Annotated in this window: 50 protein-coding genes, 1 tRNA gene and 1 pseudogene (2 of these 52 only partly in view); 27 read left to right on the forward strand and 25 right to left on the reverse strand. The window is 42.9% G+C overall.

Going from position 1 to position 57,671, the window contains the following annotated elements; translation table 11 throughout:
- Nucleotides 1–389, reverse strand: the 5' portion of a protein-coding gene (locus tag A4V03_RS13540; protein ID WP_065539277.1) for a PEP/pyruvate-binding domain-containing protein. The gene continues 2,587 nt to the left of window position 1, outside the view; the window shows 389 of its 2,976 coding nt (coding positions 1–389); its start codon is at nt 387–389; its stop codon lies beyond the left edge, outside the window.
- A gap of 170 nt (nt 390–559) precedes the next feature.
- Here A4V03_RS13540 and A4V03_RS13545 point away from each other — a divergent pair, with 170 nt between their 5' ends.
- From A4V03_RS13545 to A4V03_RS13555, 3 genes are all read left to right on the forward strand, one after another.
- Complete coding sequence (locus A4V03_RS13545) at nt 560–2,671, forward strand: prolyl oligopeptidase family serine peptidase (protein WP_065539278.1); 2,112 nt, start codon at nt 560–562, stop codon at nt 2,669–2,671.
- A gap of 216 nt (nt 2,672–2,887) precedes the next feature.
- The gene (gdhA, locus tag A4V03_RS13550; protein ID WP_008024724.1) at nt 2,888–4,225 is read left to right on the forward strand and encodes an NADP-specific glutamate dehydrogenase; all 1,338 of its coding nucleotides are present in this window, start codon (nt 2,888–2,890) and stop codon (nt 4,223–4,225) included.
- Nucleotides 4,226–4,457: 232 nt separating this feature from the next.
- On the forward strand, nt 4,458–5,621 hold the full coding sequence (locus tag A4V03_RS13555; RefSeq protein WP_065539279.1) for a M24 family metallopeptidase: 1,164 nt from the start codon (nt 4,458–4,460) through the stop codon (nt 5,619–5,621).
- A gap of 202 nt (nt 5,622–5,823) precedes the next feature.
- Here A4V03_RS13555 and A4V03_RS13560 read toward each other — a convergent pair whose 3' ends face one another.
- The gene (locus A4V03_RS13560) at nt 5,824–7,257 is read right to left on the reverse strand and encodes a CCA tRNA nucleotidyltransferase (RefSeq protein ID WP_065539280.1); all 1,434 of its coding nucleotides are present in this window, start codon (nt 7,255–7,257) and stop codon (nt 5,824–5,826) included.
- Nucleotides 7,258–7,420: 163 nt separating this feature from the next.
- On the opposite strand from A4V03_RS13560, the gene A4V03_RS13565 reads away from it, so the two are divergent.
- Entirely contained in the window at nt 7,421–8,257 is an 837-nt protein-coding gene (locus A4V03_RS13565) for an outer membrane protein assembly factor BamD (protein ID WP_065539281.1), read from the forward strand.
- A 231-nt stretch (nt 8,258–8,488) separates the two neighbouring features.
- Here A4V03_RS13565 and A4V03_RS13570 read toward each other — a convergent pair whose 3' ends face one another.
- Nucleotides 8,489–9,481 (reverse strand): DUF3843 family protein, encoded by a 993-nt coding sequence (locus A4V03_RS13570; RefSeq protein ID WP_065539282.1) that lies wholly within the window; start codon nt 9,479–9,481, stop codon nt 8,489–8,491.
- Nucleotide 9,482: 1 nt separating this feature from the next.
- Nucleotides 9,483–10,085 carry a Holliday junction branch migration protein RuvA gene (gene ruvA, locus A4V03_RS13575; protein WP_065539283.1) on the reverse strand — a complete coding sequence of 201 codons (603 nt, stop codon included), beginning with the start codon at nt 10,083–10,085 and terminating at the stop codon, nt 9,483–9,485.
- A 218-nt stretch (nt 10,086–10,303) separates the two neighbouring features.
- Here ruvA and A4V03_RS13580 point away from each other — a divergent pair, with 218 nt between their 5' ends.
- From A4V03_RS13580 to trhA, 4 genes and pseudogenes are all read left to right on the forward strand, one after another.
- Nucleotides 10,304–11,203, forward strand: coding sequence for a diaminopimelate dehydrogenase (locus tag A4V03_RS13580; protein WP_065540429.1), 900 nt, complete (start codon nt 10,304–10,306; stop codon nt 11,201–11,203).
- Nucleotides 11,204–11,294: 91 nt separating this feature from the next.
- Nucleotides 11,295–13,334, forward strand: coding sequence for a DUF3857 domain-containing protein (locus A4V03_RS13585; RefSeq protein WP_065539284.1), 2,040 nt, complete (start codon nt 11,295–11,297; stop codon nt 13,332–13,334).
- Nucleotides 13,335–13,352: 18 nt separating this feature from the next.
- Nucleotides 13,353–15,272 (forward strand): transglutaminase domain-containing protein, encoded by a 1,920-nt coding sequence (locus A4V03_RS13590; protein ID WP_084081156.1) that lies wholly within the window; start codon nt 13,353–13,355, stop codon nt 15,270–15,272.
- Nucleotides 15,273–15,351: 79 nt separating this feature from the next.
- Nucleotides 15,352–16,002 (forward strand): annotated as a pseudogene (gene trhA / locus A4V03_RS13595) (PAQR family membrane homeostasis protein TrhA).
- Nucleotides 16,003–16,689: 687 nt separating this feature from the next.
- On the opposite strand, the gene tnpC reads toward trhA, so the two are convergent.
- The 3 genes from tnpC to A4V03_RS13610 form a co-directional block, all read right to left on the reverse strand.
- A complete protein-coding gene (gene tnpC / locus A4V03_RS13600; protein WP_065539286.1) occupies nt 16,690–18,450 on the reverse strand; it encodes an IS66 family transposase in 1,761 nt (586 codons plus the stop codon).
- Nucleotides 18,451–18,537: 87 nt separating this feature from the next.
- The gene (gene tnpB, locus A4V03_RS13605) at nt 18,538–18,882 is read right to left on the reverse strand and encodes an IS66 family insertion sequence element accessory protein TnpB (RefSeq protein WP_065539287.1); all 345 of its coding nucleotides are present in this window, start codon (nt 18,880–18,882) and stop codon (nt 18,538–18,540) included.
- Between the two features lies 1 nt (nt 18,883).
- Complete coding sequence (locus A4V03_RS13610; protein ID WP_065538241.1) at nt 18,884–19,252, reverse strand: hypothetical protein; 369 nt, start codon at nt 19,250–19,252, stop codon at nt 18,884–18,886.
- Nucleotides 19,253–19,410: 158 nt separating this feature from the next.
- Between A4V03_RS13610 and A4V03_RS13615 the strand changes: the two genes are divergently transcribed.
- The 8 genes from A4V03_RS13615 to A4V03_RS13655 all read left to right on the forward strand — a co-directional run bounded on the left by A4V03_RS13615 (nt 19,411) and on the right by A4V03_RS13655 (nt 30,811).
- Complete coding sequence (locus A4V03_RS13615; protein WP_065537499.1) at nt 19,411–20,703, forward strand: ISAs1 family transposase; 1,293 nt, start codon at nt 19,411–19,413, stop codon at nt 20,701–20,703.
- 460 nt (nt 20,704–21,163) lie between these two features.
- Entirely contained in the window at nt 21,164–22,801 is a 1,638-nt protein-coding gene (locus A4V03_RS13620; protein WP_065539288.1) for an ABC-F family ATP-binding cassette domain-containing protein, read from the forward strand.
- Nucleotides 22,802–22,912: 111 nt separating this feature from the next.
- A complete protein-coding gene (locus tag A4V03_RS13625) occupies nt 22,913–23,113 on the forward strand; it encodes a hypothetical protein (RefSeq protein WP_065539289.1) in 201 nt (66 codons plus the stop codon).
- 17 nt (nt 23,114–23,130) lie between these two features.
- Nucleotides 23,131–23,538 carry a DUF6769 family protein gene (locus tag A4V03_RS13630; protein WP_065539290.1) on the forward strand — a complete coding sequence of 136 codons (408 nt, stop codon included), beginning with the start codon at nt 23,131–23,133 and terminating at the stop codon, nt 23,536–23,538.
- 86 nt (nt 23,539–23,624) lie between these two features.
- The gene (locus A4V03_RS13635) at nt 23,625–24,860 is read left to right on the forward strand and encodes an efflux RND transporter periplasmic adaptor subunit (RefSeq protein WP_065539291.1); all 1,236 of its coding nucleotides are present in this window, start codon (nt 23,625–23,627) and stop codon (nt 24,858–24,860) included.
- Nucleotides 24,861–24,937: 77 nt separating this feature from the next.
- A complete protein-coding gene (locus A4V03_RS13640) occupies nt 24,938–28,048 on the forward strand; it encodes an efflux RND transporter permease subunit (protein WP_065539292.1) in 3,111 nt (1,036 codons plus the stop codon).
- A gap of 357 nt (nt 28,049–28,405) precedes the next feature.
- Nucleotides 28,406–29,590: a TolC family protein gene (locus A4V03_RS13645; protein WP_065539293.1), complete on the forward strand. Its 1,185-nt coding sequence runs from the start codon at nt 28,406–28,408 to the stop codon at nt 29,588–29,590.
- A gap of 393 nt (nt 29,591–29,983) precedes the next feature.
- Nucleotides 29,984–30,811: a hypothetical protein gene (locus A4V03_RS13655; protein WP_065539294.1), complete on the forward strand. Its 828-nt coding sequence runs from the start codon at nt 29,984–29,986 to the stop codon at nt 30,809–30,811.
- A 15-nt stretch (nt 30,812–30,826) separates the two neighbouring features.
- Here the strand turns inward: A4V03_RS13655 and A4V03_RS13660 are convergent, their stop codons facing one another.
- A complete protein-coding gene (locus A4V03_RS13660) occupies nt 30,827–32,359 on the reverse strand; it encodes a methyltransferase RsmF C-terminal domain-like protein (RefSeq protein WP_065539295.1) in 1,533 nt (510 codons plus the stop codon).
- A 108-nt stretch (nt 32,360–32,467) separates the two neighbouring features.
- Here A4V03_RS13660 and A4V03_RS13665 point away from each other — a divergent pair, with 108 nt between their 5' ends.
- From A4V03_RS13665 to A4V03_RS13690, 6 genes are all read left to right on the forward strand, one after another.
- The gene (locus tag A4V03_RS13665; protein ID WP_065539296.1) at nt 32,468–33,253 is read left to right on the forward strand and encodes a DUF6249 domain-containing protein; all 786 of its coding nucleotides are present in this window, start codon (nt 32,468–32,470) and stop codon (nt 33,251–33,253) included.
- Nucleotides 33,250–33,801 carry an RNA polymerase sigma factor gene (locus A4V03_RS13670; RefSeq protein ID WP_065539297.1) on the forward strand — a complete coding sequence of 184 codons (552 nt, stop codon included), beginning with the start codon at nt 33,250–33,252 and terminating at the stop codon, nt 33,799–33,801. The genes A4V03_RS13665 and A4V03_RS13670 overlap by 4 nt, the downstream gene beginning before the upstream one ends.
- Complete coding sequence (locus A4V03_RS13675; protein WP_065539298.1) at nt 33,782–34,111, forward strand: DUF5056 domain-containing protein; 330 nt, start codon at nt 33,782–33,784, stop codon at nt 34,109–34,111. The genes A4V03_RS13670 and A4V03_RS13675 overlap by 20 nt, the downstream gene beginning before the upstream one ends.
- Before the next feature lie 186 nt (nt 34,112–34,297).
- Nucleotides 34,298–35,569 carry a cardiolipin synthase gene (gene cls, locus A4V03_RS13680; RefSeq protein ID WP_065539299.1) on the forward strand — a complete coding sequence of 424 codons (1,272 nt, stop codon included), beginning with the start codon at nt 34,298–34,300 and terminating at the stop codon, nt 35,567–35,569.
- 39 nt (nt 35,570–35,608) lie between these two features.
- Complete coding sequence (locus A4V03_RS13685; RefSeq protein WP_065539300.1) at nt 35,609–36,403, forward strand: thymidylate synthase; 795 nt, start codon at nt 35,609–35,611, stop codon at nt 36,401–36,403.
- 5 nt (nt 36,404–36,408) lie between these two features.
- Nucleotides 36,409–36,903 carry a dihydrofolate reductase gene (locus A4V03_RS13690; RefSeq protein WP_065539301.1) on the forward strand — a complete coding sequence of 165 codons (495 nt, stop codon included), beginning with the start codon at nt 36,409–36,411 and terminating at the stop codon, nt 36,901–36,903.
- Nucleotides 36,904–36,949: 46 nt separating this feature from the next.
- On the opposite strand, the gene A4V03_RS13695 is transcribed toward A4V03_RS13690, so the two are convergent.
- The gene (locus A4V03_RS13695) at nt 36,950–37,429 is read right to left on the reverse strand and encodes an Lrp/AsnC family transcriptional regulator (protein WP_004315769.1); all 480 of its coding nucleotides are present in this window, start codon (nt 37,427–37,429) and stop codon (nt 36,950–36,952) included.
- A 152-nt stretch (nt 37,430–37,581) separates the two neighbouring features.
- On the opposite strand from A4V03_RS13695, the gene A4V03_RS13700 reads away from it, so the two are divergent.
- Both A4V03_RS13700 and A4V03_RS13705 read left to right on the forward strand, forming a co-directional pair.
- Nucleotides 37,582–38,859: an IgA Peptidase M64 gene (locus A4V03_RS13700; protein WP_065539302.1), complete on the forward strand. Its 1,278-nt coding sequence runs from the start codon at nt 37,582–37,584 to the stop codon at nt 38,857–38,859.
- 97 nt (nt 38,860–38,956) lie between these two features.
- Nucleotides 38,957–39,496: a GNAT family N-acetyltransferase gene (locus A4V03_RS13705; RefSeq protein ID WP_065539303.1), complete on the forward strand. Its 540-nt coding sequence runs from the start codon at nt 38,957–38,959 to the stop codon at nt 39,494–39,496.
- Nucleotides 39,497–39,593: 97 nt separating this feature from the next.
- On the opposite strand, the gene A4V03_RS13710 is transcribed toward A4V03_RS13705, so the two are convergent.
- The 9 genes from A4V03_RS13710 to A4V03_RS13750 form a co-directional block, all read right to left on the reverse strand.
- The gene (locus A4V03_RS13710) at nt 39,594–40,064 is read right to left on the reverse strand and encodes an ExbD/TolR family protein (RefSeq protein WP_065539304.1); all 471 of its coding nucleotides are present in this window, start codon (nt 40,062–40,064) and stop codon (nt 39,594–39,596) included.
- 3 nt (nt 40,065–40,067) lie between these two features.
- A complete protein-coding gene (locus A4V03_RS13715; RefSeq protein ID WP_065539305.1) occupies nt 40,068–40,661 on the reverse strand; it encodes an ExbD/TolR family protein in 594 nt (197 codons plus the stop codon).
- Nucleotides 40,662–40,696: 35 nt separating this feature from the next.
- Nucleotides 40,697–41,182: a hypothetical protein gene (locus A4V03_RS13720; protein WP_065539306.1), complete on the reverse strand. Its 486-nt coding sequence runs from the start codon at nt 41,180–41,182 to the stop codon at nt 40,697–40,699.
- Nucleotides 41,183–41,188: 6 nt separating this feature from the next.
- Nucleotides 41,189–41,989 carry a MotA/TolQ/ExbB proton channel family protein gene (locus A4V03_RS13725; protein WP_065539307.1) on the reverse strand — a complete coding sequence of 267 codons (801 nt, stop codon included), beginning with the start codon at nt 41,987–41,989 and terminating at the stop codon, nt 41,189–41,191.
- Between the two features lie 71 nt (nt 41,990–42,060).
- Nucleotides 42,061–42,148, reverse strand: a tRNA-Ser gene (locus A4V03_RS13730).
- Between the two features lie 120 nt (nt 42,149–42,268).
- Nucleotides 42,269–43,045: a TatD family hydrolase gene (locus A4V03_RS13735; RefSeq protein WP_065539308.1), complete on the reverse strand. Its 777-nt coding sequence runs from the start codon at nt 43,043–43,045 to the stop codon at nt 42,269–42,271.
- Nucleotides 43,039–43,755, reverse strand: a complete 717-nt coding sequence (locus A4V03_RS13740) for a hypothetical protein (protein WP_065539309.1) — start codon at nt 43,753–43,755, stop codon at nt 43,039–43,041. The genes A4V03_RS13735 and A4V03_RS13740 overlap by 7 nt, the downstream gene beginning before the upstream one ends.
- Nucleotides 43,756–43,770: 15 nt before the next feature.
- The gene (locus A4V03_RS13745) at nt 43,771–44,745 is read right to left on the reverse strand and encodes a polyprenyl synthetase family protein (protein ID WP_065539310.1); all 975 of its coding nucleotides are present in this window, start codon (nt 44,743–44,745) and stop codon (nt 43,771–43,773) included.
- A gap of 69 nt (nt 44,746–44,814) precedes the next feature.
- Nucleotides 44,815–45,498: an energy transducer TonB gene (locus A4V03_RS13750; RefSeq protein ID WP_065540430.1), complete on the reverse strand. Its 684-nt coding sequence runs from the start codon at nt 45,496–45,498 to the stop codon at nt 44,815–44,817.
- A 70-nt stretch (nt 45,499–45,568) separates the two neighbouring features.
- Here A4V03_RS13750 and cmk point away from each other — a divergent pair, with 70 nt between their 5' ends.
- From cmk to pfkA, 3 genes are all read left to right on the forward strand, one after another.
- On the forward strand, nt 45,569–46,402 hold the full coding sequence (gene cmk / locus A4V03_RS13755) for a (d)CMP kinase (RefSeq protein WP_180323276.1): 834 nt from the start codon (nt 45,569–45,571) through the stop codon (nt 46,400–46,402).
- Between the two features lie 8 nt (nt 46,403–46,410).
- Nucleotides 46,411–47,280 (forward strand): 4-hydroxy-3-methylbut-2-enyl diphosphate reductase, encoded by an 870-nt coding sequence (locus A4V03_RS13760; RefSeq protein ID WP_065539311.1) that lies wholly within the window; start codon nt 46,411–46,413, stop codon nt 47,278–47,280.
- 122 nt (nt 47,281–47,402) lie between these two features.
- Entirely contained in the window at nt 47,403–48,383 is a 981-nt protein-coding gene (pfkA, locus tag A4V03_RS13765) for a 6-phosphofructokinase (RefSeq protein ID WP_065539312.1), read from the forward strand.
- An 847-nt stretch (nt 48,384–49,230) separates the two neighbouring features.
- Here pfkA and A4V03_RS13770 read toward each other — a convergent pair.
- From A4V03_RS13770 to A4V03_RS13800, 7 genes are all read right to left on the reverse strand, one after another.
- Complete coding sequence (locus A4V03_RS13770) at nt 49,231–50,358, reverse strand: PepSY-associated TM helix domain-containing protein (protein ID WP_065539313.1); 1,128 nt, start codon at nt 50,356–50,358, stop codon at nt 49,231–49,233.
- A 92-nt stretch (nt 50,359–50,450) separates the two neighbouring features.
- Nucleotides 50,451–51,839, reverse strand: coding sequence for a DUF4374 domain-containing protein (locus A4V03_RS13775; RefSeq protein WP_065539314.1), 1,389 nt, complete (start codon nt 51,837–51,839; stop codon nt 50,451–50,453).
- Between the two features lie 41 nt (nt 51,840–51,880).
- Nucleotides 51,881–54,295: a TonB-dependent receptor gene (locus A4V03_RS13780; protein ID WP_065539315.1), complete on the reverse strand. Its 2,415-nt coding sequence runs from the start codon at nt 54,293–54,295 to the stop codon at nt 51,881–51,883.
- Nucleotides 54,296–54,487: 192 nt separating this feature from the next.
- Nucleotides 54,488–55,339 (reverse strand): SDR family oxidoreductase, encoded by an 852-nt coding sequence (locus tag A4V03_RS13785; protein WP_065539316.1) that lies wholly within the window; start codon nt 55,337–55,339, stop codon nt 54,488–54,490.
- Nucleotides 55,336–56,559: an NADH:flavin oxidoreductase gene (locus A4V03_RS13790; RefSeq protein WP_065539317.1), complete on the reverse strand. Its 1,224-nt coding sequence runs from the start codon at nt 56,557–56,559 to the stop codon at nt 55,336–55,338. Before A4V03_RS13790 ends, A4V03_RS13785 begins: the two co-directional genes overlap by 4 nt.
- A 51-nt stretch (nt 56,560–56,610) precedes the next feature.
- Nucleotides 56,611–57,372, reverse strand: coding sequence for a DUF1295 domain-containing protein (locus A4V03_RS13795; protein ID WP_065539318.1), 762 nt, complete (start codon nt 57,370–57,372; stop codon nt 56,611–56,613).
- A gap of 193 nt (nt 57,373–57,565) precedes the next feature.
- A protein-coding gene (locus A4V03_RS13800) for a citrate/2-methylcitrate synthase (protein ID WP_065539319.1) crosses the window boundary here: on the reverse strand, nt 57,566–57,671 show its 3' end. It continues 1,238 nt past the right edge of the window; only the last 106 of its 1,344 coding nucleotides appear in the window; the start codon falls outside the window, past its right edge; it ends in the stop codon at nt 57,566–57,568.

Here is a 57,671-nt window from a genome sequence, read left to right on the forward strand (position 1 = left end):
TCGTTGATGATTCGTTTCGTGATACCATGACTAAAAGGAGTCAGAATAACGATAGGAATATGCTCGTATTTCTCCTTGATATGCCGGCCGATGTCAAAACTGTCGTTATCCCCCGTACCCGGCATACAAATCACCAGGTCGAATGACATATTCTCCAACTGAGCCAACGCTTCCTCTTCCGTAGACACCTGCGAGAACCGGGGCGGATAACGCAGAGACAATGAAGTATATTCATTGAAAATCTTCTCGTCAATGCGTCCGTCATCTTCGAGCATGAAAGCATCATAAGGGTTGGCTATTAACAACACGTTAAAAATTCGCCGGGTCATTAAATTAGCAAATTGCGTATCTTTGAAGTAAAGCTGGTTTAATTTATATTTACTGAGCATAAAGTCATCTCCTTTCTTATTTCAAATCGTCTATCTACAGAATCACATTTTGCAAAGTTAATTCTTTAAATCTCATTTTCCATCATCTTCTTTATAAAGTTTACTTGTTTATCTCTTATTATTTTGTAGATTTGTAACTTTAAGTTTATTCAAAAAGACTTTTTATTCACATGAAAAAAGCAACTTTATTAATGAGTGGAATCATGGTGATGTCATGCGCTCCCCAACAAAAAAAGCTGGTCTACCCCGAGACGGCAAAGGTAGACACTGTAGATGTGTACTTCGGCACACAAGTTCCCGACCCTTACAGATGGTTGGAAAATGACACCAGCGCAGCCACTACTGCCTGGGTAGAAGCACAAAACAAAGTAACGAATGAGTATCTTAGCCAGATCCCGTTCCGCGAAAACCTACTGAAACGATTGACAACACTGGCCGATTACGAGAAGATCAGTGCTCCGATCAAGAAACATGGAAAGTATTATTTCAGTAAAAATGACGGTCTGCAGAACCAGAGTGTATTCTATGTGCAGGATTCACTGGACGGAGAACCGCGTGTTTTTCTCGATCCGAACAAACTATCGGACGACGGAACAGTAGCACTGACCGGTCTTTATTTCTCAAACGATGGCAAGTATACCGCTTACAGTATTTCACGCAGCGGATCGGACTGGTCTGAAATTTATGTAATGGATACCGAAAGCGGAAAACTACTGGAAGACCACATCGAATGGGCCAAATTTACCGGTGCCGCCTGGCAGGGAGACGGTTTCTATTACAGCGCCTATGATGCACCATCCAAAGGAAAAGAGTTCTCCAACGTGAACGAAAATCACAAAATCTATTATCACAAAATCGGTGAGCCACAGTCAAAAGATAAACTGATTTATCAGAATCCTGCTTATCCGAAACGTTTCTATACATCGAGCACCAATGAAGACGAACGGATTCTCTTCCTAACGGAATCCGGCGCCGGAAGAGGTAACAACCTGTTTATACAGGATTTGAAAAAGCCGAATTCACCCTTCATCCAGCTGACTACAGACCTCGACTACCAATATTACCCAATCGAAGTTATCGGCGACCAGATTTATATTTATACCAACTACGGTGCACCGAAAAACCGAATCATGGTAGCCGACATCAACCGTCCGAAGCTGGAGGAATGGAAAGAGCTCGTACCCGAATCGGAAGCTGTTCTTTCAAATGCGGAAGTGATCGGTGGCAAGCTGTTCCTTACTTATGACAAAGATGCCTCGAACCACGCATACGTTTACGGTCTCGACGGTAAACAAATTCAGGAAATCCAACTGCCGTCACTCGGTTCCGTAGGCTTTAGCGGCAACAAAGACGACAAAGAATGTTTCTTCGGATTCACTTCATTCACCATACCGGGTGCTACCTACAAATACGACATGGAACAGAATACCTACGAACTATATCGTGCCCCGAAAGTACAATTCAACTCAGACGATTTTGTGACCGAACAAGTATTCTTCGCCAGCAAAGACGGCGTAAAAATTCCGATGTTCCTTACTTATAAGAAAGAGTTGAAGAAAGACGGCAAAAACCCTGTATTCCTCTACGGATACGGTGGCTTCGGTATCAGCCTCAACCCGGGCTTCAGCGCCACACGTATTCCATTCCTCGAAAATGGGGGTATCTACGCACAAGTAAACCTGCGCGGTGGTAGTGAATACGGCGAAGACTGGCACGTAGCCGGAACTAAAATGCAGAAACAGAACGTATTCGACGATTTCATCTCTGCTGCCGAATATCTGATCGACCAGAAATATACGAATAAAGATAAAATCGCCATTGTAGGAGGTTCCAACGGTGGTCTGTTGGTAGGTGCCTGCATGACACAGCGTCCTGACCTGTTCCGTGTAGCGATCCCGCAGGTAGGTGTGATGGATATGCTCCGCTACCATAAATTCACTATCGGCTGGAACTGGGCAAGCGATTACGGCACAAGCGAAGACAGCAAAGAGATGTTTGAATACCTCAAAGGCTACTCTCCACTGCACAACCTGAAGCCGGGCACGAAATATCCGGCAACACTGGTCACTACCGCCGACCATGACGACCGTGTAGTCCCTGCCCACTCATTCAAGTTTGCCGCTACCCTGCAAGCCGACAACGACGGTACGAATCCGACACTGATTCGTATTGACAGCAAAGCCGGGCATGGCGCAGGCAAACCAATGGCTAAAGTACTGGAAGAACAAGCTGATATTTACGGATTCATCATGTATAATCTAGGAATGAGACCAAAATTCTAAAGCGGCACTTCCTATTTATAAACACATACAAGCCCCGTAACCTGTATTTTACATTACAGGCTACGGGGCTTTGTGTTTTTCAGCAGAAGAGACTGACATTTTATCATTATTTAATCAAAATATTCGCATCAAAACAAGCAACCTTGAAAAATTTTCCTATATTTGCGGAGAGTTAGTTGACATTTTATCAGAATTAACCTTTTAAAATATAGTATCATGAACATCCAGAAAATCATGTCCTCTTTGGAGGCTAAGCATCCCGGTGAATCTGAATATCTTCAAGCAGTGAAGGAAGTTCTTCTTTCCATCGAAGATATATACAATCAACATCCTGAATTTGAAAAAGCTAAAATCATAGAAAGATTGGTAGAACCCGACCGTATCTTCACTTTCCGTGTAACGTGGGTGGATGATAAAGGTGAGGTGCAGACCAACCTCGGTTATCGTGTACAATTCAATAATGCGATCGGTCCTTATAAAGGCGGTATCCGTTTCCATGCTTCCGTCAATCTTTCCATTCTGAAATTCCTCGGTTTCGAACAGACATTCAAAAATGCACTGACCACGCTGCCTATGGGTGGTGGAAAAGGAGGTTCCGATTTCTCTCCACGCGGTAAGAGTGATGCTGAAATCATGCGTTTCTGCCAAGCCTTCATGTTGGAACTGTGGCGTCACCTCGGACCGGATATGGATGTACCTGCCGGTGATATCGGCGTAGGCGGACGCGAAGTAGGCTATATGTTCGGTATGTATAAGAAACTGACTCGCGAATTTACAGGCACATTCACCGGCAAGGGATTAGAATTCGGAGGCTCGTTGATTCGCCCGGAAGCTACCGGTTTCGGTGGTCTGTATTTTGTAAATCAGATGCTACAAGCGAAAGGTATTGATATAAAAGGTAAGACAGTCGCTATTTCCGGTTTCGGCAACGTTGCATGGGGAGCAGCTACCAAAGCTACCGAACTGGGTGCCAAAGTGATTACAATTTCCGGTCCGGACGGATATATCTACGATCCGGATGGTATCAGCGGCGAAAAAATAGACTATATGCTCGAACTTCGTTCTTCGGGTAATGACATTGTTGCACCTTATGCAGAACAATATCCAAATGCTACCTTTGTAGAAGGAAAGCGCCCATGGGAAGTGAAAGCAGACATCGCACTTCCTTGTGCTACCCAAAATGAATTAAATGGAGAAGATGCTCAAAATCTCATAAAAAATGACGTACTTTGCGTCGGAGAAATTTCCAACATGGGATGTACTCCCGAAGCAATCGACCTCTTTATTGAACATAAGATAATGTATGCTCCGGGTAAAGCGGTCAACGCAGGCGGTGTTGCCACTTCCGGTCTGGAAATGTCTCAAAACGCAATGCACCTAAGCTGGAGTGCTGCCGAAGTGGACGAAAAGCTCCATGCAATCATGCACGGCATCCATGCACAATGCGTGAAGTACGGCACGGAACCCGACGGATACATTAATTATGTGAAGGGTGCCAACATTGCCGGATTTATGAAAGTAGCTCACGCAATGATGGGACAAGGCGTTATTTAGAAGACTTTGTTTAGTTGTATTTGTATTTGTGGTTTGCGCTGCTCGCCCCCTGTGACAGGACGCGGGTAGCGCTATTTTTTTGAAATTAACAATATTTTCGCTGGAATTAATTATCTTTGTGGCATAATAGGTTAAATAATGGTTTGTGAATTTATTATATCAAATCAATAACTCACAACTAATAATCTACCATTACCAGTTTTGTAATTAATAATCATGTAATAAATAAAAAATGCTACAACCCGAATTGAAATTTCGCCGTGACAAGATTCGCAGTCTGATGGTGTCACAGGGCATTGATGCCGCACTTATTACTTGTAATACAAATTTAATTTACACGTATGGCTGTGTAGTCAGTGGCTATCTTTACCTTCCCCTTCATTCGCCTGCACTCTTGTTTTTCAAACGCCCTAATACTATCACAGGAGAACATTCGTTCCCTATTCGCAAACCGGAACAAATCGTTGACCTGTTGAAAGAACAAGGATTGCCGATGCCAACCAAACTGATGTTAGAAGGTGACGAGCTCCCTTATACGGAATATTGCCGTCTGGCCAGCCTGTTTCCGGAAGCAGAAGTTGTAAATGGCACCCCGTTGATTCGTCAGGCACGCAGCGTAAAAACACCTGTAGAAATTGAAATGTTCCGCCGTTCGGGCATTGCCCACGCCAAGGCATACGAGCAGATTCCAAGCGTATATTGCCCCGGTATGACAGACATTGAGTTTTCCATTGAAATAGAACGCCTGATGCGCCTGCAAGGTTGCCTCGGAATTTTCCGGGTATTCGGACGCAGCATGGAAATATTCATGGGTAGCGTACTGACCGGAGACAACGCCGGATACCCCTCTCCTTATGATTTTGCTTTAGGTGGACAAGGACTTGATCCTGCTTTGCCGGGAGGAGCGAATAAAACTCCGCTAAAGGAAGGTCAGAGTGTTATGGTGGATTTGGGAGGTAATTTCAACGGCTATATGAACGACATGAGCCGTGTATTCTCAATAGGCAAGCTGCCCGAAGAGGCTTACACCGCCCATCAGGTTTGTTTGGACATTCAAGAAAAGATTGCTTCCATCGCCAAACCGGGCATTGCTTGCGAAGTGCTCTATGACACAGCTGTCGAAGTAGCCAAAGAAGCCGGATTTGCCGACAAGTTCATGGGAACAGGACAACAAGCCAAGTTTATCGGCCACGGTATCGGACTCGAAATTAATGAAGCTCCGGTATTGGCTCCCCGCATGAAACAACAATTAGAACCGGGAATGGTCTTTGCTCTCGAACCGAAAATCGTTATTCCGGGTGTAGGTCCCGTAGGTATTGAAAACTCTTGGGTAGTAACCAATGAAGGAGTAGAAAAACTGACAAACTGCAATGAAGAAATCATTGAATTAAGTTAAACAAGTGCGGTTTTAAATTAAAACTAGTTCGTTTCGATACGGTTTTTGATTCTTTTCACCACAGAGAACACTAAGGAAACAGAGGTTACAGTCATCTCTGAATTAGGATTTTGAAGCCTTTGTCTTCTCTGTGTCCTTTGTGTCCTCTGTGGTGAAATAATTCATTTATAAAATAGATATGAACTATTCAACTACCCCTATATCAGCGCACCGGCGTCAGCCCCATCTTCTTAGCCCGCTCCAGCATGAAAGCATGAGCAGCCTCATATTCGTTCGGAATCACTCCATCCAAGATAGCATCCTTTATAGCACTTTTCAGAGCACCGACTTCACGACAAGGTTCCAAACCGAAAGTCTCCATAATTTCTTCTCCGCTCACGGGTGGCTGGAAGTTACGGACACGGTCTTTCTCTTCCAAATCCTTCAGTTTTTGTCGAACCAACTGGAAGTTATTCAGGAAACGTTGCTTACGTTCCATATTCTTGGAAGTAATATCCGCTTCGCAGAGCATCATCAAATCGTCAATGTCATCTCCCGCTTCAAAGAGCAGACGGCGTACAGCCGAGTCTGTCACCACATCATCCGCGATAACAATCGGACGCATGTGCAGGCTAACTAGCTTCTGTACATACTTCATCTTCTCATTCATTGGCAGTTTCATTTTACGGAAGATATTCGGAATCATCTTTTCACCAATAAAGTTATGGTTGTGGAACGTCCATCCCGCTTTAGGCTCCCAACGTTTCGTGACAGGCTTGGCAATGTCATGCAGCAAAGCAGCCCAGCGTAACCAAAGGTTATCAGTCTTCTTGCTGATATTATCCAGCACTTCCAATGTATGATAAAAATTATCCTTATGCGAACGTCCGTTCCGTGTTTCCACTCCCTGCAAGGCAGCAAATTCCGGGAAAATCAACGGCAGCAAACCGCTACGTTCCAAATCAATAAAACCTTTCGAGGGAATCGGAGAAAGAATAATCTTATTCAGTTCGTCCGCAATACGCTCGCGGGAGATGATTTCAATCCGTTCTTTATTCCGGCAAAGCGATTCGAAAGTATCATCGTCAATGTAAAAGCCCAGCTGCGTAGCAAAACGGATGCAACGCATCATGCGCAAAGGATCATCGCTGAAAGTGATATCCGGGTCGAGCGGAGTGCGGATTGTCTTTTCCTTCATATCCTCCATGCCTCCGAACGGGTCTACCAGTTCGCCGAAACGTGCCTTATTGAGACATACGGCAAGAGCATTGATCGTGAAATCACGACGGTTCTGATCGTCTTCCAGCGTACCGTCTTCAACAATCGGTTTGCGCGAATCCCGTTGATAAGACTCCTTACGGGCACCTACAAACTCTACTTCCGTACCTCTGTATTTTACTTGTGCTGTCCCGAAATTCTTGAAAACAGAGACATGAGCACCACGTCCCAACCGTTTTCCAAGGGCTTCTGCCATTGCAATTCCACTTCCTACAACTACTACATCTATATCTTTAGAGGGACGTTGCAGAAAAATATCACGAACGTAACCACCTACCACATAACACTCCATGCCGAGCGCATCGGCCGTTTCGGCTATCTGTCCGAAGATGGGTTCGCTAAAATACTGCTTCAATTCCTCTTGAGTCAACTCTATCATTCTTTTTAGTTATAAGTTTTGAGGGGACAAAATTACAAAAATAAGGGATATATTTGTATTTTTGCCGCTAATAAAGTGAATGAAGAACAGAACGATGAACAGTGAATGGCAAACGGACACTGCTTATTCATGTAAATAATAAAATTAGTAAATAGAATTTGTGATGAAAAAACTGATTATCCTCTTTTGTGGTACGCTGGCATTAGCTGCCTGCGGAAATGGCCTTGAGAAAAAAGCCAATGAAAAACTGATGGTTGCCAAGGCTGCCTACGAACGTGGCGACTATGAAGAAGCTAAGTTACAAATTGACAGTATCAAGATTCTGTATCCCAAAGCGTTCGAAACACGTAAGGCGGGACAGGCACTAATGCTTGATGTTGAAACAAAGGCACAGCAAAAAACGCTTGCTTATTTGGATAGCGCCTTTCAGGCAAAAACGAAAGAATTCAACGCCATCAAAGACAAATTCACACTAGAAAAAGATGCCGAATATCAACAAGTAGGCAACTACCTCTGGCCTACACAGACCATTGAGAAAAACATGCACCGTTCGTATCTCCGTTTCCAAGTGAACGAGCAAGGCATCATGAGTATGACTTCTATCTATTGCGGTGCCGGTAATATCCACCACAACAAAGTGAAAGTGATTGCTCCTGACGGCAGTTTTGCCGAAACTCCAAGCTCCAAAGACAGCTACGAAACAACGGATATGAACGAGAAAATAGAAAAAGCTGATTACAAACTGGGAGAAGACGGTAATGTAATCGAATTCCTCCATCTCAATAAAGACAAAAATATCCGTGTGGAATATATGGGCGACCGTACCTATAAAACAACAATGAGTCCCACCGACCGACTAGCCGCAGCCAATGTTTATGAATTAGCGCAAATCCTCTCTGCAATGGAACAGATAAAAAAAGAACAAGAGGAAGCTAACCTGAAAATCGGATTTATCAATAAGAAAAAAGAACGGAAGGCACAGGAGGAAATTACCGATTAATAAAAAAAGATTCACCACAGAGGTGAGAAAATGTTTCCTCCACATCCTCACCTCACTCTTCTATTCAACTGATTATTAGCCTTTTCCTGTTTTGATTTTCCTATTCGTTTTCCAGTTGCCTTCTTTTTACCGGCTGCGGGCTTTGCCTTTCCGGCAAAGGGATTGTTACTTTTTTTGATTGGCATAGACAACACTTATATAAACAGTACTTATATCTGATTCTTATTCCTCTTATTCTCCTTCGTAATATTCGCCCAAAAACCAGCGAGCTACAAAATCCCAGTTTTCCTGCAACAGTTCCTTTCCATTCTCAAACGGGAACTGTGCTTCCGATAACAGCTCATGTTCCATTCCATATTTCAACAAATCAAACGGGCACAAACCTTCTTCACAAAACAGTTCGTATGCTTCCTCTTCTGCTAGTTCAGCATTGTAGAGCGGGTTGTGTTTGTCCGCAAAATATGGGGCTACGTCAGGCCCTATCAACAGACCTTTCGGATTGGCGAAAACCACGAAGTTATCAAACTCTTTTAAATCAGGCAATAGAGAATCTTCTTCATCCTCCCACTTCAATGATTGCACAAAGAAAAATTTCAGCGCATCGTAAGAGTCGAAGTATAAAAGCGGTTCACCTTTGCTTGCTTCAAGGAAACGTTCTACGTTGGTAGGCATTTTTTCTCCCGGCAAAGCTACGGGCAGAGGCATTCGCTTCTTTTGCATCAATTCTGTTTCCAGCAGCCAGTCTGTCGCTAGATAATCACTGATAGGAGCCAATTCGAACGCAGCATCCAAACGGTTATATAATGCATCTGCAAACTCCAGCAAATCTGCATCCATCGGGTTCTCCACTCCGTCAAAATTATCACCGACCGGTGAATTGATTGCCCACAAAAGGAAAACAACATCTTCACGGTTGATTTCGTCCGGCATATAATCATCCGTCAACGTGTAGAAAGGCAGGTAACGTCCGTAGTTCTCCTGATGCCAGTGGATAAACTGGCGCCAGTTTCCTCCATCTGCTACGCAATCTTCCAAATACAGGGCACATGTCAAAGCCACTCGCTTCTGGTCTTCTTCCATTTCTTTCCCAGCATATATATAAGATTCAGCCACCAAAGGCAATAGCTGATTAGCGAAATCCAGATACCAACCATCCGTATCCACCACTTTTACACGACCGTGAGCGTCCAGCCATGCCTGCATATAAATTTTCTTCTGCTTCATACTACAAACGTTTCAAAGCCAGTTTGATAACCTTTTCTACCGGAGCATCCGGTTCTTCCTTCAAGATAGCCAGCACCACCTTCTGCGAAGGCGCGACAGCAAAACCGAGCATTGTCAATGCAGACACTGCCTCTTCCTGCACTTCTGCATTGGCAGGTTGCAGCAACAGACCTACAGAAGCACCTCCGCCGGCAACTCCACCCATCGTTTTTATCTTATCTTTCAGATCGACAATCACCCGTTGCGCAGTCTTCAGCCCGATACCTTTCACCGTTTTCAGCATATTCGCGTTTTCGGTGCTGATTACGTTCACCAGTTCGGCAGGTGAGAGCGCCGAGAGAATCATACGTGCAGTGTTCCCCCCGATTCCGGAAACGGAAATCAACAATAGGAAAATCTCCCGCTCCTGCTTCTCGGCAAATCCATAAAGCACATATGCGTCTTCCCGAATCGCCTCGTGAATATATAGCTTACAGTTTTTCTTTCCCTGAATAGCCGAATAGGTATTCAAGGATATATTGGCGGCATATCCCACCCCGTTACAGTCAATCACTGCGGTTGCCGGACTTAGTTCGGCAAGTTCGCCTCTAATATATTCTATCATAACAGGGACAAAGATAAAACAATTTCACCACAGAGGCTACAGAGGTCACAGAGTTTTTTCAATGCAGCACATCCCCTCCTGATTTGCTCTCATGCGGACTGGCATTGTCTGCTAGTGAAAAAAAATAAAATATTAAAGCGGACAAAGCAAAGTTAGTAGTAAATTGTTTACTTTTGCAAGCAAAAGAAAGAAAATTGTTCATTAAAACCAAGAAAAGAATGAAAAAAGTAAGAGCTGCCATCGTTGGTTATGGTAACATTGGACATTATGTACTGGAAGCGCTTCAGGCGGCACCTGATTTCGAAATAGCCGGAGTCGTTCGTCGTGCAGGAGCAGAGAACAAACCGGAAGAGTTGGCAAACTATGCAGTAGTAAAGGACATAAAAGAGTTGGGGGATGTAGATGTAGCTATTCTTTGCACGCCCACTCGCAGCGTCGAGAAATATGCAAAAGAATATCTGGCAATGGGGATTAATACGGTAGACAGTTTCGATATCCACACCGGTATCGTGGACTTGCGCCGCACACTGGATGCTACTGCCAAAGAACATAAAGCCGTATCGATCATTTCCGCCGGATGGGATCCGGGAAGCGACTCCATCGTGCGCACCATGCTCGAAGCAATTGCTCCGAAAGGAATCACTTACACCAACTTCGGTCCGGGTATGAGCATGGGACATACAGTGGCTGTAAAAGCCGTCGACGGAGTGAAAGCCGCTCTTTCCATGACTATTCCTACCGGCACGGGAATCCACCGCCGCATGGTGTACATCGAGCTGAAAGACGGATATAAAATTGAAGAAGTAGCTGCTGCTATCAAAGCAGACCCTTACTTCGTGAATGATGAAACGCACGTGAAACTCGTTCCGAGCGTAGACGCTCTATTGGATATGGGTCACGGTGTAAATCTCACTCGCAAAGGTGTATCCGGCAAAACACAGAATCAGTTGTTCGAATTTAATATGCGCATCAATAACCCCGCACTGACAGCACAAGTATTGGTATGTGTGGCACGTGCCTCGATGAAACAACAACCGGGATGTTACACAATGGTAGAAATTCCTGTTATCGACCTTCTTCCCGGCGACCGTGAAGAATGGATCGGACATTTGGTATAATATATTTATACATAAAATAATAAATAGAGAAAGGCAATACACCTTTCTCTATTTTTTTTATCTTTGTGAGCATATTACAAAAAACACAATTATGAGAAAAGTATTCATTCTCTGCGCATTTCTATTGCAATACCTGTTGCCTGCCTACCCACAACAAGCCACAACAGTCACCATAGAACCCAATCTGAAATACGGAAAACCTTCTAAAGAAGAACTATCTCTCAGTTCTTATCCCCCGGATACCACAGCCACAGCCATTTATCTATTCCATCAGGGACAAAGTGATTTCATCTACCACGATGGTTTCCAACTGGTCACCGAGCACTGGGTACGCATCAAAATTTTAAAACCACAAGGAGTGTCCTATGCCAATGTTTCCGTTCCTTACTACTCTCCTACCGATAAAGATGAAGGACAAGAAAGAGCCAGTGAAATAGAAGGCTGCTCCTACAACATGGAAAATGGAAAATGTATCAAAACACCCATGAAGCGAGAATCCATTTCTTTTGAGCGAATCAACAACCTGTATAAAATGCTAAAATTCTCTCTGCCTGCCGTCAAAGAGGGGACTATCATCGAATATCACTACAAACTCTACTCCGACTATTTTTCACATATCGACAACTGGATGATGCAGGAGGAACTTCCTATGCTCTACAACCAATACAAAATCACAATCCCTCATGTGTTCATCTACAACATTGAACTCCGAGGAAAAGATTACATACAAATAAAGCAAAAAGGCTCCTCCATTCACGCCACGGAACGTGATGGGTCCAGTGCAGGTGGAGTCAGCAAAGACTTCACCGTTTCTGCACAAGAAACAATCTTTACTTCACGCAACCTTCCGGCTATCCGGCAGGACGAATCCTATTGCTGGTGCCCGGAAGACTATAAAATACAAGTCAGTTTCGACCTGCAAGGAACCCAATTCAGCCCCAATGAATACAAGCCATACAGCCAGAAATGGGAAGATGTAGATCATCAACTGCTAAAACCAGAAAATACACAGTTCGGCAAATATCTCTCGCTCACCAACCCTTTCCGTCCCGAAACCAAACAAGCCTACAACAGCGAAATGAATTTCGAGAAGAAAATCATCTGCGCTTTCCAGATACTCAAAAAGAAAATGGCCTGGAACGGACGGTATCAACTCTACAGTAAAGAACTTGAAAAGGTGATCAAAAAAGGAAGCGGCAGTAATGCCGATCTCAATTTTATCCTTATCAGCATCCTGAAAGACTTCGGACTGGAAGCCTATCCGGTGGTTATGAGCCGACGTTCATCAGGCATACTGCCCTACAACTTTCCTTCCCTTCAAAAACTAAATACATTCATCGTCGCCGTCTACGACATAACCAAACAGAAATATGTATTTTTAGACAGCTCCATGGCTATACCTGCCCTCAATATATTGCCACTCGACTTAGCTGTCAACAAAGCACGCATACTATCCCCCAAAGAGAAAGAAGAAAAGAAATGGGTAAACGTGATGGCTCTTTCCGACAATAAAAGTTTTATGAAGATTGACGCCCGAATAGAGGGAAACCAGGTGAAAGGACATCGAAGCACGGTTCTTTACGGGCAGGAAGCCATCAAATATCAGACAAATGAGAAGCATAAGCAAGACAGCCTCGTTTCGAATCCTGAAAGCAACGGCGATCAGAAAGAAAAACTCACTGTCACCAACCTGAAAGTGAAAAAACAAGAGAATAACTATGCACTGATAGAAGAAGAATTCGACTTCGTCCTGCAAGCCGACCGGACGGACGATCACCTTTATATTAATCCGATGATCTTTCCGCAATTGAAAAACAATCCATTTATCCAGACGGAACGGGTACTTCCCATCGAATTCCCCTATCCGTACAAGTTCACGATGCTGTCTACGCTGACTCTCCCCGATGGCTACGAAGTGGAGGAGCTGCCTCAATCACAAACCATCCGGTCAGAAGAAAACGGATTACAATGTAAATATATGATCCAACAACAGGGAAATACAATCCTGCTCAATTATGTATTCCACCTGAAAAGATACATATTCCTTTCCGAACAATACAAACAACTACAGGAACTCTGGACCAAAGTGATCGAAAAAAATAATTCACTAATCGTACTCAAGAAAATATAAATTCTACCTGTTAATAGAATGATTCGTTCCAATCGCTCCATCCTAAAGCAAATGACACATCGGACATTCAGTCTGTCCTGTGTCTTTATTTGCCTAAGTCTGCACACACTGTCTGTGTGTGCACAAGATATCCTCCAAGATGCCAATTCCGTTATCGTGGAAGCACGCACAGAGGTTCTCTGCAAATCCATGACTCAATCCATAGAAAAAGAGAGCCTGATAATCACCGTCCTCAACCGTAAGGGACTGGATGCAGCGCATTTCTTCTGTGGATGTGACATGTTCCGTTCTTTGCAGAAATTCTCCGGGGAGATCATCAATGCTAGCGGACAAAGTGTACGCAAGATAAAGAAAGGCGAACTTCAGAAAAGTGAATATAGTTCTTCGCTTAGCACGGACGATTATTTCTATTACTACGAATGTAATTATCCGACATTCCCTTTCACTGTGAAATACGAATGGGAAGTGAAGTGCAATAACGGATTGATCGGCTATCCCACCTTTATACCACAAGCATACTTCGACCAAGGGGTAGAGATAGCAACTTACCGCATCGAGCTGCCTGCAGGACAAAGATGCAGATACCGTGAACTGAATACGCAAGGAAAAAAAATCCAAGTAAAAGAATCTACCGGAGCCGACGGGCAGCAAGTGATTGAAGCCACCGCCTCCAAACTCTCTCCTATCGTCAAAGAACCTTTCGGACCGGATTTCGCAGAACTGCTTCCACGTGTCTATTTTGCGCCTTCCGCCTTCAAGTTCGATAAGTCGGAAAGCGATATGAGCAGTTGGCAAAAGTACGGAGAGTGGCAATACCGGTTGCTCGACGGACGCGACCAGCTCACCGAACCTTTCCGCGCCAAGCTGCACGAACTGACAGCCAACTGTGCCACCGAACGGGATAAGGTGAAGACCATTTATGATTATCTGGCCAAAACCACCCGCTACGTCAGCATCCAACTGGGTATCGGAGGCTTACAGCCTATTGCTGCTACCGATGTCTGCCGCACGGGATTCGGCGACTGTAAAGGATTATCCAATTACACCCGTGCCATGCTGAAAGAATTGGGGATTGTTTCCACTTACACAGTTATCAGTACCACCAACGAACGTTTATTACCGGATTTCTCCAGTGCCAACCAAATGAATCACGTCATTCTGCAAGTTCCGCTTCCCCAAGACACTCTTTGGCTGGAATGCACCAATCCGTCACTTCCATTCGGATATGTTCATCAGGATATTGCCGGACACGATGCTTTACTGATTGAACCGGACGGTGGCAAAATGTACCGCCTGCCCACTTATCCTGACTCGCTGAACACGCAGCACATCGCTGCCGACATCACTCTCTCTCCCACAGCAGAAGCACGGATAGAAGTGAACGAAGTCTCCCGGATCTTTCAATACGAAAATGAAGCAGGTATCGTCTATCTGGAACCTAACCAACAGAAAGACCGCATCCGCTCGGGCATCCACTTGCCTCAAGCCGATATCCGAAATCTGCAAATCAGCGAATGTAAGGAGGCAAATCCATCCATCACTTTCCGATACACTGCCACCAGCAATCAATACGGTCATAAGACGGGAAACCGTCTGTTTATCCCCGCCAATGTGTTCCGAAAAGAATTCAGTGTTCCTCCTCTGACAAAGCGCATGTATCCTATTCATATCGACTATGGCTACACAGATACAGATAGTATTCGTATCCAATTGCCAGAAGGCTATGTGATTGAGGGACTTCCAAAACCACTTGACGTGAAAAGCAAGTTTGGCAGTTTCCATTCCGACATTCAGGTGAAAGATAAGAAAATATACATCGTTCACCGATTGTTCATGTCTAAAGGGGTTTACAGCCCAACTGAATATGCGGCATTTCTTGATTTCCGCAAGCAAGTAGCCGGGCAATACAGTGGAAAAATCATTCTAAAAAGAGAATAAGGAGGAAACGCTTTATGGAGAATAAAATATCTTTGCGGCCCAACATTTTTGGCGACTTCACCATTCAAGAAAAGGAACATTGAAGAACAAACGATATAATAATATAGAAGAATGGGCAAATACCCTTAGCCATGGAATAGGTATTCTGCTTGGAATCGGAGTCGGATATTTGCTATTGAAAAAGGCATCCGAAAATATAGAGCCGCAGTGGGCAGTTGCTTGTGTATCTGTCTATCTGGCGGGGATGCTTTCTTCTTATATCAGTTCTACGTGGTATCACGGCAGCCATCCGGGAAAGCTGAAAGAGCTACTCCGTAAATTCGATCATGGAGCTATCTATTTGCACATTGCCGGAACCTACACCCCTTTCACCCTGCTTGTTCTGCGACATGCCGGCGGATGGGGATAGTGTATTTTTGCTTTTGTCTGGCTGTCGGCTGTCGCCGGTTGCATTCTTAGCTTCAAAAAGCTGAAAGAACATAGCAATCTCGAAACGGCTTGTTACGTAGGTATGGGGGCGTGCATATTGATAGCCATGCAACCTTTGTTAGATCATCTGGAAGAACTGGGAGCCACTACCGCTTTTTGGTGGCTGATTGGCGGAGGAGTTTCGTATATCGTAGGAGCTGTTTTTTATTCATTGCGCAAACCATATATGCATACCACTTTCCACTTGTTTTGTCTGGGAGGCAGCATCGGGCATATTATTGCCATCTGGCTGATTCTATAAGGAACGGCAGGTAACAAAAAAAGGCTATCTATCCCAGACAGCCAATCTTTGTTAACCTTAAATCTAATACTATGAAAAACACAGTACAAAGATACGGACTTTCCGATTATCTCCAAATTTTCGGGGCAAAGCAACCCAACTTATAACACGGTTTAATAAAAAGCAGAGGTTCATTAACGTTTAACACAATAAAATTAAAAAATTAACGAATCATTTTTATTAACTTTTTAAATGATTGAATGGCCGTTAAGGAAACTTTTCTCATCTGAAGAGATTGGGTCGTCTACCGGAGTTTCAGAAAACATACACACAAGGTTCAAGTGGAGTATTCAGGGATCCATCTAAAAAATCAGCCTTCTTATTACTGATAAACTACCGTCTTATCGTATGCTTTATTTCCAGGGAAAACGCACGATCGTTAATTATCTAATAACCAGCATTTATCTTTTCTTCTCAAAACTTATTTGATGGCAAAACTCTTTTATATCTAATAAATAAAGTCTTCCTACTTTCTTTTCCTCCTATAGACGTGTCACAACTTCCCATTGTCATGTTACCTATTGGTTTCATCCTTTTTTTTATCTTCGTGGTTCTTCAATTGTAATCATTCTATTTTCCGCCACGACAATTTTATCGGCTGTTTTTCAGCCGATAAAATAAAAATGCCCGCAAGAAAATATTTTTGTTTTAACATTCCGGTTTATAAAAACATGGTAGAAGAGTCTTCTTGTCGCAGTCCTTACCATGAAGAATACATTCGAACAGGTGCTTCAGGTAATCCTGAGGGTCTATGCCATTAAGCTTACAGCTTTCTATCAGAGAGAAGATGAATGCCGAGTTTTCTGCCGCATCCTCACTGCCTATGTTCATACAGTTCTTGAGCAACAGCTTTACCGGTTTCATCCTTTGTTCACAGAGGTTGTTCGATATTTCCGCTGCACCGTCCTTGAGGATATTTCTCAGGGACTTCCACTGGTTTAACGTATAATTGACAGCCTTTCTCATCAGTTCGTTAGCCATAACCTTCGCATCCTGCATCATCATGACCACCTTATGATGGATACTTTCAAGGATCGGTCCTGTAAGCTTCCGTCTTTTCCCCTTTATCTGCTCACCGCTGAGCTTCATGGTGCGGAACAGATCTTCATTCATGAACATATCGCCGATGGAGTCTATTATCTCCATCGCTGTCCTGTCCGAAGGCAAGGCGTCAACCCACAACCTTCTGCAGTGCGTCCAGCATCCTATATGAAGCACCTTTGAGTCTTCTCCATCAAACATTCTGTAAACCGTATATCCGTCAGTGGAAAGGGTCCCCATAAAATGTTCCAGGAACGACTTCGCCGCATCGGATGACCTGCTGCCGTTGTTATAGTGGTAATAGACCATCTTCATATGCTTTGCAAAGAATGCCCATAAGTACTTTCTCCTGTAAGCCTTGCCTTCCTTTGTTTCGACGCCTACAAGTTCGGTCGTCTCATCAACCATAAGATATTCAGCCTGCTGTACAAACCCCTTGAATACCTCTCCGATAAAACCCTTGAGTTTGGCGATTCCGTTATGGATATAGCTGTTCAGTGTGGTATTGCTTATGTGGATGCCCTCTCTGGCAAGCAGTCTTATCTGCCTGTTCTCCGGCATGCTGAAGTCGTATTTCAGACAGAGCAGACGGGCAAGCAGTTCAGGAGAGAAGATGCCTCCAAGGTCTTTCAGCGGATGTTCCATCGTGTTCGCGAAAGTGCCGTCCGCAAGCTTCACCCTTGCCACCTTGTAGACATGTTCCACGTTATGAGCCCTTACATGTTCTATAACCCTGTATTCCCACACATCAGGCATACCGTTGCGGTTCATGAACCGTCCTCCTTCGGGAAGCGTGTAATACTCGTCCACTTCATGTACTACTACTTTGTCAACTTTCAATTTGGTTTTCACGGCACGTGGTGCAGTTTCCTTTCTTCTTGAAGGTTGGCTGTCCTGTGCAGGTGTGCTACCAGAAGTGGTACTGCTGCCGGTTTCGTTACCGTCAGCCTTATCGTTGTCATCATCCTTTCTGTCAGAACCGTCATATTCGGACTTATGCAGTGCAGACTTGTCAAGGTTACGGTTGTTCAGCAGTTTTCTTTGCTCGGATGTACGGCCGAAACGGTGTTTCCTGTTGTCCTCAAGCTGAAGCCTGAGATTGGAAATCTCGTTTGCCAGCATCCTGTTCACCTCGTCTTTCGCTTCAAGCTGCTTTCTCATAAGCTCCATTTCTTTTCGATAGTTCTCGACTGTTACGGATAATTCATTGATTGTATCAACCAGAGCCTTGGAGTTCTCCTTATTGGATTCTTCAATGGCCTTAAACCTCGCAATCAGTTCGTTTACCTGTTTGCGAAGCCCTGCCTTTTCCTCATTCGCCAGACCCAACTGGCAGCAAAGTAACTCGTATGCCCTTTCATCAATCATGATATAAAGGTACGAAAAATCAGGCAGTTACGCAAACTTTTTATCGTTTATTTTTATATCATTTTACTGATAATCAATATATTAATATTAATCTTTTGAACTAACGTACATCTTGTCAACTACAATACTTTCCGTAAGATAGTCCATGTCTGACCATTGTATCCGGTAGCATTTGGAGACCTCATCAAATACCGGTTTCTTGAACTTTCCCATGACAGGACGTTTCTCGTAAAGCACATAAAAACCGCGTTCATAATGAAGTATCTTCACAACCTTCCGGTTACGGGACATGAACATATAGACGTTGGAGGCATCGCTCGGGTCAAGTGACATCTCTTCCCTTATACTCTCACATAATCGGAAAATACCTTTCCGCAGATCAACATTACCGTTGAACAGGTAATAGTTCAGGTTAGCACTCAGTCCCAGCATGTCATCCTATCATTTTATTAAGCAACAAGCTCAAATCAAGAACTGTGGTGTTTCTCAGGAACAGCGTTGCGCCTGATGCCAATTGTAATTTTACCCATCTTATCGGAGCTTCACCTTCGGGCTGTCTCACTTCCATTTTCACGGTTGGACTGTTGCAGGGATTGCCGGTTATCTGGACTTTGGCAACCTTGGGGTGATCAACCTGAACTGTCTTGCCTAACTTCTCACTCCATAGCTGGTGGCGCTGCCAGTTCATGAACTTGTCGTAATTCACTCCATAATCCGCACAGAACTCGCGAAGGTCTTTGGTTTCGCAGCACAGCTGATAGAGGTCGTACACCTCTTGGTAGTTTACTTTTTCTTTTGCCATAATCTTTGTTAGTAATTGGTTATGGCGCAAAGATATGCTGGGTTGCGATGCGTGTCAAGGCGGAAAATAGAATGGTTACTCTTCAATTGATATATTGATTATTTATATTGTATACCTTCTAGTATTTCATTATCTTCACGCCTAAATAATAAATAGTAATGGATAAGATTGCAAAAGATTTTTTAATAAATGACGAATTGGCGCGTCATATGGCCAGTATGTCTGAAGCTATTGATACAATCGACCCACGTGAAAAGAATAAAGTCACTTATTCGGGCAAATTGATAATGCTTGTCACTTTATCAGGTATTTTTTGTGATTGTCAGAGTTGGAATGATATAGCAGACTTCGCCCGTTATAAGAAAGATTTTCTTAGAAGATTCATACCGGACTTAGAAACTACCCCGTCACATGATACATTACGCCGATTTTTTTGTATCATAAAAACGGAAAAATTAGAGAGTTGTTACAGAGAATGGGCCCGTAATATGAGGGGGGATTCACCATCCATAGAAGATTGTGACTGGTCGAAAGTTCAAATTAATGAGGGAAATGATCTTTATACGAATAGACATATAGCTATTGACGGAAAAACGATCCGTGGTGCCATCAATGCTGATAAACTGGTACAAGAGTCAGCGGGTAAAATAACAAAGGAGCAGGCATCAGTAGCCAAACTTCATGTTGTCAGTGCCTTTCTTTCTGATATGAGTCTGTCATTAGGGCAGGAACGGGTCTCAATAAAAGAGAATGAAATAGTAGCAATACCCAAATTACTGGACGACATTGATATACGACAAGGAGATGTAGTTACCATCGATGCACTTGGTACCCAAAAGAAAATTGTAGAAAAAATAGTAGAGAAACAAGCCGATTATCTTTTAGAGGTGAAAGACAACCATTTAAAACTAAGGGAAAATATCGAAAACGATGCAGAGTACTTGCTAATTTCCGGAAGAAAAAATGATTTTATCAAAAGAGCTGAAGAAACCACAGAAGGTCATGGATTTATGGTGACAAGGACCTGCATATCCTGCTCTGAGCCCAGTAGATTAGGGTTCTGTTATCGCGATTGGAAGAATCTTAGGACTTATGGAATGATAAAGACCGAGAAAATAAATATAGCCACAGGAGAAATACAAAATGAGAAACATTGTTTCATCTCTTCATTAGTGAACAATCCAGAGCTTATTCTTAAATATAAGAGAAAGCATTGGGCGGTAGAAAATGGATTGCATTGGCAATTGGATGTTACATTTAATGAAGATGATGGAAGAAAAATGATGAATTCGGCACAAAACTTTTCCACTTTAACGAAAATGGCATTGACCATTTTGAAGAATTATCAGGATGAAGACAAGAAGACTTCGGTCAATAGGAAAAGGAAGAAGGCAGGATGGAGTGATGAGTACTTAACTAATTTGATAGATACCTTTATTAAAGCCTTTTAAATCGTGCGTTTTCCCTGGCTTTATTTCTATTCATCCATCGCCGACTAGAGTTGTCTACCTGGCTGACTAGAGTCGGCGGATTGGACAACAGCAGTAGACCAGGTGGACAACTCCAGTCGGCTTCTTAGATGTAAGCTGTTCCACTGGACCAGATTGACAATGCCAATGCGAAGGTTACGCACAGTGAAGGATGTGAAGCACTACTTCGGTGTTATGGAGCAAACAACGTATTGGCAAATCCTGCAATAAAAGTTGCTTTCGATAATGGTCAGTATGTAAAATCCCGTACAAATCAACTTCACCACTGCAAATTAGGTAGATATTCATTTGTTCGCTTTCCATATCGCTTATATATTGTTTTTTTATCTGTTTTTGGGAATCAATCTCCCTTTTCAACCTGTAAGTTATAAAAAAGATTCATATATTTCGCTATCTTTGCGCCTCAATTTAAAAGAATAGTATGATTTCTGTTGACGGACTAGCCGTGGAGTTTGGCGGCACCACTTTATTTAGTGATATTTCTTTCGTAATTAATGAAAAAGACCGCATCGCACTAATGGGTAAAAATGGGGCGGGAAAAAGTACGCTGCTGAAAATTTTGGCAGGCGTACGACAACCGACACGTGGAAAAGTTTCCGCGCCCAAAGATTGCGTGGTAGCCTATCTTCCCCAACACCTGATGACGGAAGACGGAAGAACAGTGTTTGACGAGACGGCACAGGCTTTTTCGCATCTGCACGAAATGGAAGCGCAGATCGAGAAACTGAACAAAGAGCTTGAGACACGGACGGATTATGAGAGCGACAGTTACATGGCGCTGATTGAAGAAGTGTCTGCCTTAAGCGAGAAGTTTTATTCGATTGACGCAACTAATTATGAAGAGGATGTGGAAAAGTCATTGCTCGGATTAGGGTTCACCCGGAGCGATTTTCAACGCCCGACGAGTGATTTCAGCGGTGGATGGCGGATGCGTATCGAGCTCGCTAAATTACTATTGCAGAAACCGGATGTACTTTTGCTCGATGAGCCGACCAATCACTTGGATATTGAATCTATTCAATGGTTGGAAGATTTCCTTATTAATAATGGGAAAGCAGTTATCGTAATCAGCCACGACCGCAAATTCGTGGATAATATTACAACACGCACCATCGAAGTGACGATGGGACGTATTTATGATTATAAGGTGAATTATTCCCAATATCTGCAACTGCGCAAGGATCGCCGCGAACAGCAGCAGAAAGCATACGACGAGCAGCAGAAGTTTATTGCTGAAACGAAGGAGTTCATCGAACGATTCAAAGGAACATATTCAAAGACGTTGCAGGTACAGAGCCGCGTCAAAATGCTGGAAAAATTGGAATTGCTCGAAGTCGATGAGGAGGATACTTCTGCATTGCGATTGAAATTCCCGCCTTCACCCCGTTCGGGCAGTTATCCGGTTATCATGGAGGGTGTTGGAAAGGCATACGGAGAGAAAGTCGTGTTCCGCAACGCCAATCTGACGATTGAGCGTGGTGATAAAGTAGCTTTTGTCGGCAAAAACGGTGAAGGTAAATCTACACTTGTGAAATGTATTATGAAGGAGATTGAGCACAACGGCACACTGACTCTCGGACATAATGTGCAAATCGGATACTTTGCTCAGAATCAGGCTTCGCTGATGGATGAAAACCTGACGGTTTTCCAAACGATTGATGATGTAGCCAAAGGGGATATCCGGAACAAGATTCGTGATTTACTGGGTGCTTTCATGTTTGGTGGCCCCGAGGAATCAATGAAGAAGGTGAAAGTTCTTTCGGGTGGGGAGCGTACACGTCTTGCCATGATTAAATTGCTGTTGGAACCTGTCAACCTCCTAATCCTGGACGAGCCGACGAATCATCTGGACATGAAAACGAAAGATATCCTGAAACAGGCATTGCTAGATTTTGACGGCACACTGATTGTTGTTTCACACGACCGTGACTTCCTTGACGGACTGGTGAGCAAAGTGTATGAGTTCGGTAATCAAAAGGTGACAGAACATCTTTGCGGCATTTACGAGTTCCTCGAAAAGAAAAAAATGGATTCGTTGCAAGAGCTGGAAAAGAAATAATAAATAATAAAAAGAGAGCATCGGCTGCAGGCGGAATAAAAGTATTTGTATATTTGCAACATTATTTATAACAGGCATTTAGAAAAAAATGGATGAAACAAGGCAGTTATTATGTCAAATAATGAAATGCAAGAATTGAGCGATAAATTACGACGCGGCCTTCAGCTGGCAGAAAAGCGATTGCTGGAGAAAAATGCTCGCAATGGTAAACTCCTTAGTCAGGGAACACCAGATGGAAAAGTAATTTATGTATCAGCAACAGAATTGCTGGAACGTTTGCAAGAAAAAGAAAAGAAATCAATAAAAAAATAAATTCTCTAAAAGAAAGGATGAAAGGGAAGAAACGAATAATAGTAACTCTGCTGTTTTTAATCAACATTATAATGTTGGTGGCAGCCGTTATTCCCCATCACCATCATCCCAACGGAATGATTTGCATGAAGCAGGACTTGCCTATAGAACAGCAATGTCCCACGCATCATCACCCGGGAAACGATTCATGTTGCAGCAGCGAATGTATGACTCGTTTCTACTCTCCCACTCCATCCGTACATACGGATAGCGGACCGAATTACGTATTCATCGCTACCCTGTTCACGGATGTAATCATCGAACATCTATTACGGCCACAAGAGAGACGGATTAAGAACTATTACGTCTATCGAGACTCTCTGCATGGTACGGATATACACCGTACCACTCCTCTTCGTGCCCCTCCCTACTCTGTTTTTGCGTAAAAGCGTAAGTGCAAATCAGTTGCATTTGCGTTACCTTATCTTTGCAACGTACAAAAAACAGTAAAATTTAGTAGGAAAATATCATTATGAAAAAACTTATTTTCGTAGGAATCCTAGGCTTATTCATGCTGGGTTCTTGTCATAATAGTACCGTCACACACACACACAATGAACACGATCATGCCACGGAAGGACATAATCACGAGGCAGAGGGTTCCGATCATTCTCATGAAGGCGAATGTAGCGGAGAACACAATCATGAAGCGGCCGATGGACATAACGAGTCTGCCAAAGCGCACAGTGATGAAATCATCCTTCCGAAAGCAAAAGCTGAAGCAGCCGGTGTCAAGGTGAGCGTTATCGAACCTGCACCTTTCCAGCAAGTGATTAAAACCAGCGGACAGGTGCTGGCTGCCCAAGGTGATGAATCGGTTGCCGTAGCTACAGTGGCCGGTGTTGTATCTTTCCGTGGAAAAGTAACGGAAGGAATGAGCGTCGGCAGCGGCACTCCGCTAGTCACGATTTCTTCAAAGAATATCGCCGATGGTGATCCGGTACAACGTGCCCGCATTGCCTACGAGGTATCTAAGAAGGAGTACGAACGTATGAAAGAGCTTGTTAAAAACAAAATTGTATCTGACAAGGATTTTGCACAGGCAGAACAAAGTTATGAAAATGCCCGCCTTAGCTACGAAGCCCTTTCCAAGAATCATTCGGCTATCGGCCAAAGTATTACGGCTCCTATTGCAGGATATGTGAAAAGCGTTCTTGTGAAAGAAGGCGACTACGTGACCATCGGGCAACCGCTGGTGAGCGTGACGCAGAATCGTCGTCTTTTCCTCCGTGCCGAAGTGTCGGAAAAGTATTATCCATACCTCCGTACAATCAGTTCCGCCAATTTCCAGACTCCTTATAATAATCAGGTGTACGAGCTGAAAGCATTGAACGGCAAACTTCTCTCTTTTGGAAAAGCTGCCGGAGACAACTCTTTCTATGTACCTGTCACTTTTGAGTTCGACAATAAAGGGGAAGTGATCCCCGGCTCATTCGTAGAGGTGTTCTTGCTTTCTTCAACGATGGAAAACGTTCTTTCTCTTCCACGCACGGCACTGACAGAGGAACAAGGTATCTTCTTTATCTACCTGCAACTGGACGAAGAGGGTTATAAAAAACAGGAAGTAACGATAGGAGCCGACAACGGTAAAAGTGTTCAGATCCTGACCGGAGTGAAGGCTGGCGACCGTGTAGTGACCGAAGGTGCTTATCAGGTTCGACTGGCAAGCGCAAGCAATGCCATCCCGGCACATAGTCACGAACATTAAAGCGGCGAGGTGCCGCAGCCGGATTTTCTTGCGGCGCATCTATCAAGTTATTTATAACTCTCAATTAATGAAATATCATGCTTAATAAAATTATACATTACTCCCTACACAACCGGTTGGTTGTAGTCTGCGCGACCATCCTCCTGCTAATTGCGGGAACGTATACCGCCATGCATACGGAAGTAGACGTATTCCCCGACCTGAACGCACCTACGGTAGTCATCATGACCGAGGCCAACGGTATGGCTGCGGAAGAGGTTGAACAGCTCGTCACTTTTCCTGTTGAAACTGCCGTAAACGGAGCTACGGGTGTACGCCGTGTACGCTCTTCTTCTACCAACGGATTTTCCGTTGTCTGGGTAGAATTTGATTGGGGAACCGATATTTATCTCGCTCGCCAGATTGTTAGCGAGAAGTTAGCAGTGGTCAGCGAATCACTGCCGGTCAACGTCGGTAAACCGACACTCGGCCCACAATCTTCCATCTTGGGCGAAATGCTCATCGTCGGTCTGACTGCCGACTCTACTTCGATGCTCGATCTTCGTACGATTGCGGACTGGACCATCCGTCCCCGTCTATTGTCTACCGGAGGAGTGGCACAGGTTGCCGTGCTCGGAGGAGATATCAAAGAATATCAGATTCAGCTGGATCCCGAACGGATGCGTCATTACGGCATTTCGATGGGAGAAGTGATGGCTGTGACACAGGATATGAACCTGAACGCAAACGGAGGTGTGCTCTACGAATTTGGAAATGAATATATTGTGCGCGGTGTACTTTCTACTTCTAAAACAGAACAACTTGGCAAAGCGGTAGTAAAGACAGTGAACAACTTCCCTGTCACGCTGGAAGATATTGCGGACGTAACCATCGGACCGAAAGCCCCGAAACTGGGAACTGCTTCAGAGCGTGGAAAATCTGCCGTACTGATGACTATTACCAAACAGCCGGCTACCAGTACGCTGGAACTGACGGATAAATTGGAAGCATCTTTGAAAGACCTGCAAAAGAATCTGCCACCGGACGTAAAAGTTTCAACGGACATATTCCGTCAAAGCCGCTTTATCGAAAGTTCCATCGGCAATGTGAAGAAATCACTCTTTGAAGGAGGTATTTTTGTAGTAATCGTACTCTTCCTGTTCCTGGCAAATGTGCGCACTACATTGATTTCATTGGTAACGCTGCCTCTTTCCCTGCTTGTTTCGATTCTGACACTACACTACATGGGACTGACAATCAACACCATGAGCCTCGGAGGTATGGCGATAGCCATCGGATCATTGGTAGACGACGCCATCGTCGATGTGGAAAACGTGTATAAACGACTGCGGGAGAACCGTCAGAAAGCAGAAGCGGAAAGGTTAAGTACACTCGAGGTGGTATTCAATGCTTCGAAAGAGGTGCGGATGCCTATACTTAATTCTACGCTGATTATCGTTGTCAGCTTTGTTCCGTTGTTCTTCCTTAGCGGAATGGAAGGCAGAATGTTGGTTCCGCTGGGCGTTGCCTTTATCGTAGCATTGTTCGCGTCGACAGTAGTTGCTCTGACGCTGACTCCGGTGCTCTGTTCTTATCTATTAGGAAGCAATAAGACAAACAAGGAACTGAAAGAAGCTCCCCTTGCCCGTTGGATGAAAGGGATTTATGAAAAGGCACTGACTTGGGTGCTGGCACACAAACGAGTGACACTTGGAGGTACAATCGCACTCTTTGTGGTTGCGCTCGGAGTGTTCTTTACACTCGGACGCAGTTTCCTTCCTTCCTTTAATGAAGGATCGTTCACCATCAATATTAGTTCTCTACCGGGTATTTCACTGGAAGAAAGCAATAAAATGGGACATCGGGCAGAAGAGTTATTGATGACGATTCCCGAAATACAAACCGTAGCCCGGAAAACGGGACGCGCCGAACTGGACGAGCACGCGTTAGGGGTAAACGTTTCTGAAATAGAAGCTCCGTTTGAACTGAAAGATCGTTCGCGCAGTGAACTGGTAGCTGATGTACGTGAAAAGTTGGGTACTATCACCGGGGCAAATATAGAAATCGGACAACCAATCAGTCACCGTATCGACGCTATGTTATCGGGTACGAAAGCGAATATCGCTATCAAACTGTTCGGAGACGACCTGAATAAGATGTTTTCACTCGGTAATCAAATTAAAGAAGCTATCAGTGATATTCCCGGTGTTGCCGACCTGAACGTGGAACAACAGATTGAACGTCCGCAGCTGAAAATACAGCCTAAACGGGAAATGTTGGCTAAGTTCGGTATTACTCTGCCGGAGTTCTCGGAATATGTGAACGTTGCTTTGGCCGGAAAAGTGATCTCGCAGGTTTATGAACAAGGCAAGAGTTTCGATCTGATCGTGAAAGTGAAGGATGATGCCCGGGATGAAATAGAAAAAATCCGCAACTTGATGGTAGACACGAATGACGGGCGCAAAGTACCTTTGAACTATGTAGCAGAAGTGGTATCAGCCATGGGACCAAATACGATCAACCGCGAGAATGTAAAACGTAAAATTGTGATTTCTGCTAATGTGGCCGACCGCGATTTGCGTAGTGTTGTAAATGATATTCAGAAACGCATCGACACATCGGTGCAACTGCCCGAAGGCTATCACATCGAGTATGGCGGACAGTTTGAAAGTGAACAGGCTGCCAGCCGGACACTGGCGCTGACTTCATTTATCAGCATTGTAGTAATCTTCTTGTTATTGTATAATGAGTTCCGTAGCGTGAAAGAGTCGGGCGTCATCTTGCTGAATCTTCCGCTGGCGCTGATCGGTGGCGTATTTGCTTTGGTGATTACAACAGGAGAAGTCAGTATTCCGGCTATCATCGGTTTCATTTCCTTGTTCGGTATTGCAACGCGTAACGGTATGTTGCTCATCAGCCACTACAATCATCTACAAAAGGAAGAAGGTTTGAATGCGTACGATAGTGTGCTCCGAGGTTCTCTCGACCGTCTGAATCCGATTTTGATGACGGCATTGTCTTCTGCACTGGCACTGATTCCATTGGCACTCGGTGGCGACTTGCCGGGTAACGAAATTCAAAGTCCGATGGCAAAAGTGATTTTAGGAGGGTTATTAACGTCTACTTTTTTAAACGGTTTTATCGTTCCGATTGTTTATCTGATGATGCATCGGAAAAAAGCTGTAGCGCGTGATGTTTTTCCCCGGTGATGAAACAAGTGTTTCTCAGTGATGAAACAAGTGTTTCCCAGTGATGAAACAAGTGTTTCCCAGTGATGAAACAAGTATTTCCCGGTAATGAAACAAATAGATGCCTTAGCATAAAGTAACGTTAGTTCGATATAAACTTGTACTATTCCGATTCTCCTCCTTCAGGAAGGAGGAGTCCCCGTAGGGGGAGGTGGTAGGTAAAAGTGTAAATTTATATATTACAGAATAATATGTATTCCTACACCCCGTCCTTCGGACACCCCTCCTTCCCAAAGGGAAGCCATGCGGACGAAGTCATATCGAACTTACGTTAAAGTATCTATCAACAATAGCTTGTAACAAATAAAAAAATTAGAAATGAAACAAATCATGACCATAAGCACTGCACTTCTTTTCTTAACCATAGGCGAAGTGCAAGCCCAAAACGGAATTGAACAGGTATTGAAGAATATCGAAACGAACAATAAGGAGTTGCAGGCAAACGAGCAACTGATTACTTCGCAGAAGCTGGAAGCTAAAACGGATAATAACCTGCCTGATCCTACACTCTCTTACGCACATCTATGGGGAGCGAAAGATAAAAACGAAACAATCGGCGAACTGGTTGTTTCACAAAGCTTTGATTTCCCCAGTTTATATGCTACACGCAACAAGTTGAATCGTCTGAAAGCCGGAGCTTTTGACAGTCAGTCAGATGTTTTCCGTCAAGAGAAACTATTACAGGCGAAAGAACTTTGCCTGGATATTATCATGCTTCGTCAGCAAAAGCATATTCTGGAAGAACGCCTCCGCAATGCGGAAGAACTTGCAAAGATGTATGCCAAACGTCTCCAAACAGGAGATGCAAATGCTCTCGAAACCAACAAAATCAATCTGGAACTGTTGAATGTCAGAACAGAAGCGTCTCTGAACGAAACAGCACTCCGCAACAAACAGCAGGAGCTGAATACGCTGAATGGTAATATTCCGGTAGTTTTCGAAGAAAACCAATATCCGGCTATACCTTTCCCAAACGATTATCAAATATTGAAGTCGGAAGTCATGGCAACGGACCGTACTCTTATGGCGCTCGGCAACGAAAGTCTTGTTGCCCGTAAACAGATTGCTGTCAATAAATCACAATGGCTACCGAAGCTGGAACTCGGCTACCGCCGGAACACAGAAACAGGCGTACCTTTCAACGGTGTAGTGGTAGGTTTCTCTTTCCCGCTTTTTGAAAACCGGAATAAGGTAAAAATCGCCAAAGCACAGGCTCTTAACATTGACTTACAAAAGGATAATGCTACCCTGCAAGTAGAGTCCGAATTGGCACAGCTTTACCGGGAAGCGAAAACACTGCACGCTTCGATGGAAGAATACAGCAAGACTTTCCAGTCGCAACAAGATCTGTCACTGCTGAAACAGGCTCTGACAGGTGGACAGATTAGTATGATTGAATATTTCGTTGAAGTTTCTGTCATCTACCAAAGCTATCAGAACTATCTGCAACTGGAAAATCAGTACCAGAAAGCAATGGCACGGATTTACAAGAGTAAGTTGTAAATAGTACATAAAATCCTTTAGACATGGATTACGCCGAACATACCGCACAGTTTCCCCTCCTTTCGGGAAGGAGGGGTGTCCGAAGGACGGGGTGGTAGGAATACATATTATTCTGTAATATATAAATTTACACTTTTACCTACCACCTCCCCCTACGGGGACTCCTCCTTCCCGAAGGAGGAGAATCGAAATAGTACAAGCTTATATCGAACTTACGCTAATTTTAGGCACGGATTCCACGGATTTTAGCAATATGATTGCCATAAAGCAACAGCGTAATCCGTGTAATCCGTGCCTAAATATATCTCCCCTCTCCTTTCTCATTTTCTTTAAGTTCCAACTAAATATTTCAAAATAATATGCTACATTTGCAACGAACATAAAATACAGATTATGAGAACGAAACAATTCTATCTATTCATGTTATGTTGCATCCTTACACTATTCAGCGGGTGTAAAGAGGATGAAGAAAATCCACTCCGTTTTTACAACAGTGAATATGAAGTACCCATGGGTGGCAGACGTTACCTTGGACTGGAAAGCGGAAATGGTGATTACTCACTTGAAGTTAAAGACACACGCATCGCAAGCGCAGGAACCGAAACCGGCTGGAGCGGAGTACCTGCCGGACGTATGATTTATGTTACCGGTATTCTCACCGGGCAAACTTATCTGACAGTAACGGACAACGCCACACAAGAAACCTGCACCCTGCCAATCAAGGTTGTCGACAATTACGAAGATATAAAGTTGCTCCGCAGCCACTTGTCTAACTTACCCAACGGAGACGCGAATCTCCTGCCCGGCATTTCCGACATTTTTCTAATCAACAATCACGCACGGGATGCTTATTTTTTCAAACAGGGAGAACAAACTGCTTTTTCATCCGGACTTACCCTAATAACTCGAGGAAGTTATAAACTGGAAAAAGAAGAAGGAAATAATGAGAAAACTATACTGACTCTCACCTTTTCGGAAGATGCGGCAACACCTATTTCCAATCATAAATTCATCTTGTGGGGAAACGCATACGTATTTCACCGCTTGGATAAAAGCTTGAATCTGAATTGGAATACTCCACCCATCGGAGAAACGCGGACATCACCTGCACCACCTCCTTCCTACACGCTGGAAGAAATCGCTGGAGGTGAACCAGGCACAGGCAAACAAATTAGTTTTACCCTTTCCGAACAGGAAATACCTGCCGGAATACTGCCTTAATCAGCAGGGTCTTCTTTAATCAACTGTACTTTCTGCTAATATGCGTATATTTTCCGGCAAGTATCCGCTACGGATACGCCATTCTTGCGGATAGAGATTATTGGCACGATTACCGATGTTCTTCACAAATCCGAGAGGAATATGCCGGTACGTAAGCAAAACATATCCACGAGGGGCTGTTACCGGCAAGGTAATGGCCTCTTTTCGTAAATAAGTGATAGCCTGTTTATAACTTATTTCTTCCGTAGCGAAAGCTTCCCGGCATAAAAGTGAACTACACATCGCCAATGCATGGTCAGGTATCAAATCCTTTCCTTTCACTTCTCCTATCTCCACTCCTGCCGATACGATTTTCAGGCATTGTTTCATCGCCATTAATTCATCAGCATAATGCTTTGAAAAAGCCCGGATACTTGTTCCTTCTGCCGACAATATATACTTGTCCGAATTCTCATCGTTCAACCAGCTTTTTGCAATATTCAACTGTTCTTTCGAAACAGGAGAAGATGCTGCTCCTCCTTTCTTATCTTTCTTTTTAGAAGTCTTCTCCTTCGAGAAAGAAACTACCGGAATCTCGTCTCCTGTCTCCGGCTTCCGAAAAGCTGCCAGGAAAAAGCCTTCGCCTTTCGTCTTATGAGGGAAAAAATGATAGACAGGAATAGAAGATTTAGAACCCTCACAATTATCAGGTAAAAGATCTCCTGTTATATTCCAGTTTTCCTGTACCTGCACAGTTAACGGTTCGGCTCCATACTCTTGTTGAATCCAACGTGCATTCTCTTCGTCCTCTTTTGTATTAAATGTACACGTACTATATATAAGAATTCCCCCAGGCTTCAACGTGTCCCAAATATCTCCAATAATCCGCCGCTGCCGCTGCCAACAGATTTCTACATTCTCGGGACTCCACTCTTCTACAGCGACAGGGTCTTTACGGAACATTCCTTCACCGGAACAGGGAACATCTGTAAGAATCACATCAAAGAAAGACGGTAAAGCCGCAAAATCTGCCGGATCATTATTGGTTACTACCACATCCGGATGTCCCCACTTCGTTAAATTCTCCGCAAGAATCTGCGAACGATTCCGGATGACTTCATTAGCCACCAGCAAGCTTCCTTCGGGGAGCACACTACGGGCATGAGTAGACTTTCCACCGGGAGCCGCACAAAGATCCAGCATCTTCACCGGTCCAGTGACATACTGCCGGAGCACCTGCTCCACAAACATAGAAGAAGCTTCCTGAACATAATAACAGCCTGCATGAAACAATGGATCAAACGTGAAAGTGAGACGTTCATCCAGATAAAACCCTTCAGAAGACCAAGGGACTTGATTAAATTCAAAGTTGAAAGCTGAAAGTTGAAAATCAGTAATGCAGCCTGCTTGCGGTACAATTCTGCATTTTCCATTTTCAATTTTTAATTTTCCATTATTCAACCGGATGCTGACAGGCGGTTCTTGTTGGATGGCAACAGCTAATTTGTCGTATTCTTCATCGCCCAGCAGGGCACGGGTATAATCTATAAAAGAAGCAGGTAATTCCATTTTTCGTTATTAATTTCCGCAAATATCAAAAATATTTCGTCTCTTTGCAACTTTCTATGATATTAACTACGTCTAACAGACAAAGAAATAAATTAAAAAACTATTGATATGAAAAATTTTCTATTAGCATTGATGGTTGTACTGACCACTTGCACACTGGCTATTGCCCAAAACCAAACTACTGTTGTCCGCGATTCTGTCGGAAAAGTAAAAATAACTGTGACCAAAGACAATAAAGCAAAAACAAATAATACTGCTGTCACAGTCATCGGTGTAGATACAGCGGATATAGATTCCACAGAAGTAGATACAAATTCAAGTAATGTTAATGCTGGTCATGGTAAGGCCAGTTTTACATTCGAATCGGATGACGACGATTTCCCATTCCACGGCTTTGGTATCAACGGAGGAACTCTCGTAGCAATCATATCAGTCATTGCCGTTTTCGGATTTCCGGTATTCATTCTGTTTGTAATCTTCTTCTTCCGTTATATAAACCGGAAAGCACGCTATCGTCTTGCCGAACAGGCACTCGCTGCAGGTCAGCCATTGCCAGTAGAATTTATTCGTGAAAACAAAACGGTTGACTCACGTTCACAAGGTATCAAGAACACCTTTACAGGTATCGGTCTTTTCATCTTCCTTTGGGCAATCACCGGTGAATTCGGAATTGGAACGATCGGCTTACTCGTTACATTTATGGGGATCGGACAATGGATCATCGGTAGTAAACAACAGGCTCAAGATACAAATGCTCCTCAGATGCATACTAGCCATAAAGATGAAAAAAAGAATCAGGATAACGTCAAAAATGATAGCTTCGAAATGATCCCTTTCGCACCCGAAGAGAAAGATAATGGAGTAAACGAAGAAAAGAACGACGAGAATAAATGAGCCAACTCAATGATATATCGTTAGTCGCACAGGTCGTGGTGTTCAAGAACACCAAGGCCTTCGACCAGTTGGTGGGGAAGTACCAGTCGCCCATTCGGCGATTCTTCCTGAACCTGACTTGCGGCGACAGCGAATTGAGTGACGACCTTGCACAAGATACATTTATCAAAGCATATACGAACATTGCCTCTTTCCGAAACTTGTCAAGTTTCTCTACGTGGCTGTACCGCATTGCTTATAATGTTTTTTATGATTATATTCGCAGCCGGAAAGAGACAGCCGACTTGGATACAAAAGAAATAGACGCCATCAACAGTACCGAACAAGAGAATGTAGGACAGAAAATGGATGTTTATCAGTCACTCAAAATGCTTAAGGAAGTGGAAAGAACCTGCATTATGTTGTTCTATATGGAGGACATTAGTATCGACAAAATAGCAGGTATTGTAGGAATACCGTCAGGAACGGTGAAAAGCCACCTGTCACGTGGAAAAGAAAAATTAGCAACGTATTTAAAACAAAACGGTTATGACAGAAATAGACAATGATAAGCTCTTGCGCGATTTCTTCGCAGAAAACAAGCAGGAAATAGCAGACAACGGATTCAGTCGCCGTGTTATGCACCATTTACCCGGTCGTAGCAACTACCTGGCTCGTATCTGGAGTGCCTTTGTAATGACTGTTGCGGCCGTACTTTTTGTATGGTTAGGCGGATTGGAAGCAGCTTGGGGAACAATAAGAGAAGTATTTATCGGCATGATTAATCATGGCACTACCAGCCTTGACCCAAAGTCAATTATTATCGCAGCTGCCGTATTATTATTTATGGCTACACGAAAGGTTGCTTCTATGGCATAAACAAAATAAATACAGATTAAAAGTCCAAAGCATAAGTTTCCCGGATTTTTATATTTATGAGTCAAAGAACTCTTTATCCCTCTCTTTTAGTGTTAAACAATAATAAATCTACCCTTTACTCCAAGTAAGCCCAAACATAGATGTTGTATATTTGTTGCTCTGTAAACTAAAATAGAGAGAAGAGTTTTGAAACTACGTATATTTATTTTATTTCTATTCCTGCCTTTATTACATGTTCAGGCAGATGTCATCGACAGTCTGATGACGCAGCCCAGAGACTCAATCGGACTAACAAGCGATTCCTTAGTACTGCATTTCTTGGAAGAGTCGGGAATCCCTATATCTGATAATAATAAAGTCAAACTGCTAAAAAGCGGACGGGAGAAGTTTATCGATTTATTTGAAGCCATCCGGGAAGCCAAGCACCATGTTCATCTGGAATATTTCAACTTCCGAAATGATTCCATTGCCAATGCTTTATTCTCTTTATTGGCCGAAAAAGTGAAAGAAGGCGTTGAAGTAAGAGCTATGTTTGACGCTTTCGGAAATTGGTCGAACAACAAACCTCTTAAAAAGAAACACCTCAAAAAGATAAGTGAACAGGGAATCGAAATTGTTAAGTTTGACCCGTTCACCTTCCCTTATATCAATCATGCCGCCCACCGCGACCATCGCAAAATTGCTGTTATCGACGGAAAAGTGGCATATACAGGCGGAATGAATATCGCCGATTATTATATCAACGGACTACCCAAAATCGGAACCTGGCGTGATATGCACATGCGTATCGAAGGGGATGCTGTCAATGATTTGCAGGAAATTTTCCTGACGATCTGGAACAAAGAGACTAAACAGAACATAGGAGGAGAAGCTTATTTCCCCCAACATGAGGGACAGACAGACAGCACGAATATTGTTGTAGCAATTGTAGACCGTACCCCGAAAAAGAATAGCCGTATGTTGAGTCATGCCTATGCCATGAGCATTTATTCGGCACAAAAGAATGTTCATATCGTCAATCCTTATTTTGTACCGACCTCTTCCATCAAAAAGGCATTGAACCGGACAATCGACCGGGGAGTAGATGTAACCATCATGGTTTCCTCTGCTTCCGATATCCCTTTTACCCCGGATGCCGCACTTTATAAATTACATAAACTAATGAAAAGGGGAGCTACTGTCTACATGTACAACGGGGGATTCCATCACTCGAAAATCATGATGGTGGACGACTTGTTCTGCACAGTCGGTACAGCCAACCTGAACAGCCGCAGCCTACGATATGACTACGAAACAAATGCCTTTATTTTTGATAAAAGAATAACGGATGAATTGAATAATATGTTCCGAAACGATATCGAGCATTGCACGCAGCTGACACCGGAGTTTTGGAAAAAGCGTTCTCCCTGGAAGAAGTTCGTCGGCTGGTTTGCTAATTTATTCACTCCATTTTTGTAATTTTGTACGGAGAATCATTTTCACTGCAAATTATTCATTATGAAACAATACCTGGATTTACTCAATCGTGTACTTACCGAAGGCACGGAGAAAGGTGATCGTACCGGAACCGGAACGATCAGTATCTTCGGTCATCAAATGCGTTTTAACCTTAATGACGGTTTCCCGTGTCTGACAACCAAAAAACTGCATCTGAAATCAATCATATACGAATTGCTTTGGTTTTTGAAAGGAGATACAAACGTGAAATACCTACAGGAACACGGAGTACGTATTTGGAACGAATGGGCAGACGAGAACGGTGATTTGGGTCATGTCTACGGTTATCAATGGCGTTCATGGCCTGATTACAACGGTGGCTTCATCGACCAGATCAGCGAAGTTGTGGAGACACTCAAACACAATCCGGATTCACGCCGTATCATCGTCAGTGCCTGGAACGTAGCAGATTTGAACAATATGAATCTACCTCCCTGTCATGCATTCTTTCAGTTTTACGTAGCAGACGGGCGATTGAGCCTGCAACTGTATCAACGCAGTGCCGATATATTTCTCGGTGTTCCCTTCAACATTGCTTCATACGCATTATTGCTGCAAATGATGGCACAAGTGACAGGTTTGAAAGCTGGTGACTTCGTTCATACTTTTGGTGATGCTCATATCTACCTGAACCATCTGGAACAAGTGAAGCTCCAATTATCACGAGAGCCTCATCCATTGCCGCAAATGAAAATCAATCCGGATGTGAAAAACATCTTCGATTTTAAATTTGAGGACTTCGAATTAGTAAACTATGATCCGCATCCGCATATTGCAGGAGTAGTAGCTGTGTAAAAAATATGAGTAAAGTATCCATCATTGCTGCCGTAGACCGCCGCATGGCTATAGGCTTCGAGAATAAGCTTCTTTTCTGGTTACCGAATGATTTGAAACGTTTCAAAGCATTAACTACCGGAAACACCATACTTATGGGACGCAAAACTTTCGAGTCATTACCGAAAGGCGCATTGCCTAATCGCAGAAATATCGTTTTATCTTCCAATCCGGACACGGTATGTCGCGGTGCGGAAGTGTTTCCTTCACTCGAAGCGGCTTTGAGAAGTTGCCAGAAGGATGAACATATTTATATTATAGGAGGGGCAAGCATTTATCAGCAAGCTCTGCCCTTTGCTGACGAGCTTTGCCTGACAGAAATAGACTGTACGGCTCCCAAAGCTGATGCTTATTTTCCGGAAGTATCTTCAAAGGTATGGCAGGAAAAAAGCAGAGAAGCCCTTCCTGCGGATGAGAAACATCTCTGCTCTTATGCTTTCGTTGATTACGTAAGAAAGTAAGGAAATTGTTTCTTACTGTGATCCAACCACGAATACTGACCAATGATTAATCTTCATCTTCTATGTCGACCATAATCGGCATCTGCCGCTTAATGGCTTCATGGAAGGAGATTAATGTTTCGGTACGCGCCAAGCCCAATGGTTGCAACTTATCGTGAATAATACTCAATAAGTGGTGGTTATTCTTCGCGTAAATTTTAATAAACATATCATATTTTCCGGTAGTGAAATGACATTCCACCACTTCGGGGATAGCCTCTAAAGCTTTTGTTACCGAGTCAAAGGATTCGGGGTCTTTTAGATATATACCAATATAAGCGCAAGTCTCATATCCGATTTTCTCGGGGTCGATAACATACTCCGAACCTTTTAATATTCCTAGATTAGTAAGCTTCTGAATACGCTGATGAATCGCAGCACCGGAAACATTACATGCTCTTGCCACTTCCAAAAAAGGAATACGCGCATTCCCTGCAATCAGTCTCAGAATTTGCTCATCTAATGCATCTAATTGATGATGTCCCATTTTTGAATCAAATTGTTTTTATCAATGAATCTTTTATGCAAAGTTAGCGATTTTTCGACAACAAATACTAGAATCTATTACTTTTATTTGCAGAAAGCGGATAAGTCAACAATAGTTCGTACCTTTGCGAAAAACATAAATATACCATTTATATGAAACATATTTGTTGTATTATTCTGTGTTTCTGCACTTCTATAGGAAGTTATGCCCAGAATTTTGCTGATTATTTCCAGAACAAAACATTGCGAGTGGATTATATCTTTACCGGGGATGCTACACAACAGGCTATCTATCTGGATGAGCTTTCACAGCTCCCCACCTGGGCAGGGCGTCAACATCATCTCTCCGAACTTCCCTTGGAAGGCAACGGACAAATTATTATGAAAGACCTTGCCAGCAAACAGTGTATCTACAAAACTTCTTTCTCTTCTTTATTTCAAGAATGGTTGTCAACAGACGAAGCCAAAGAAACAGCTAAAGGGTTTGAGAATACCTTTCTTCTTCCCTATCCCAAACAGCCTGTAGAAATAGAAGTGACTTTATATTCTCCACGAAAGAAAACAATGGCTACTTACAAACATATCGTGCGTCCGAATGACATATTGATTCATAAACGGGGAGTATCACATGTTACTCCACACCGGTATATGCTGCAAAGTGGCAATGAAAAAGACTGTATAGATGTTGCTATCCTGGCAGAGGGATATACAGAAAAAGAAATGGATATATTCTATCAGGATGCACAATATACCTGCGAAAGTTTGTTTTCGTACGAGCCGTTCCGTTCCATGAAGGGTAAATTTAATATTGTTGCCGTAGCCAGTCCTTCAACAGATAGTGGTGTCAGTGTTCCCCGCGAAAATCTGTGGAAAGAAACGACGGTTCATTCTCATTTCGATACCTTTTATTCAGATCGCTATCTGACTACCAGCCGGGTAAAGTCTATCCACAATGCATTGGCTGGTATCCCTTACGAGCATATCATTATCCTCGCCAACACAGATGTATACGGCGGAGGAGGAATATACAATTCTTATACGCTGACCACGGCACATCACCCCATGTTCAAACCGGTGGTAGTGCACGAATTCGGACACAGCTTCGGCGGATTGGCCGACGAGTATTTTTATGAGGATGATGTGATGACGGATACTTATCCACTGGATATCGAACCGTGGGAACAGAATATTTCAACACAGGTGAACTTTGCTTCCAAATGGAAAGACATACTTCCGTCAGGCACTCCGATCCCTACTCCTATTACTGAAAGAAAGGAATATCCGGTAGGAGTATATGAAGGAGGCGGCTATTCCGCCAAAGGTATTTATCGTCCTGCCTACGACTGCCGTATGAAAACAAACAGTTACCCGGAGTTTTGCCCGGTTTGTCAACGTGCCATCCGCCGAATGATTAAGTTTTACGTTCCTTAATTGAATAACAATCATCGATGGTAGCGGAGGTAAATACCTATTTAGAAACAAAATCAATATACAATCATATTATTGTCAAACTTAAAACCCAAACCTCATGATTAGACTTCAACCAATCAATACGTCGGATCTGCAACATTACAAATTTATGGAAGAGCTCCTGATTGATGCATTTCCACCAGAAGAGTACCGCCAGCTAGAACAACTGCGCGAATACACTGACCGTACGGGTAACTTTTATAATAACATCATCTTCGATGATGACTTGCCAGTCGGCTTCATTACCTATTGGGATTTTGACAGTTTTTACTATGTTGAACACTTTGCAACCAATCCTGCCCTGCGAAATGGAGGTTATGGAAAACATACACTGGAATACTTATGCAATTACTTAAAACGCCCGATCGTATTGGAGGTAGAACGTCCGGCCGAGGAAATGGCCAAACGACGCATCAGCTTTTATCAACGCCAAGGCTTTACACTATGGGAAAAAGACTACTGTCAACCTCCTTACAAGTCCGGAGATGACTTTCTTCCCATGTATTTAATGGTACACGGAGAGTTGGATTGTGAAAAGGATTATGAAACAATCAAAAAGAGAATACATAAAGAAGTATATGGAGTAAAAGACAATTAATTAACGTAAGTTCGAAAACATTACTCCAGTGCTATATATATAGAAAGGGCGTTCAATTCAAATTGAACGCCCTTTCTATATATAGCAAATTAACTAATTATTTCTCACCACGTTTAGTAGCTGAATAGTTAATCTTTAAAGCATAAGATTTTCTAAGGGCATTTTTTACATCAGTAACAATACCCATTTTTGTCTTTTGATCTACTTTAAGAGACACAGTCATCTTAGCAGCATCACCTTCACTCATACTCGCACGCTCCTGGAAAATAAAGTCTTGTACTTCACTAACTTCAGCATAGCTGTCATTGAGCTGAATACGACTCTCAGTACCCATTTTTGCACGATATTCCTGTGTAGGTTCTCCTACATAGATAAATGTTACCAGCGATTTCTTCTCCAGTTTTTCGAGTTCAGTACCTTGCGGAAGTGTAAACTGCACCTTTAATGTTACCTCACGCATTGTCGTTACAATCATAAAGAAGAACAACAAGGTAAAGATAAGGTCAGGCAGCGAAGAAGTATTCAATGCCGGCATTTCACGTTTACCAGTCTTATTAAATTTTCCCATTACTTACCTCTTTTTTTCTCCGTATTTTTTAGGTTCTGCTTCAGAAATTCGTTGCGGATAAACTTCACGAATTGCTTTCTGCTGCGCATCACTCAATTCTCCATAAGTAGTTCCGAACTTTTCCTTAGCTAACTCATCTCTCAATTCATTGTATGCAGCTACCAATTCGTTCTGCACACTTATATATGCCTGATAAGAAGATCCACGGTCATTCTGCAAAGAAATTACATGCTTGTCATTAACAAGAGTAGTACCAAAGAAATCGACATTTTTCTGTGTCTTTTCCGGCATATCCTCAGCGTTATTGACATTAGCAATAAATTCTTTGGCTTTCTGTCTCAACTGATCAACACCGATATAATCACTTCCGCACATCAAAGCATCATCTTTATTCAGATAAACCTGTAGGATGTTACGTTCTTTAATTTTATCGGTATTCTCATTCTTTTCATCTTCGGGAGGTGGAGGCAAAAGTCTTGCCAAACCACGGTCCGTATCCATTGATGTCGTAATCAAGAAGAAGATCAGCAACAAGAAAGCGATATCCGCCGTAGAACTTGAGTTAATATCAGGAACTTTTCTTTTTCCTTTTGCCATTTTAATAACTTATTTAATCGAGTATCCTCAATTGATTATGATAATTTTTTCTTTACACCACTTATAATGATTGCAACAATCGTTACAAACAACAGAATATAAATAGAATAAAGGAACATATCAGTCAGTTTCAGCCAAAAAGGAACATTATCTGTACCACTATAGCCTTGAATCTGCATTGGTGTACCATCACCCATTGCCCATGCTACAACTAAAACAACAGCCAACAGCACCAAACCAAGTAAAGACTTTATTGCATTTGCCGGGTTATCTTTCAAAGCTGCACCAAATTGGAATATAGCACCAATTAGTGTAGCAGCTACTGCTAAACCAAACAATACGTAAATAAGCATCAGCAAAGCATTGGTATATGCCGGTTGCCACATTTCAGGATCAACTCCTACGACAACATCCGCACCTTGAGCATCACCACCAAGGTAGAAAAGGCCCAGTACAATGAGGATGACAGCAAACATCGCATACAAAGCATAATACGATATTCTATAGGTTAACTTACTCATCTCGGATTATTTTTTGTATTTCAAGTTATATTTGATTACCATGTCAAGCAAAGAGATAGAAGAATCTTCCATTTCGCTTGTAAGAGCTTCAATCTTAGCAAGTACGTAATTGTAGAATACCTGAAGGATCAATGCTACGATCAAACCGAAGATAGTTGTAATCAAGGCAACTTTCATACCACCTGCAACAACCGTCGGAGAGATATCACCTACCTGCTGGATTTTATCAAATGCCTGCACCATACCGATTACAGTACCCAAGAATCCGAGTGACGGAGCCATTGCAATAAACAGTGTGATCCAAGAACATCCTTTTTCAAGGTAACCAGCCTGTACACCACCATAAGATACAATTGACTTCTCAACTACATCAATACCCTGATCAATTCTCATCAGACCTTGATAGTAGATAGAAGCAACCGGACCTCTGGTGTTACGAGCAATGTCTTTAGCAGCTTCAACATCACCTTTTTCCAAAGCTGCTTCGATAGATGCCATGAATTTCTTTGTGTTGATTTCAGCCAAGCTCAAATAAATGATACGTTCGATACAGAAAGCCAAACCGATCACCAAAGCAACAGCTACCAAACTCATGAAAGATGCAGTACCTTCGATGAATTTAACTTTCAGTTCTTTGTGAATACCACCTTCTTCTGCAACAGGAGCAGCAGCAGTAGCAGCTTCAGCGGCAGGAGCTACTTGTTGTTCAGTTTGTTCTGCTGCAGGAGCATCTTGAGCCTGAGCAAGTTGAATTGAGCCAAAAGTAAAGGCCCCAATCACAGCAACAATTGCAAATAACTTTTTCATTGTGTGTCTAATTTTTAAGATTAATTAATTGATTATTATTGTATTTACTTCTCATCTCTCTTTCATTTCTGCGGAGAGACGGGGATTCGAACCCCGGATACGCTTTTGGCGTATACACGCTTTCCAGGCGTGCCTCTTCAACCACTCGAGCATCTCTCCTTATGAGTTTTCCAGATTTTCAGCTACAAATGTATTCTTTTTTTTCTTTTCATGAAGCATTCTCCCCCTTTTATCTTGAATAAATACTGCAAATTAATATAATTTAAAACCTTTCGAACCTTATTTGCGGATTCCAAACACTTTTAGTGCATTAACAGAAGTGCCCTCTTCAACGCGCTTTGGAGTTATCTGATAAATCTCCGCCACCTTCATAAGTATGTCTTTCACATTGGCACTCTCATTTCTCTTTCCCCGGTTCGGCACAGGAGTCAAATAGGGAGAATCGGTTTCGAGCACAATGCGTTCTAAAGGAACTGTTGTCAGAGTTTCCGGCAAAGTCGATTTCTTAAAGGTAACGACTCCGTTAATGCCCAACATAAATCCTTCAAACTCCAACAATTTCGCTGCTTCTTCCGATGTTCCGGTGAAACTATGAAAAATGCCGGTCAATGCCGTCTTTTTATAGGGTTCCATTACCTTATATATATATTCAAACGCCTCTCTTGAATGAATAACGATCGGAAGGCTATACTCCAGCGCCCACTCTATTTGCTTTTCAAAAGCCAAAATTTGTTCTTTCAGAAAAGTCTTATCCCAATAAAGGTCAAGGCCTATTTCTCCGATAGCCACAAATTCATTAGAAGTCGACAAGTACTTGTGTACAACTGCTAATTCCTGTTCATAAGATTCATTGACGGAAGTGGGGTGCAGTCCGATCATCGGATAGCAAAAACCCGGATAATCCCTACACACTGACAACATAGCATCAATGGTGGTACTGTCTATATTGGGCATGAAAATATAGGAAACTCCCGCTTTTCGTGCACGTTCCATCACCTGCGGCAGGTCTTCGGTAAATTCTTCAACAAAAAGGTGAGAATGGGTGTCTATCAGCATGATATTTCTTTTTCTTCTTTTACTTTCTCACTGGAGCGATAATAATATATCAGTCCATAGTCGCGACATTTTTCTAATCTGGTATCATTGGGAGTAACACCCTGATATTTAGCTTCTACCTGGTTCCAGATATCCAAAATCAGTTCATCTGCACGGCCACGCATGGATGCCAGTTCATCAAGACTGCGATTGGTTAATGCCTGATAGTTTTTCTGTCGCTCGTAGCTTTCCAGAAAAATATCATAATGTACTTTTACACGTGCAATAGTCGGATTATAAATAGGTATGCCACCTTGAGTTGTCCTTAGTTGTTCGCCTTCAATTATTTTCTTCCCCCACTCCACCAATGCGGCTTCACTCAACAGGTCCGGCACTGTATTTGAAGCAGGTAAGCCATATAATTCTTTATGCACCACTTTAATTTCATCCCGAAGTACAGCCAAATTGAGTACCTGGATAAAATGAGAGATATACAACCGGGCGGTCTTCACATTCATCTGATGCTTACGGCTGGCACGCGATTGATTGTTGTAACACTGTGTATAATAAATCTGCGCAGCCTCGAACCGATGTAAGAAATTACGTGCCTCAAATAACGTCTTCAATGTAATAGCCAAATCACTCACATTATACATTTCACCCATTTCGACCGCTGCTTTCAACGCCCGAACTCTTGCTTGATCTGTATTTGGTAATCGTCTGTAAGGCATATCTTTAGTAGTTAACTACATTTCACGATACATTAATAATTTCACCAGATTCTTCAATTCTTTTTTTCTGTCTTCTGCAACAGCCACCGCTGCCAAACTTTCCATAGCAAGCGTATAATATTCACGCATTTTGTTTTCGCAGACATTGCGGATATTCAACTGATTATAGATTTCGGTTACCGCTTCTATTTTTTCTGCCGGTTGAAAAGTTTCCGCATTCAACCAACGATTCAATTCTTCCTGGTGCTTTTCATCTGCGTGCTCCAATGCTTTGATAAGCATATATGTTTTTTTATTGCAAAGAATGTCCCCGCCTATCTTCTTCCCGAACACTTTCGGATCACCGTATACATCCAACAAATCATCCTGCAACTGGAATGCAACTCCAATATGCATTCCAAAATTATAAAGATTCTCTGCATCTTCAGCAGTCGCTCCTGCCAAAATCGCACCGATTTTAAGACTAGCAGCAAGCAACACTGCCGTTTTCAAACGAATCATTTCAATGTATTCGTTTTCTGTAACATCACAGCGAGACTCAAATTCCATATCCAGTTGCTGCCCTTCACAAATTTCAAGTGTAGTCAGACTGAATAAATCCATCACTTCTTTCAGATATTCCTGCGGACATGCCGTCATATATCGAAATGCCAGAATCAACATAGCATCTCCCGAAAGAACAGCAGTGTTATCATTCCATACTTTGTGCACAGTAGGTTTTCCCCTGCGTACATCCGAACGATCCATCAAATCATCATGTAACAAGGTGTGATTGTGATAAACTTCAATTGCTGTGGCGGGACCATATATAGACGCAATATCCTCCCGATATAAGTTATATCCCATCAACATTAACACAGGACGTATCCGCTTCCCACCCAGAGAAAGGATATATTCAATCGGTTCATAAAGTCCTTTCGGCGTCCGGGTAAACTGAATTTCAGAAATATGATTATTTATCTTATCAAGTAATTGAGAAGCTGTAAACATGATGAATAAAAAAATTAATGAATAAAAAGAGGCTGCCGAAAGCAGCCTCCTAATTTATATTTTTACAAATTACTGCAATCTAAACATCACAGGAACCGTAAATTTAACACGTACCGGTTTTCCGCGCTGCATACCTGGTTTCCACTTCGGCATGGTATTAATCACGCGGAGGGCTTCTTTATCCAGATACGGGTCAACGCTACGTACAACCTTCGCATCTACGATACTACCATCCTTGTTAACAACGAACTGTACGATAACACGTCCTTGAGTTCCGTTTTCCTGTGCGATAGTCGGATATTTAATATTCTTTGCCAGATACGCCATCAAAGCGGCTTGTCCTCCCTGAAATTCCGGCATATTTTCTACAACCTCGAAAATAGTCTGTTCTTCCGGTTCTTCTTCAACAACTTGCACAGGCACATATTTTACTTCTACAGGAGCTTGGGTGTCTTCATTGATAATAGTTGTTGTTTCATCAATCTCAGCTTGGTCATCCACAATCTCCAGCAATTCTGCTACTTTTGGAGCTTCAGGTGGTGGTGGAGCTGCTTGTTCAGGGGTTTCGGTAATAGGAATAATTTCCTCTTCAAACACGACATCAGCTACTACTTGGCTTGTATCAATCTTCACATCACGTTGGGTCCATTCGAACGCCACGAACATGAAAGATAGAACTACCACGTAACCAATGAGCAACCATGTAGACTTCTTGCCTTCCAGGTCTGCTTTGGGTGATTTTTTAACTTCCATAAATTTATTAATATAATGATTAAAAAAAAGTGTCCTTTCATGTGTCTCCGGGCAAATATAGTACATTTTCATGTATTCGTTCCCCTCTTTGCCTCTTTTTATCCGGCTTTTTAACTTTTTTAATTCTTTCGTACTTGTCTTGTTCCTTTTAACGGCAAATTTATGGTTGATTTTCAAATTTACCGTATCTTTGGCGGACAAATCAGATGAACTGAATATGAAAAAGATAACAATTGCAATCGATGGTTTTTCCTCTTGCGGAAAAAGCACAATGGCTAAAGATCTGGCCCGTGAAGTGGGCTACATTTACATTGATAGCGGAGCCATGTATCGTGCGGTCACTTTATATAGTATAGAAAACGGAATTTTCGACAGAGACGTTATCGATACGGAGAGGCTGAAAAAAGAAATTAAGGACATTCATATCTCGTTCCGACTAAATAAGGAAACCGGGCGTCCCGACACTTACCTCAACGGGGTGAACGTAGAGAATAAAATCCGTTCGATGGAGGTTTCTTCCAAAGTGAGTCCTATCAGTACGCTCGACTTCGTACGTGAAGCAATGGTAGCTCAACAGCAAACAATGGGAAATGAGAAGGGAATTGTTATGGATGGCAGGGACATAGGCACCACTGTTTTCCCTGACGCGGAACTGAAAATATTTGTAACCGCCACTCCCGAAATCCGTGCTCAACGCCGTTACGACGAGCTGAAAGCAAAGGGACAGGAAGCCAGCTTCGACGAGATTCTGGAAAATGTGAAACAACGGGATTATATCGATCAAAACCGGGAAGTTAGTCCGTTGCGCAAAGCAGAAGATGCGCTGCTCCTGGATAATACCGACTTATCGATTGAAGAGCAAAAAAAATGGCTTTTCGAACAATTTAATAAAGTAAGTAAATAGTTTGCTTTATGATCAAGGTAGAAATAGACGAAGGTTCCGGCTTCTGCTTTGGTGTGGTGACAGCCATTCATAAGGCAGAAGAAGAGTTGGCAAAGGGAGAAACACTCTATTGTCTCGGAGACATTGTGCACAATAGCCGAGAAGTGGACAGGCTGAAAACGATGGGATTAATCACCATCAATCGGGAAGAATTCAAGCAATTGAGAAATGCAAAAGTATTGCTCCGGGCGCATGGAGAGCCACCGGAAACTTATATGATTGCCCGTGAAAATAATATCGAGATTATCGATGCAACCTGTCCGGTTGTATTACGTTTGCAGAAACGTATCCGACAAGGGTATCTGGCAGACAGTGACAAAGAAAAGCAAATTGTCATCTACGGCAAGAGCGGACACGCTGAAGTGTTGGGATTGGTAGGACAAACAGATGGAAAAGCAATTGTGATCGAAAAGGCAGAAGAGGCAAAAAAACTGGATTTAAATAAAAGCATCCGCCTTTTCTCACAGACAACCAAGTCATTGGAAGAGTTTCAGGAAATCGTAGAATACTTCAAACAACATATTTCACCGGAGGCGACTTTCGAATATTATGATACAATCTGCCGTCAGGTTGCCAACCGCATGCCTAAGCTCCGGGAGTTTGCGGCTACACACGATTTGATCTTCTTTGTCAGCGGTAAAAAGAGTTCGAACGGAAAGATGCTGTTTGAAGAATGTCTGAAGGTGAACGCTAATTCGCATTTGATAGATAACGAGAAAGAAATCGATCCCTCTCTTCTTCAAAACGTAAAATCGATTGGTGTATGTGGAGCGACTTCTACTCCGAAATGGTTGATGGAGAAGATTTACAATCACATCCGGACGCTCATCAAAGAATAGCTGCTTTATTCATAAAAGAATAATAGCAAAACAACATAAGAAAAACGGCAAAGTAACACGAATGAATATCAACTTTTTATTGTACATTTGCCGCGTCAAACTAATTAATGAGAGATTGTTATATGGGAACAGTTAAGTGTGTCGGAATTTTGACCTCCGGAGGTGATGCTCCGGGAATGAACGCTGCTATACGTGCCGTGACACGTGCAGCTATCTACAATGGATTGCAAGTCAAAGGTATATACAGAGGCTATAAAGGTCTGGTCACAGGTGAAATCAAAGAATTCAGGAGTCAGAATGTGAGTAACATCATCCAACTGGGTGGAACTATCTTGAAAACAGCCCGCTGCAAGGAGTTCACCACTCCTGAAGGTCGCCAATTGGCTTATGATAATATGAAAAAAGAAGGCATTGATGCCTTGGTTGTCATTGGTGGAGACGGTTCGCTGACAGGTGCACGCATCTTTGCACAGGAATTTGATATTCCGTGTATCGGACTGCCGGGAACCATTGATAATGACCTTTACGGTACAGACACTACCATCGGATATGACACTGCATTAAATACGATATTGGACGCTGTGGATAAAATACGTGACACGGCCACTTCACACGAGCGTTTGTTCTTTGTTGAAGTGATGGGACGTGACGCCGGTTTCCTTGCACTGAACGGAGCGATCGCTTCGGGAGCGGAAGCTGCTATTATTCCGGAATTCAGTACGGAAGTCGACCAGCTGGAAGAGTTTATCAAGAATGGATTCCGTAAATCAAAAAACAGTAGTATTGTATTGGTAGCCGAAAGCGAACTGACCGGAGGAGCCATGCATTATGCCGAACGTGTGAAAAACGAATACCCGCAATACGATGTACGTGTGACGATCTTAGGTCACTTGCAACGTGGCGGTAGCCCGACTGCCCACGACCGTATCCTGGCAAGCCGCCTCGGTGCTGCTGCTATCGACGCTATTATGGAAGATCAACGTAACGTAATGATCGGTATCGAACATGATGAAATCGTTTACGTACCGTTCAGCAAGGCTATCAAGAATGACAAACCGATCAAGAGAGATCTTGTCACTGTATTGAAAGAGCTTTCAATCTAATCTTTTTGTTTTTAGGAGTTCAGCTTATATCAGTATTATAAGATAAAGAGCGGCGGATGAACGGGAGGTTTCCTAATCATTCACCGCTCTTCTTTTTTCATTTTCACCACAGAGGACACGGAGGACACAAAGGTGAACTTTGTTCATGACTATACTGGAATGAATGAGATTTTGTTTTCAATTACTGATTTGCATAAGTATAACATGAACTTTTGATTCATAAGTTCCACCCGTTTCACCTTATAGCTGAAACATCGATGAATAAGGAGATAGCGGGTGAAAGCGTAGGAAAAAAACAGGTGAAGTCTTCCATTATCGCTTTCACCTTTTGAATTTATTTATACCGATTGCTGGACATATATAGCCATCGTGATAGACATATATAGCCACCATGCTGAATATATAGATGCAATACGGTGAGTATATAGATGCAATCTGTTGAATCTATAGACGTACCAATTCAAGTATTAACAGATGAGAACCAAGGTATTAACACCTGACGACTAGGCTATTAACATCTGACAGTTCATCTATTAATATCTGACAATGGATTTGCTATAAGCATATTTTCATTAGCTATAAGGATATCCGGATTAGCTATAATGATATTGGTTTTAGCTCAAAGGATATTTTGAAAAAACAAGGTGAAACCGATAATGTTCTGTTTCACCTGATTTCACCCCTCGCTTTCACCCGCTATAGCCTTATTCATCGGCATTTCAGGAATCAGGTGAAAGCGATGAATGGCAATAATCTTATAGTGGCATTGATGATACTTTATTTATAAAGAAAGAGGCAAGTTACGCAGTATTCCGCTATCGAATGAGTCAGAACTGCACAGTTTAGCTCATTTTTGTACCGTTTTGAGTTTTTTTATCCATAAATAATATCCAGTCAACGGCAATGCAGCCCCAATCAAAGCAGCAATAAAGGCAAGTATGCGGGTAAACATTCCTCCCCAGTTACCGACATGTATAGAATAAATCCAACCACGAATCTTTCCCGACTTGTCTTGATGTTGGTAAAGACTTGTTTCTGTAAATTCACCATTATCCGTATTGAAAGAATAACGGTCAGATGCCCGCTGGTTCCCAAAACGGTTGAAAGACACGCTTGCCGTACCAGAAGAAATACTGATTTGCTTATACTCCGGATTCTGACGGCTTAGTTTATCATAAACCTCCTGCCAATAAGCGAATGGTTTCTTTTTCTGATGAGATGCCGATTTGGTACCACCGTTTTGAACATCACTTTTCTGTTCATGTCCTTGGGCGACACGTTGCTGTACTTCTACCCCGAAGATCTTATAGAAAGCCATCCGATACCACGGAAAAGACCAGGTCAACCCCGTCAGTGCCATAGCCAACAGAAAGATCAGAGCATACATTCCACCTGCCACATGCAAGTCATACCAAAACCTTCGCCATCCTTTAGTTGCTGTTATCTTCAGGCTATTCTTCAATGCTTTACGTGTACGCGGCCACCAAATGACAACTCCCGAAATCAGAACGAATACAAGTAAAAGCGTACTGACACCTACAATCATCTTGCCCCAAAAGATCCCTTCATTTCCCGGATTCATACTATCCAGCAGCCAGCGATGCATTCGGAACATAAACATAAAGAAGCCGCTACGCTCGCTTTTTCCTTTTACTTCACCCGTATACTGGTCTACATACAAAGATGCACGGCGTGGTTTGGAAAGACTAACCTGATACGCACGTCCGGGATCAGAAGATATGCTCACACCGGTCACTGATACACTGTCAGGCAATGTCGTCGCTACTTTTTCAAGCAGTTTATCCATAGGTAGAGAAGATTCCTTTACCGTTTCCACGTAGTAAAGGTCGGGTCGAGACCACTCATTCACCTCGTTTTCGAACACCAGCATGGCACCGGAGAAACAGATTAGAGTTATTACCAGCCCGAAAGGGACGGAAAGCCACAAATGTATCTTTCTGAATATTTTTTTCATGTTTTCAATCCTATTTCTTGAAAAAGCCTGCAAAGCTTTCTGCTCGGCAGACTTTTATCTACAACAAAAGATTCTCTACTTAACCGGCTGTATTATTTTGAAAGATATTCCATCTTACCTACCGTAGTGATAGCGTCAGCCTCCACCGTCAAACCTTTGACTGCCTTGCCTGTTTTTACGTCTATTTTATAGAAGGCGGGGTTCTCGCCCGTAGTCACAGTGACAGCCATATAAGCATACCCTTTTTCTCCATAAGGCTCGCCACCAAACTTCCCGTCAGCCGGCAGACCTGTAACAGGCATAATCGTCTGATCTTCCGCCTTGAAAACAGCCAATTCGCTGACATCTGCATTTTTACCTCCACTAATCATATCTTCCGCTCCCTTTTTATACAATTGAAGCAAGAAGTAATCTTCAGAGATGTGCCAGCAACGGAAAATAGGATGTTTAGTGCCTATCTCTTCAAAATTTACATAGTAATCCGGGTCGAAATCTGTTGCGCCTGCTTTGATACGCATTGCGCCCGAAGGCTTCTGTCCTGTCACCTTCTTCAAATCAGAAGATGAAACTGCCGTACGTCCATATCCGGGAGAGAACACATAGACGTCACCATTGTCAGCCGCCCAAATGGTCTGATAATATTGTGAGCGCATCCGACCGCATGCATAGCCTATTTTATCAGTTTTGGCAATCACCGGAGTCTCATTGAAGTTCGTGCCACTATAAATTGCCACGTAAGCGCTATCCGGGTATTGTGTAGAAGGAATGACCCCGGCTGTATATGCACCACTGGCGCTACCACCGTCAGTCTTAGTCACAAGTTCTTGATCTGTCACAGCTTCCGGCCATTTTCTAATACCGTACTTACTCATTCCCATTGGGATGACAGATGTATAAATCTTATTGTTAGCTTCAACCAGACCTGCCCATGAAACTTTTTCACCATTACCCAAGTAATTTTCGGCAAGCAAGGTACCCTCTTCCTGACTACCATCGGTCGCATCCAGATAGTTGAACAACAATGCTTGAGCCACATTCTGATCCTCATCTGTTATTTTCGAGTCTCCGGTGGAAACAGTCACCACTTTATCCCCCCAAGTACCGTATGACGTGATACGATTATAAGTGTATGTGTACTTTTCTTTCATTTTACCATCTGCCCCCAGATAATAGGAAGCGCCTGTACCCGCACCACCTTTATTATAAACTAACGCAAACACATAATCCAATCCTTTATATACCCAATAGGTACCGCCAATCACTTCAGTTCCATTCCCCTGGGTCGACACAGTTCCTTCATCCAACGAATTGGCTACTACCAAATAACTTGCTTCACCAGTTGTGGCAGCCACCACATAAGCCGTTTCTCCATCAATCGGCGGGTTATCCACCGGATTATTATCATCGTCGCAAGATGCCACAAACACACCGCTACTCAAACAAAAAGCTACGGCAAAAGCCTGCAATAAAAACTTCTTCATATATTCTTTATTATTGATTGATACTAAAAAACTTACTCTTATTATTTACCGAAAAACACTCTGAACTTTCCATAGAATGCGCGCCCCGCTTTTTGCAGGCTAAAATTGTCAAACAGTTGGGCATCGGTGAAATTCCGACATTCAAATGATACATTATAACGTCCATTCTTCATGGTGTAGGACAAAGACAGATTATGAGAAAACTGTTCCGGCACCATATTCTTTGAATCTTTATCTCCAAGATTCTCCCAGTAAAGAGGAAAATCGTGCTGCCAGTAGCTATCATAGCCGATGCTCAATACATTTCCTTTGACAAACAGGTCATTCCAATAGAAATTTGCATGGATATTAGCATAACGATAGGGCAGATTCGGCATACGCACTTTATAGTGCATGCTTTCTTGCAAAGAGGAACCCGCCAGAAACTTTTCGTAATCACGAGTATCGATATTATTGAATGTTCCTCCTATATCAAACCAACGCGAGAAGCTATAAAGCAATGACAAATTATACCCTTTAGTCCTTACGTGACCGTGGTTCTCATAATATCCGTAGCTTGTTCCTCCAAATACGTCCAATCCTCTTTTTATATAATCTTTTGTATCCCGATATATCAAACCGGCCTCGGCATACAATCCATGCTTGCCAAACTGATGATTATAGCTGAAACTCAAATTGACATTATCACTTCTCTCCGGTTTCAGATTCATTTTGCCAGTTTCAAGGTCTTCATCTCCAAAGAGTTCGTCCGTGGTCGGTAGGCGGAAGGCTTTTTCGTACGAAAATTTCACCTGAAGATCTTTCCATATAAAATAGGTACCTGCCGCTCCATATCCAAGAGCGATTGCCGTATTGGACAGATTGATATAATTGCCTATTCCATCCGTATTCTGCGATACCGGTCCCTTGTTGTATTGCCGGTAATATTTGGCAAATGCCGACACATTCCATCTGTCCGACGGCATCAGACGGTAAGAAAGTCCGCTGACGTTTTTACGTGTGATTTTAGGAATAGAAAAGTCTGTGAATTTGGAAGAAGCACCAATGATAGAACGGCTCGTACGTTCAAAATCACTGATTACATGACTGAAAGTAAATGTATGTGCCTGTCCGATATGATAATTCATCTTCAGCGTCCCATTCCAGTTTCTATTTTTAGATTCACTGTTCTGGTAAGACTGTTCTCCCCGGCTACCTTTTTCATAAAAATCTCCACGCCAGTTGTAAGCCCGCGAAGCGGTATCGACATTGTTGGTGATATTATGATTGTAATTGGCAGTCAACAGCAAATCCAGGTTTTTCACCAGTAAGTTCTTTTTATAATATTCTAAAGAAGGGACCAACGAATGTCCTTGGCGGAATTTTTCACCGAACACGACATCTTGATAAACGCCTGTTTGTATCTCTTTATAGAAATGAGAATAATTGAAGCTCAACGCCAGACGGTCTGCCCATTTCTTTCCTACCAGGCCGATTTTTCCAATCACGGCTTCATTATGATACTGGTCATTAAAACGTTTCAGATGATAAATCTTATTTTTGTCAAGGGGCGGGAAACGTACGCTTCCATCCTCTTTAATCTCAAATTCGCGCACATAAGTGTCTACATAATAATCATTATCCGAAAAGTTTTGAAAAGCATTGACCTCATACATGAAACCATTCTTAAACGTTTGTCCGAAGCGCACGTATGATTGATGAGTATTAAACGATCCGTAAGAATAGGAAGCATCCATAAACCAGTTTCCGGGTTGTTTGTTGGTGACAATATTAACCACTCCCCCAATGGCATCGGTGCCGAATCCTACAGGAACCACTCCTTTATAGACTTCTATACGGTCGGCAAAATTAATGGGAACATTGTTCAAATCGAATGCGGCACCGGCTCCCTCCTGTGGTATGCCGTCAATGAAGATTTTCACATGTTTCCCGCTAAAGCCATCGATATACAATTGCATATCCGACCCCACTCCACCTGATTCGCGGAGTTTCACACCGGGCACTTTAGTCAGTGCACCCGCCAAAGTCTGCGTACTGTTATGCAATTTCTTCGCATCAATGGCTACCGCATTAAAAGCAGACTGATTCACACGACCGACGCCGGATGTCGTGACCAGCACCTCTCCCAGTTCTTTTACCGCCGGCGCAATAGTAACATTTACTTTTATTCTTTCTCCCTTGGCTAATTTAACTTTCTTTTCTACCGTTTGATAACCGATAGCCGAAACGACGAGTGTATATTCGCCTGCTGTAGTTTTCAAATGATATATCCCTTTTTCATCTGTATAGCATCCTTGGTTGGTTCCTTTCAGATAAACTGTCGCAAAATCCACCACTTCTTTTTCTGTGGACATCACTCTGCCCGAAATCAAACTACTACGGTGACGCCCCTGTTGCGAATATACGGATACGGAAAACAAGAATGCCAGAAAAACCAAAAAACATTTATTGCTCATCTCCTTTTTACCTTTTTACTTTATAACCATTTCATTGCTCTAAAAGCGATGCAAAGGTAAGCAGAAAAAGAAGTGCCAAACAATCCCTATCTATTGGTAAAAATAAGACAACAAAAATGAGATATATAGATATGTACAATACCTATATATAAGTAAATACTGGATAATTTAAATAAAAAAAGAAAAGAAACCCTACTTCAGCCAACTCGCCAACGCACGTTCCGTTACCTCCCACAACTGCTCTTTCTGCACATGATTCGTGTATTTATCAGACAAATTTTTCCGGTGGTTATTGACATACAGTTGTCCTGTCACACCGGCTTCCTTCTCGTCCAACAGTAAACCGATTGCCGTAGAAGCCCCTTTCTTGGGTTTACGGATAAAAGGACGGAAAAAAATATCCGTCAACGGATCGAACCACTTGTGCATAGTGATGATATCAGTAGAAACAATTCCCGGGTCGGCAGCATTGACGGTAATCCCCTTCTCCCGAAGTTGTTCGGAAAGTTCGAAAGTGAACAACAATAAAGCCAGCTTCGTGTTGCTGTAAACAGATATTCTCCAAAACGTTCCCGTTTTCCCCCTATGAAAGAAATCTGGGAAGTCGAGCTTGCCGATTGCGTATGTACAGGAAACCATATTTACGATACGCGCTCCACGCACCATCAGTGGAATTAATTTCCGGGTAAGCAGATAAGGTCCTATATAGTTCACACTTACTGTTCGTTCGAATCCTTCGGAAGTAGTATGAAAGCCTGTCTCCATTGTTCCGGCATTATTCATCAACAAAGCGATAGGAAGGTTCCTCTCTGAGATCCGGCTGACAAAAGAAATCACGGATTGCATGGAAGATAAGTCAAGAGCCATAACCTCCAAATCCGGGTTTCCGGTTTCCTTGCTCAAACGTTCACGAACAACCTCCGTTTTCTTCGGATGATAACAAGCCATAATGATTCGATAACCGGCTTTGGCTACGGCACGTGTTATTTCTGTTCCCATCCCTCCGTCCGCACCGGTGATGATTGCCCATTTCATTTCACTCATTTTTTCTCCAGTTTATCAATCTCCTTTTGTAAAGAGGAAGGTAATTGTTCTTTCAAATGTTGATGACAAGCCATTTCTATCGTATACATACGTCCTATACAATAATTACTGTGTCCACAGTTGCAGCGTGCTTGTTCTTCCTGCTTCATCCGGTTCACGAATCCCGGTTCGTTGAGCAAAGCTCTCGCCATCTGCACGGCATCAAAACCGGAATTGAGCACTTCATCTATTTTCTGACGGGAAACAAGACCACCGACATAAATCAACGGCGCATCCGGAAGAGCCGCACGGAATTTCAGTGCATCTTCAAGGAAATAGGCCTCTTTGAAGGGTACAGAGGGTATCATCCATTTGCCAAACATACGGACTCCGTATTTCAGCCACCAACAATTCATATAGTAAGACATCGAACGAATCGGCATGGCACCCCTCATTACATACATGGGTGCTTTGCTGACAAAACCACCACTCAACACCAATCCATGAGCGCCAAGTTCCAACAGACGTTTGGCCACTTGTATGGATTCGTCAATCTCCATTCCTCCTTTGAAGCCGTCGCGCATATTCATTTTGACGAAAACAGCCATATCATTGCCTGCCGCTTTCATCACTTCTTCCATCACCATATCCATAAAACGCATCCGGTTTTCGAGCGAACCGCCATATTCATCTTTCCGGCGATTGGTGTAGGGAGACAGGAATTGACTAATCAAATAGCCGTGCCCCGCATGTACTTCAACGGCGTCAAACCCGGCTTTCCTCGCCAGATTGACTGCATTTCCATACGCTTTCGCCATTTCCGGAAGCTCCTCTTTTTCCATTCCACGCACAAACGTAGGAGAATAGAGGTTGAAGCCTGAAGATGCGGATATAGGAGTGACACCACATATATTTTTATGGGACATATTTCCACAATGCCCGATTTGTATACCTACTGCGGCACCTTCATCGTGCACAGCTTTTGTCAGTTCTTGTAAACGGGGAATAATGGACGGACGCAACCACAACTGACGGTCGAAAGAAAGTCCGCTTTGTGTCACGGCGGCATAAGCCACTGTTGTCATACCTACTCCCCCTGCAGCTACCGACCGATGGTAATCCAGCAACATTTGCGTGGGAGTATTCTCCGGACACATGCTCTCAAAAGCTGCCGAACGGATCGTTCGATTCCGCAGCGTCAAAGGGCCAAAGGTGACCGGGCTAAAAAGTTTAGATTCCATAGTAGTTGATATTTTATTTAAGTCATACGTAAGTCATGATGAAAAGCGCCCCTAATAAAGGAAAGGGAACACTCGTTTCCGTTCTCCCACTGCGTCTCCGAATTCTTCGCGGTAACGACACCAAATAGCGTTGGCACGGGGAACAAGGTTAGCAATCGTCCACCAAAGGAAGACCAGACCGGAAAGTGAACAAGTGAGTATCGCCCAACCTGCCCATTCTACTATCTCACCGAAATAGTTGGCGGAAGTGACATAACGGTACATGCCTTTTTGAGGCAGATAATGCCGGGTGTCTCCCGGTTTGCGCAAATGGCGGATGATATAATCCGAATGCCAGTTCAACAGCATACCTGCGAAAAAGAGCAGTGTGCCTATAATAAACCACGGTGAAGTGAACCAATCGGCTTGATACATCGTTTCGGGAGCAAGATAGAAAATCCATTTTCCTTGCATATAGCCATTCAGCAGATTAAAAAGAACTCCCATCGACATGATTGCCAATGGCATCTTACTTTTCCCTTTCAATAGCAAAGGGAAGATGAAAGCACGCTGAAAATAGTGGATTTGAAAGAAGAGGAAGAAAGTGAAAATCACCGGCTCGAACCGACGTTCGGAGTATATCCACATCACACACATCACCACGAAAACCGGAGCTTCCATCAATATCCAGGCTAGTTTATTGGAGATAGCTACGCCCCACGATGCCGTGCGGAAAATACCATATCCGGCTTTCACAAAGTAAAGAGCAATAAAAACAAACAAAGCAATCAGGCTCATCACACCCAGAAACAGATTAAAAGTATTTATATTCATAGCGATCTATTTTGTAACACGCAAAAATAACAAAAAGGAGATAAACGACGATACAAAAAATAGAAAGAATCTGAAATACATTCTTTTACGAACATAAAAAAGGAGAAAATATAAAATTTCCCGGATGCGCGTCTGAAATGATCGGGCACACATCCGGGATTACTTATCTATTTAATAAAAGGATTGGTTATTATCAGCGTTTCTTGATGGGGATATAAGCCAAATCATCAAGTACATTTTTATAAGCCGGGCGGATAATCCGTTTACCGTCGAAGGTCAATTCTTCATTGCGGTGTGCA

Source organism: Bacteroides caecimuris, assembly GCF_001688725.2.
GTDB classification, from domain to species: domain Bacteria; phylum Bacteroidota; class Bacteroidia; order Bacteroidales; family Bacteroidaceae; genus Bacteroides; species Bacteroides caecimuris.

What these genes read in the sequence shown, in the direction of transcription:
- A4V03_RS13545 (WP_065539278.1), top strand. Translation starts at nt 560, where the DNA reads ATGAAAAAAGCAACTTTATTAATGAGTGGAATCATGGTGATGTCATGC.
- gdhA (WP_008024724.1), top strand. Translation starts at nt 2,888, where the DNA reads ATGAACATCCAGAAAATCATGTCCTCTTTGGAGGCTAAGCATCCCGGT.
- A4V03_RS13555 (WP_065539279.1), top strand. Translation starts at nt 4,458, where the DNA reads ATGCTACAACCCGAATTGAAATTTCGCCGTGACAAGATTCGCAGTCTG.
- A4V03_RS13560 (WP_065539280.1), bottom strand. Translation starts at nt 7,257, where the DNA reads ATGATAGAGTTGACTCAAGAGGAATTGAAGCAGTATTTTAGCGAACCC.
- A4V03_RS13565 (WP_065539281.1), top strand. Translation starts at nt 7,421, where the DNA reads ATGAAAAAACTGATTATCCTCTTTTGTGGTACGCTGGCATTAGCTGCC.
- A4V03_RS13570 (WP_065539282.1), bottom strand. Translation starts at nt 9,481, where the DNA reads ATGAAGCAGAAGAAAATTTATATGCAGGCATGGCTGGACGCTCACGGT.
- ruvA (WP_065539283.1), bottom strand. Translation starts at nt 10,085, where the DNA reads ATGATAGAATATATTAGAGGCGAACTTGCCGAACTAAGTCCGGCAACC.
- A4V03_RS13580 (WP_065540429.1), top strand. Translation starts at nt 10,304, where the DNA reads ATGAAAAAAGTAAGAGCTGCCATCGTTGGTTATGGTAACATTGGACAT.
- A4V03_RS13585 (WP_065539284.1), top strand. Translation starts at nt 11,295, where the DNA reads ATGAGAAAAGTATTCATTCTCTGCGCATTTCTATTGCAATACCTGTTG.
- A4V03_RS13590 (WP_084081156.1), top strand. Translation starts at nt 13,353, where the DNA reads ATGATTCGTTCCAATCGCTCCATCCTAAAGCAAATGACACATCGGACA.
- tnpC (WP_065539286.1), bottom strand. Translation starts at nt 18,450, where the DNA reads ATGATTGATGAAAGGGCATACGAGTTACTTTGCTGCCAGTTGGGTCTG.
- tnpB (WP_065539287.1), bottom strand. Translation starts at nt 18,882, where the DNA reads ATGCTGGGACTGAGTGCTAACCTGAACTATTACCTGTTCAACGGTAAT.
- A4V03_RS13610 (WP_065538241.1), bottom strand. Translation starts at nt 19,252, where the DNA reads ATGGCAAAAGAAAAAGTAAACTACCAAGAGGTGTACGACCTCTATCAG.
- A4V03_RS13615 (WP_065537499.1), top strand. Translation starts at nt 19,411, where the DNA reads ATGGATAAGATTGCAAAAGATTTTTTAATAAATGACGAATTGGCGCGT.
- A4V03_RS13620 (WP_065539288.1), top strand. Translation starts at nt 21,164, where the DNA reads ATGATTTCTGTTGACGGACTAGCCGTGGAGTTTGGCGGCACCACTTTA.
- A4V03_RS13625 (WP_065539289.1), top strand. Translation starts at nt 22,913, where the DNA reads ATGTCAAATAATGAAATGCAAGAATTGAGCGATAAATTACGACGCGGC.
- A4V03_RS13630 (WP_065539290.1), top strand. Translation starts at nt 23,131, where the DNA reads ATGAAAGGGAAGAAACGAATAATAGTAACTCTGCTGTTTTTAATCAAC.
- A4V03_RS13635 (WP_065539291.1), top strand. Translation starts at nt 23,625, where the DNA reads ATGAAAAAACTTATTTTCGTAGGAATCCTAGGCTTATTCATGCTGGGT.
- A4V03_RS13640 (WP_065539292.1), top strand. Translation starts at nt 24,938, where the DNA reads ATGCTTAATAAAATTATACATTACTCCCTACACAACCGGTTGGTTGTA.
- A4V03_RS13645 (WP_065539293.1), top strand. Translation starts at nt 28,406, where the DNA reads ATGAAACAAATCATGACCATAAGCACTGCACTTCTTTTCTTAACCATA.
- A4V03_RS13655 (WP_065539294.1), top strand. Translation starts at nt 29,984, where the DNA reads ATGAGAACGAAACAATTCTATCTATTCATGTTATGTTGCATCCTTACA.
- A4V03_RS13660 (WP_065539295.1), bottom strand. Translation starts at nt 32,359, where the DNA reads ATGGAATTACCTGCTTCTTTTATAGATTATACCCGTGCCCTGCTGGGC.
- A4V03_RS13665 (WP_065539296.1), top strand. Translation starts at nt 32,468, where the DNA reads ATGAAAAATTTTCTATTAGCATTGATGGTTGTACTGACCACTTGCACA.
- A4V03_RS13670 (WP_065539297.1), top strand. Translation starts at nt 33,250, where the DNA reads ATGAGCCAACTCAATGATATATCGTTAGTCGCACAGGTCGTGGTGTTC.
- A4V03_RS13675 (WP_065539298.1), top strand. Translation starts at nt 33,782, where the DNA reads ATGACAGAAATAGACAATGATAAGCTCTTGCGCGATTTCTTCGCAGAA.
- A4V03_RS13685 (WP_065539300.1), top strand. Translation starts at nt 35,609, where the DNA reads ATGAAACAATACCTGGATTTACTCAATCGTGTACTTACCGAAGGCACG.
- A4V03_RS13690 (WP_065539301.1), top strand. Translation starts at nt 36,409, where the DNA reads ATGAGTAAAGTATCCATCATTGCTGCCGTAGACCGCCGCATGGCTATA.
- A4V03_RS13695 (WP_004315769.1), bottom strand. Translation starts at nt 37,429, where the DNA reads ATGGGACATCATCAATTAGATGCATTAGATGAGCAAATTCTGAGACTG.
- A4V03_RS13700 (WP_065539302.1), top strand. Translation starts at nt 37,582, where the DNA reads ATGAAACATATTTGTTGTATTATTCTGTGTTTCTGCACTTCTATAGGA.
- A4V03_RS13705 (WP_065539303.1), top strand. Translation starts at nt 38,957, where the DNA reads ATGATTAGACTTCAACCAATCAATACGTCGGATCTGCAACATTACAAA.
- A4V03_RS13710 (WP_065539304.1), bottom strand. Translation starts at nt 40,064, where the DNA reads ATGGGAAAATTTAATAAGACTGGTAAACGTGAAATGCCGGCATTGAAT.
- A4V03_RS13715 (WP_065539305.1), bottom strand. Translation starts at nt 40,661, where the DNA reads ATGGCAAAAGGAAAAAGAAAAGTTCCTGATATTAACTCAAGTTCTACG.
- A4V03_RS13720 (WP_065539306.1), bottom strand. Translation starts at nt 41,182, where the DNA reads ATGAGTAAGTTAACCTATAGAATATCGTATTATGCTTTGTATGCGATG.
- A4V03_RS13725 (WP_065539307.1), bottom strand. Translation starts at nt 41,989, where the DNA reads ATGAAAAAGTTATTTGCAATTGTTGCTGTGATTGGGGCCTTTACTTTT.
- A4V03_RS13735 (WP_065539308.1), bottom strand. Translation starts at nt 43,045, where the DNA reads ATGCTGATAGACACCCATTCTCACCTTTTTGTTGAAGAATTTACCGAA.
- A4V03_RS13740 (WP_065539309.1), bottom strand. Translation starts at nt 43,755, where the DNA reads ATGCCTTACAGACGATTACCAAATACAGATCAAGCAAGAGTTCGGGCG.
- A4V03_RS13745 (WP_065539310.1), bottom strand. Translation starts at nt 44,745, where the DNA reads ATGTTTACAGCTTCTCAATTACTTGATAAGATAAATAATCATATTTCT.
- A4V03_RS13750 (WP_065540430.1), bottom strand. Translation starts at nt 45,498, where the DNA reads ATGGAAGTTAAAAAATCACCCAAAGCAGACCTGGAAGGCAAGAAGTCT.
- cmk (WP_180323276.1), top strand. Translation starts at nt 45,569, where the DNA reads ATGTATTCGTTCCCCTCTTTGCCTCTTTTTATCCGGCTTTTTAACTTT.
- A4V03_RS13760 (WP_065539311.1), top strand. Translation starts at nt 46,411, where the DNA reads ATGATCAAGGTAGAAATAGACGAAGGTTCCGGCTTCTGCTTTGGTGTG.
- pfkA (WP_065539312.1), top strand. Translation starts at nt 47,403, where the DNA reads ATGGGAACAGTTAAGTGTGTCGGAATTTTGACCTCCGGAGGTGATGCT.
- A4V03_RS13770 (WP_065539313.1), bottom strand. Translation starts at nt 50,358, where the DNA reads ATGAAAAAAATATTCAGAAAGATACATTTGTGGCTTTCCGTCCCTTTC.
- A4V03_RS13775 (WP_065539314.1), bottom strand. Translation starts at nt 51,839, where the DNA reads ATGAAGAAGTTTTTATTGCAGGCTTTTGCCGTAGCTTTTTGTTTGAGT.
- A4V03_RS13780 (WP_065539315.1), bottom strand. Translation starts at nt 54,295, where the DNA reads ATGAGCAATAAATGTTTTTTGGTTTTTCTGGCATTCTTGTTTTCCGTA.
- A4V03_RS13785 (WP_065539316.1), bottom strand. Translation starts at nt 55,339, where the DNA reads ATGAGTGAAATGAAATGGGCAATCATCACCGGTGCGGACGGAGGGATG.
- A4V03_RS13790 (WP_065539317.1), bottom strand. Translation starts at nt 56,559, where the DNA reads ATGGAATCTAAACTTTTTAGCCCGGTCACCTTTGGCCCTTTGACGCTG.
- A4V03_RS13795 (WP_065539318.1), bottom strand. Translation starts at nt 57,372, where the DNA reads ATGAATATAAATACTTTTAATCTGTTTCTGGGTGTGATGAGCCTGATT.